Source organism: Bacteroides sp. AF39-11AC, from assembly GCF_003474285.1.
GTDB lineage: Bacteria > Bacteroidota > Bacteroidia > Bacteroidales > Bacteroidaceae > Bacteroides.
The window spans coordinates 519,045-576,715 of the sequence record NZ_QROH01000005.1 but is presented as its reverse complement, the minus strand read 5'-3'; the positions used below and the strand labels follow the sequence as shown (position 1 = coordinate 576,715).

At 44.1% G+C, this 57,671-nt stretch carries 51 protein-coding genes (1 of these 51 only partly in view); 4 read left to right on the top strand and 47 right to left on the bottom strand.

Annotated elements, in window-relative coordinates; translation table 11 throughout:
- The 11 genes from DW036_RS13600 to DW036_RS13545 form a co-directional block, all read right to left on the bottom strand.
- Positions 1 to 3,925: the 5' portion of a leucine-rich repeat domain-containing protein gene (locus DW036_RS13600; protein ID WP_233560429.1), read on the bottom strand. Its footprint begins 1,637 nt before the window's first position; 3,925 of the gene's 5,562 nt are visible here — the first part of the coding sequence; it begins with the start codon at positions 3,923 to 3,925; its stop codon lies off the left edge, out of view.
- A gap of 5 nt (positions 3,926 to 3,930) precedes the next feature.
- Positions 3,931 to 4,149: a hypothetical protein gene (locus DW036_RS13595; protein WP_118421848.1), complete on the bottom strand. Its 219-nt coding sequence runs from the start codon at positions 4,147 to 4,149 to the stop codon at positions 3,931 to 3,933.
- Position 4,150: 1 nt separating this feature from the next.
- Positions 4,151 to 4,426 carry a hypothetical protein gene (locus DW036_RS13590; RefSeq protein WP_118464838.1) on the bottom strand — a complete coding sequence of 92 codons (276 nt, stop codon included), beginning with the start codon at positions 4,424 to 4,426 and terminating at the stop codon, positions 4,151 to 4,153.
- Between the two features lie 23 nt (positions 4,427 to 4,449).
- Positions 4,450 to 7,233, bottom strand: a complete 2,784-nt coding sequence (locus DW036_RS13585; RefSeq protein WP_187374610.1) for a hypothetical protein — start codon at positions 7,231 to 7,233, stop codon at positions 4,450 to 4,452.
- Positions 7,234 to 7,235: 2 nt separating this feature from the next.
- Positions 7,236 to 9,470 carry a hypothetical protein gene (locus tag DW036_RS13580; RefSeq protein ID WP_118464837.1) on the bottom strand — a complete coding sequence of 745 codons (2,235 nt, stop codon included), beginning with the start codon at positions 9,468 to 9,470 and terminating at the stop codon, positions 7,236 to 7,238.
- Positions 9,471 to 9,487: 17 nt separating this feature from the next.
- Positions 9,488 to 9,955 carry a hypothetical protein gene (locus DW036_RS13575; RefSeq protein ID WP_118464836.1) on the bottom strand — a complete coding sequence of 156 codons (468 nt, stop codon included), beginning with the start codon at positions 9,953 to 9,955 and terminating at the stop codon, positions 9,488 to 9,490.
- Between the two features lie 2 nt (positions 9,956 to 9,957).
- A complete protein-coding gene (locus tag DW036_RS13570) occupies positions 9,958 to 13,125 on the bottom strand; it encodes a hypothetical protein (protein WP_147401487.1) in 3,168 nt (1,055 codons plus the stop codon).
- Between the two features lie 256 nt (positions 13,126 to 13,381).
- Complete coding sequence (locus DW036_RS13565; protein ID WP_118464834.1) at positions 13,382 to 13,867, bottom strand: hypothetical protein; 486 nt, start codon at positions 13,865 to 13,867, stop codon at positions 13,382 to 13,384.
- The gene (locus DW036_RS13560; RefSeq protein ID WP_118421841.1) at positions 13,867 to 14,367 is read right to left on the bottom strand and encodes a hypothetical protein; all 501 of its coding nucleotides are present in this window, start codon (positions 14,365 to 14,367) and stop codon (positions 13,867 to 13,869) included. The genes DW036_RS13565 and DW036_RS13560 overlap by 1 nt, the downstream gene beginning before the upstream one ends.
- Before the next feature lie 293 nt (positions 14,368 to 14,660).
- Positions 14,661 to 15,143 (bottom strand): hypothetical protein, encoded by a 483-nt coding sequence (locus DW036_RS13550; RefSeq protein ID WP_118464904.1) that lies wholly within the window; start codon positions 15,141 to 15,143, stop codon positions 14,661 to 14,663.
- Positions 15,144 to 15,160: 17 nt separating this feature from the next.
- Entirely contained in the window at positions 15,161 to 15,556 is a 396-nt protein-coding gene (locus DW036_RS13545; protein WP_118464833.1) for a structural protein P5, read from the bottom strand.
- A 275-nt stretch (positions 15,557 to 15,831) separates the two neighbouring features.
- Here DW036_RS13545 and DW036_RS13540 point away from each other — a divergent pair, with 275 nt between their 5' ends.
- Complete coding sequence (locus DW036_RS13540; protein ID WP_233560428.1) at positions 15,832 to 16,278, top strand: hypothetical protein; 447 nt, start codon at positions 15,832 to 15,834, stop codon at positions 16,276 to 16,278.
- Here the strand turns inward: DW036_RS13540 and DW036_RS13535 are convergent.
- The 7 genes from DW036_RS13535 to DW036_RS13505 form a co-directional block, all read right to left on the bottom strand.
- A complete protein-coding gene (locus tag DW036_RS13535; RefSeq protein ID WP_118464831.1) occupies positions 16,265 to 16,501 on the bottom strand; it encodes a hypothetical protein in 237 nt (78 codons plus the stop codon). The two genes, DW036_RS13540 and DW036_RS13535, sit on opposite strands and share 14 nt — an antisense overlap.
- A gap of 147 nt (positions 16,502 to 16,648) precedes the next feature.
- Positions 16,649 to 16,945, bottom strand: coding sequence for a hypothetical protein (locus DW036_RS13530; protein ID WP_118464830.1), 297 nt, complete (start codon positions 16,943 to 16,945; stop codon positions 16,649 to 16,651).
- A 23-nt stretch (positions 16,946 to 16,968) separates the two neighbouring features.
- Positions 16,969 to 17,628 (bottom strand): hypothetical protein, encoded by a 660-nt coding sequence (locus DW036_RS13525; RefSeq protein WP_118464829.1) that lies wholly within the window; start codon positions 17,626 to 17,628, stop codon positions 16,969 to 16,971.
- Entirely contained in the window at positions 17,625 to 18,518 is an 894-nt protein-coding gene (locus DW036_RS13520; RefSeq protein ID WP_118464828.1) for an ATP-binding protein, read from the bottom strand. Before DW036_RS13520 ends, DW036_RS13525 begins: the two co-directional genes overlap by 4 nt.
- A 78-nt stretch (positions 18,519 to 18,596) precedes the next feature.
- The gene (locus DW036_RS13515) at positions 18,597 to 20,696 is read right to left on the bottom strand and encodes a DDE-type integrase/transposase/recombinase (RefSeq protein ID WP_118464827.1); all 2,100 of its coding nucleotides are present in this window, start codon (positions 20,694 to 20,696) and stop codon (positions 18,597 to 18,599) included.
- An 18-nt stretch (positions 20,697 to 20,714) separates the two neighbouring features.
- Complete coding sequence (locus tag DW036_RS13510) at positions 20,715 to 20,921, bottom strand: hypothetical protein (protein ID WP_118464826.1); 207 nt, start codon at positions 20,919 to 20,921, stop codon at positions 20,715 to 20,717.
- 1 nt (position 20,922) lies between these two features.
- Positions 20,923 to 21,186 (bottom strand): hypothetical protein, encoded by a 264-nt coding sequence (locus DW036_RS13505; RefSeq protein ID WP_118464825.1) that lies wholly within the window; start codon positions 21,184 to 21,186, stop codon positions 20,923 to 20,925.
- Positions 21,187 to 21,439: 253 nt separating this feature from the next.
- Here DW036_RS13505 and DW036_RS13495 point away from each other — a divergent pair, with 253 nt between their 5' ends.
- Positions 21,440 to 21,934, top strand: a complete 495-nt coding sequence (locus DW036_RS13495; protein ID WP_118464823.1) for a hypothetical protein — start codon at positions 21,440 to 21,442, stop codon at positions 21,932 to 21,934.
- Positions 21,935 to 22,547: 613 nt separating this feature from the next.
- On the opposite strand, the gene DW036_RS13490 is transcribed toward DW036_RS13495, so the two are convergent.
- From DW036_RS13490 to DW036_RS13460, 8 genes are all read right to left on the bottom strand, one after another.
- Complete coding sequence (locus DW036_RS13490) at positions 22,548 to 22,991, bottom strand: N-acetylmuramoyl-L-alanine amidase (RefSeq protein ID WP_118464822.1); 444 nt, start codon at positions 22,989 to 22,991, stop codon at positions 22,548 to 22,550.
- Positions 22,992 to 22,996: 5 nt separating this feature from the next.
- Positions 22,997 to 23,092, bottom strand: coding sequence for a smalltalk protein (locus DW036_RS25550; protein ID WP_158585964.1), 96 nt, complete (start codon positions 23,090 to 23,092; stop codon positions 22,997 to 22,999).
- Positions 23,093 to 23,202: 110 nt separating this feature from the next.
- Complete coding sequence (locus DW036_RS13485; RefSeq protein ID WP_118464821.1) at positions 23,203 to 23,709, bottom strand: DNA-binding protein; 507 nt, start codon at positions 23,707 to 23,709, stop codon at positions 23,203 to 23,205.
- A gap of 161 nt (positions 23,710 to 23,870) precedes the next feature.
- Entirely contained in the window at positions 23,871 to 24,116 is a 246-nt protein-coding gene (locus DW036_RS13480) for a DUF4248 domain-containing protein (RefSeq protein WP_118464820.1), read from the bottom strand.
- A gap of 54 nt (positions 24,117 to 24,170) precedes the next feature.
- Complete coding sequence (locus DW036_RS13475) at positions 24,171 to 25,985, bottom strand: DnaB-like helicase C-terminal domain-containing protein (RefSeq protein WP_118464819.1); 1,815 nt, start codon at positions 25,983 to 25,985, stop codon at positions 24,171 to 24,173.
- Positions 25,986 to 26,139: 154 nt separating this feature from the next.
- Positions 26,140 to 26,991: a hypothetical protein gene (locus DW036_RS13470; RefSeq protein ID WP_233560427.1), complete on the bottom strand. Its 852-nt coding sequence runs from the start codon at positions 26,989 to 26,991 to the stop codon at positions 26,140 to 26,142.
- An 815-nt stretch (positions 26,992 to 27,806) separates the two neighbouring features.
- A complete protein-coding gene (locus tag DW036_RS13465; protein ID WP_118464817.1) occupies positions 27,807 to 28,679 on the bottom strand; it encodes a glycosyltransferase family 2 protein in 873 nt (290 codons plus the stop codon).
- Between the two features lie 8 nt (positions 28,680 to 28,687).
- Positions 28,688 to 29,635, bottom strand: a complete 948-nt coding sequence (locus DW036_RS13460; RefSeq protein ID WP_118464816.1) for a glycosyltransferase — start codon at positions 29,633 to 29,635, stop codon at positions 28,688 to 28,690.
- 158 nt (positions 29,636 to 29,793) lie between these two features.
- Between DW036_RS13460 and DW036_RS13455 the strand changes: the two genes are divergently transcribed.
- Positions 29,794 to 30,780: a glycosyltransferase gene (locus DW036_RS13455; protein WP_118464815.1), complete on the top strand. Its 987-nt coding sequence runs from the start codon at positions 29,794 to 29,796 to the stop codon at positions 30,778 to 30,780.
- Between the two features lie 65 nt (positions 30,781 to 30,845).
- Here DW036_RS13455 and DW036_RS13450 read toward each other — a convergent pair whose 3' ends face one another.
- The 21 genes from DW036_RS13450 to trpB all read right to left on the bottom strand — a co-directional run bounded on the left by DW036_RS13450 (position 30,846) and on the right by trpB (position 56,112).
- Positions 30,846 to 31,616 (bottom strand): class I SAM-dependent methyltransferase, encoded by a 771-nt coding sequence (locus DW036_RS13450; protein ID WP_118464814.1) that lies wholly within the window; start codon positions 31,614 to 31,616, stop codon positions 30,846 to 30,848.
- Between the two features lie 21 nt (positions 31,617 to 31,637).
- Complete coding sequence (locus DW036_RS13445) at positions 31,638 to 32,783, bottom strand: glycosyltransferase (RefSeq protein WP_118464813.1); 1,146 nt, start codon at positions 32,781 to 32,783, stop codon at positions 31,638 to 31,640.
- A 16-nt stretch (positions 32,784 to 32,799) separates the two neighbouring features.
- Positions 32,800 to 33,921: a glycosyltransferase family 1 protein gene (locus DW036_RS13440; protein WP_118464812.1), complete on the bottom strand. Its 1,122-nt coding sequence runs from the start codon at positions 33,919 to 33,921 to the stop codon at positions 32,800 to 32,802.
- Positions 33,918 to 35,171, bottom strand: a complete 1,254-nt coding sequence (locus DW036_RS13435; protein ID WP_118464811.1) for a glycosyltransferase family 2 protein — start codon at positions 35,169 to 35,171, stop codon at positions 33,918 to 33,920. Before DW036_RS13435 ends, DW036_RS13440 begins: the two co-directional genes overlap by 4 nt.
- Before the next feature lie 5 nt (positions 35,172 to 35,176).
- The gene (locus DW036_RS13430; protein WP_233560426.1) at positions 35,177 to 36,421 is read right to left on the bottom strand and encodes an O-antigen ligase; all 1,245 of its coding nucleotides are present in this window, start codon (positions 36,419 to 36,421) and stop codon (positions 35,177 to 35,179) included.
- Positions 36,422 to 36,672: 251 nt separating this feature from the next.
- Positions 36,673 to 38,838 carry a hypothetical protein gene (locus tag DW036_RS13425; RefSeq protein WP_118464809.1) on the bottom strand — a complete coding sequence of 722 codons (2,166 nt, stop codon included), beginning with the start codon at positions 38,836 to 38,838 and terminating at the stop codon, positions 36,673 to 36,675.
- 6 nt (positions 38,839 to 38,844) lie between these two features.
- Positions 38,845 to 39,681, bottom strand: a complete 837-nt coding sequence (locus DW036_RS13420) for a TolC family protein (RefSeq protein ID WP_118464808.1) — start codon at positions 39,679 to 39,681, stop codon at positions 38,845 to 38,847.
- Positions 39,682 to 39,731: 50 nt separating this feature from the next.
- A complete protein-coding gene (locus tag DW036_RS13415) occupies positions 39,732 to 40,904 on the bottom strand; it encodes a sugar transferase (RefSeq protein ID WP_118464807.1) in 1,173 nt (390 codons plus the stop codon).
- A 27-nt stretch (positions 40,905 to 40,931) separates the two neighbouring features.
- Positions 40,932 to 41,291, bottom strand: coding sequence for a PleD family two-component system response regulator (locus DW036_RS13410; RefSeq protein WP_044534803.1), 360 nt, complete (start codon positions 41,289 to 41,291; stop codon positions 40,932 to 40,934).
- A gap of 400 nt (positions 41,292 to 41,691) precedes the next feature.
- Positions 41,692 to 44,205: an LruC domain-containing protein gene (locus DW036_RS13405; protein WP_118464806.1), complete on the bottom strand. Its 2,514-nt coding sequence runs from the start codon at positions 44,203 to 44,205 to the stop codon at positions 41,692 to 41,694.
- 262 nt (positions 44,206 to 44,467) lie between these two features.
- Positions 44,468 to 47,230: an LruC domain-containing protein gene (locus tag DW036_RS13400; RefSeq protein ID WP_118464805.1), complete on the bottom strand. Its 2,763-nt coding sequence runs from the start codon at positions 47,228 to 47,230 to the stop codon at positions 44,468 to 44,470.
- Positions 47,231 to 47,489: 259 nt separating this feature from the next.
- Positions 47,490 to 48,530: an asparaginase gene (locus tag DW036_RS13395; protein WP_118464903.1), complete on the bottom strand. Its 1,041-nt coding sequence runs from the start codon at positions 48,528 to 48,530 to the stop codon at positions 47,490 to 47,492.
- Between the two features lie 13 nt (positions 48,531 to 48,543).
- Complete coding sequence (locus DW036_RS13390) at positions 48,544 to 48,753, bottom strand: hypothetical protein (protein ID WP_118464804.1); 210 nt, start codon at positions 48,751 to 48,753, stop codon at positions 48,544 to 48,546.
- Positions 48,746 to 49,039 (bottom strand): nucleotidyltransferase family protein, encoded by a 294-nt coding sequence (locus tag DW036_RS13385; protein WP_022210223.1) that lies wholly within the window; start codon positions 49,037 to 49,039, stop codon positions 48,746 to 48,748. Before DW036_RS13385 ends, DW036_RS13390 begins: the two co-directional genes overlap by 8 nt.
- A gap of 122 nt (positions 49,040 to 49,161) precedes the next feature.
- On the bottom strand, positions 49,162 to 49,938 hold the full coding sequence (trpA, locus tag DW036_RS13380) for a tryptophan synthase subunit alpha (protein WP_022210224.1): 777 nt from the start codon (positions 49,936 to 49,938) through the stop codon (positions 49,162 to 49,164).
- 15 nt (positions 49,939 to 49,953) lie between these two features.
- Positions 49,954 to 50,571 (bottom strand): phosphoribosylanthranilate isomerase, encoded by a 618-nt coding sequence (locus tag DW036_RS13375; RefSeq protein WP_118464803.1) that lies wholly within the window; start codon positions 50,569 to 50,571, stop codon positions 49,954 to 49,956.
- Between the two features lie 94 nt (positions 50,572 to 50,665).
- On the bottom strand, positions 50,666 to 51,508 hold the full coding sequence (trpC, locus tag DW036_RS13370) for an indole-3-glycerol phosphate synthase TrpC (protein ID WP_118464802.1): 843 nt from the start codon (positions 51,506 to 51,508) through the stop codon (positions 50,666 to 50,668).
- Between the two features lie 47 nt (positions 51,509 to 51,555).
- Positions 51,556 to 52,551: an anthranilate phosphoribosyltransferase gene (gene trpD / locus DW036_RS13365; RefSeq protein ID WP_118464801.1), complete on the bottom strand. Its 996-nt coding sequence runs from the start codon at positions 52,549 to 52,551 to the stop codon at positions 51,556 to 51,558.
- 159 nt (positions 52,552 to 52,710) lie between these two features.
- Positions 52,711 to 53,331: an aminodeoxychorismate/anthranilate synthase component II gene (locus DW036_RS13360; RefSeq protein ID WP_118464800.1), complete on the bottom strand. Its 621-nt coding sequence runs from the start codon at positions 53,329 to 53,331 to the stop codon at positions 52,711 to 52,713.
- Between the two features lie 127 nt (positions 53,332 to 53,458).
- On the bottom strand, positions 53,459 to 54,859 hold the full coding sequence (locus DW036_RS13355; RefSeq protein WP_118464799.1) for an anthranilate synthase component I family protein: 1,401 nt from the start codon (positions 54,857 to 54,859) through the stop codon (positions 53,459 to 53,461).
- A 68-nt stretch (positions 54,860 to 54,927) separates the two neighbouring features.
- Positions 54,928 to 56,112, bottom strand: a complete 1,185-nt coding sequence (trpB, locus tag DW036_RS13350; protein ID WP_044154195.1) for a tryptophan synthase subunit beta — start codon at positions 56,110 to 56,112, stop codon at positions 54,928 to 54,930.
- 655 nt (positions 56,113 to 56,767) lie between these two features.
- Here trpB and DW036_RS13340 point away from each other — a divergent pair.
- Entirely contained in the window at positions 56,768 to 57,358 is a 591-nt protein-coding gene (locus tag DW036_RS13340) for an HdeD family acid-resistance protein (protein WP_118464798.1), read from the top strand.
- Positions 57,359 to 57,671 lie beyond the last annotated feature (313 nt).

The following is a 57,671-nucleotide window of genomic DNA, read 5'->3' as shown; positions in this document are numbered from 1 at the left end:
CATTCTTTTTATGCCAGTCTCCGATGCTTAATAACCAACTTGCTGCTTGTATGGCATTTTGCTGGTCAGCGCTACCACCAAGGTCAATGGTTATTTTACAAATATCTCCTGCTTTAGTGCGTTTTCCTTGTACAATGGATGTACCATTTGCAATGGCCGGATACATATCGAAAGCCGGGGTTATATCGTAGTCTATCAGATCACCGGCAGCACGTACGATGATTGTATCTGTGCCATTGGCGGAGAACAAGCCATAATTATACTTCGACATGATGTACATGATACGTTTCTTCACCCATGCAGTTTCTGCGGAATAGAAATCACCGTGGCTCTGTGTTATAGGGTCAGTATCGTTAGTGTAGGAACCATTATTGTATGCTATCTTTGCGAGTTCATATCGTTTGGCATCAGAATTCACCAACGTAGCGGGGAAATATTCTTTTATGCCAAGGAAATACTTCTTATAGAAAGCATAAACCTTGTCATAAGGCGTACCTGAAGACTGGCCGCACAATGCTTCCATTGCTGTGAACATTTTGCGCATTCCGGCTGTAATTTCAGCACTGAAAGCCTGCTCCAGCAGATTCCAGAAGACAGATGTCTCACCATTCCAAATAGGCTGGTCATTGTCGTAAGAGTCATGCATTTCGCAGTGATAGGGTTTCCGATCCTGTCCCTGATTGTCAATCGGGAATATAGTGTCGGCATCATCCAGTCTCCACCTCCATTTACTACCTTCCTGGCAGAAGCTATACGGATAAGTATTCTTGGCACGCTGGTCGGTTCCGGCAGTGAACTCCACAAAGTTATGATGGAATACTGCATCGTCAATATCGAATATAGCGGGTATGGTTGCATGGAATAAGCTTGTGCGGGCTGAAATGAACTTCTCATTCAACTGGTCAGTGGTGAATGTATTCAGATCTGATGGAAGATATGCAGTTAACTGTGTTCTCAGATTTATTGCACCATCACCTATGTCGGAGGGTATGAACTTTCCTTCGGTAGCTTCATAATAGTAGAGATTGTACTGGTTAGCATCACCACTTTTGGCAATCCAGTACTCATAACCTGTACTGCGGTATTCAGTTACGGCTGCATTCAGTTCATCCAGAGTACCGGTGAATGGACGGATACGGTTGTTGCATACATACACGGCGTTGTAAGCATCTATCCATTTCTGTGCAGAGAGTGGTTCCGTTTCATCGGCATTCAGTTCACCGGCATCGAAATCCCAGCAATTAGTGTTGTTATACTGAAAAGCCTCTTCCTCCGGATTATATGCCCAGTAAGGTTTATCGCTGTTCCAAGGAACGCGGAAAAGCGCACCCAACGGCGCATTGTCCGAACCTTCCACGGATAGCAAGGCCGGAAAAGTTTCTGTGTCATAGCCGAAACAAAGATCATCTCCTTTATCCGGACCGAATGTAAATTCTCCCATACAGGTATATATGTCCTGGCCTTCTTCATTGACGGATTTTGAGAAACCGATGAAAGGCTCTTGGTACACCGCGACACGTATTTCGCTATCAGTGGCCATAGCCTCGTTTCTCATGCCTATTTCCTTGTATAAATCATTGAATGCAGCCACACATCCGGCCTTGTGGTCCTGCATGGAACTCGCCCAGTTCTTCTTGGCTGTCAGGCGCCCGGACTTAGGCACACCTTCAAACATAAGGACTTTGTTCTTGTCCGTCGTTCCATCGGCATACGTGGCAATGGAGTTTATCTTGTTACCCTCTGTATCTTTCAATCCCTTCATTTTGAAGCGGATGTTCCACTCCAGATATTTCTTTGATGAAGTTCCCTGACCTTCTATTAACAGGTTGGTGAGTGTGAAGTTCCGCTCCGGCTTGTTCTTGAAGAGTACTTCCAGATCACCTGCTACACCTGAAGGGTTGTTTAGGTTAGGGAAGGGCTTGTTCACTACAAATACATTATAGAGCAGCTTTGTGGCATTGAAGTCAATGTTTACACCTTCGCCGTCCAGTACCGAATTGATATTCTTTTCCATTTGCTTCTCGCTGGTCGTCACAAGCTGGTTTATGTAATTCTTCTGGACGGCCTCGGAAGTCAATGCACTGTCATACACACGCAATCCATATAAATAGAGATTGGCATAATCATTCCCTAACGTTATCTTGCCGGTGTTGCGGAAGTAATCGTTGCTCTCGTAGGTATACTGGCGATTTTTCTTTCCGTTGATGTATATGGCAACAATGTTGAAGCCGGCATTACCATAAGTGTCAGGCATGATAACTGCTGTGAGGCGTAGGCGTACCCCATTATCGGTAGGAACATCCTGTTTAGTACTTTCGTGTTCAGATTGTGAGAACAGAGAGATATTCTCACCGGATACCTTTAATCCAACGTGGTTACCGTCCGGCTTATCTTCTGCGATGCTGATAATATTCTTTCCAGCATCCGAAGCATTCTCAATCTTGAAATCGATTTCGATTGTCTTACCTCTGCGGGCCGGTTCTGTGGCAAAGGGTTGGTAATCTATCACGGCCGAACTCCGTGCAAATATCTTCAGTGCTTTCACACCGTCATCATCGGTCACCCAGCCGTCGTTACCCCAGTTGAGGTTATTCCAGGTCACGGGGATGACTGATTTATCCACTTCATTAACGATACTCTTGTAGTTTGTCTGCGAGTTGCTACGGGTGCGTGGATTGATATAGAGTACTGCACCTGCTGTAGCCGAATATCCCAGTGAGTTATTGACAGCTACCGTAATCGGATCTATCAGAGCGTCTTCTCCACTGGTTGCCTTTATAATGACTTCAAAATTGCTGTCGTCATCCGTCTCCACCTCCATCGGATAAGTAAATGTGTTTTTGGAGTTTGCCACTATGGTGTCATTCTCAGAACTATACACTTCTGTTCCGTCCTTCGTAATGGTGAAGATGGCATCTGTAAGAGTAGCCTGTCCGTCATAAATCGCATAATCAAATACCACATTATCCTGCCAGTTGATGAGTTGTGAGGTCACATTATTCACGCACATCAGTTTCACTATTTCCCCGGATGTGGCAATACACATGATATTTACCGATACAGATTTGGTCTGAATGGTATTATCTGAGTTGGACAGATAGAAATTCACATTGTATATTCCGGTTGCTTCGGGATGAGGAAGTACATAGTTATAAGGTGTATCCATATAGATGGCTGTTCCCAGATTTTGGGTATAGCCTTGATTGTAATTATCACCGGTAACGGTGACATGAAGCACTTTGTTGATATTACCGTTGATAATCATTGGAATTGAAATATCCCCGGCAAAGGCGGTCCACCAAGCGAAGTTAGGGGCACTGATTCCCAATGAAGTGAGTTGTACAACATAGGTGATCGGGGCCGTAGTCTGGTCGGTGTTCTCTCCCTTGATACTTATTTTGATATTGTTGCTGCCGCTTGTCAGCCACTCGGTTATGTCCTGTTTGATGGATACATTAGAAGAAACTTCCATTTGCTTCACTGTGGTGAAGTCTGCAAACTTCGAGTTCTTTATCATGATTGTACACAGCCCGAGTTCTCCCGTCGGCTTGTACGGTTCATTGATATTATCCCGATACTGGGAGACGAAGGTGAAATCCAAGACACATTCTTCTCCGTATTGTGCGGCAAAGCCCAGTGAATTCAGATTATTCCTAACGTATACACTATACATGGTTCCTGCTCCGCCTGCCAGTTCTCTGACGGTTTGCTCCAATGCCGCGCCGGCAGCACCATCATAGGCAGTGCCTGCGGTGTCACCGATGACAAGCATCTTATTCTTTATACTCTGAATTGTCGCCTTGCTGGTCTCAACATCGTTGTCATTGATGCACGTGGCAAACTCATTCAGTTTAGTAACAATCTCGTTCAACTCCTCAGCTTTAAGCACATTGCCTTTGAGGAAATTCTTATTTAATTTGTCCATACAGTTTATCCTAATATATCGTTGTCCAATCTGCTCGAGTCCAATATGAATTCAAGCGTTTCAATTACTTTTCCCCCGCGGGCCGCAAGCGCATGCATTATTAAATTCGTCTCGAGCATGCTTGTATCAGCCATATCCGATTCGATACGGCTGATTCGGGCATAGGTGGCGTTGCCATCGGCATTCGTTTTACGGGTGCTCAATATGAATTTGATGTATCCCATCTTACTTGCTGTTTAGCTGATTTATTATTTCACGCTTTACGGCGGCGATAAGACGCGAGTTCTTCACGACAAGTTCAAGAGCTTTACAGTAGCGTTCCGGGATTTCTACTTCATCTTTTGAATAATAGATTTCCTTTGCAAGCTCTTCAAATCCAATATCCAGAAGAATACTTCCGTTGTACATCATTTCATTGCCGACTGTCTCGGCAGCATCAAAAATCTGTTTTCCACCTTCGAAAGAGGTCTGTGCCTCGATCTGCCTAAATTTGATTTTCATATTCTTATAAATTATAATTAAAACTATCCACAATAAAAGAAGAACCAACAGCTACCATCGGACACGAGCATCATTGCATACGTGCCGGAAAGTGAATAAGTAGCCTTGGGTTCCCACCCATCAGGAGCAACGAACGGACCATTCGTAAAAGTAACGCTACCATCTGTCTGTTTGATATAATACACCTTTCCGGGGCAAGATGAAGGAGATGGCATTTTCATTGTAATATTGTCATGGGTGGTAAAGCGCAAAAAATCATCATTCGTATTAATATTCCCAGATGATGTAACTATGCGCGTACTGACACTTAGTCCTTGGAAATAGGCATATTCACTACCAAATCTGTTCTTTAAAGCATTGTTGTCATCAATAAAAGCAATCTTACTTCCTGCAGATAATGATAGACCATTAATTGCACTCAAGGTTGCATATAATCGGCTACTAGTCCACCCGTCTGCAGTAAGGTCAATTTCACCGTAACCAAGACTAATAAGAGTTCGAACGTTGCGAACATTTCCACACAAATTCATTACTGCGCCGTATGTGTTGCTTACATATTCTACTCCAAGATTCATTAAAGTATTACCGTCGTAGTCTTTCCCTATTTGAATAGCAGCAGGGGTAATATGTGTTGAAGTGAAACTTTCGCCCAAAGAGTATTCTGCCCAGAAGTCTGTAAATGAGCCGCTAACGCCGTTCAATATGCCACTAAATGTGCCATTATTAGCAGTTATATTATTAAGCGTTAAGTTTCCCTCTGTATCCACAACGAAAGTATTATTCGCCACAATATTGCCATTAAAGCGAATCTGGTCAGCATTGACTACTGCATTACTCTGAAATCCACCTTCAGGAAGCGCAGTTACAAAAAGGTCGATATACGCCTTTTTTACATAACCCTTATTATCAGCTATCTGTGAAAACATCCCTGTTAAGCCAGCCTCTGTGATAATACCGGACATCTTCGTCATGTCTACATGCCCATCCTTGTCATACACGATTTCTTTCCCATACAGTGCCGAAAAGTCTGCTGTGGTTATTAATCCGGATGTATTGATATTCGTAATATTGCCTGCGCTATTGAAATGAATTCCTTCCACAAGTGCAGCAATGGATTTTTCTGTCACTTGGATAGCGGAAGTATTCTTATCTGCTGCATTCTGAGCTCCTTGTGCGATACCCAATGCTTTCAAGGCATCCTGAGCAGCATCGTATGCATCACTGATACCTTGTCTGGCAAGTTCTTTTGCAGCCTCTATTCCATCATTAGAATTAGTCACAGCAAGTATAATCTGATCGCTAAGGTTTTCAAGATAGGCCGTTGTAGCAGTAGACGAAGGCTCCCAATGTGAAATGCTAAAAGCTACCCCTGCTTTCTTTGCTGTCTTACAGACAAGTGAATCATTCTTATACTTAACTGTACCATCAGAATAAGTTGCATTTGCCCACATGTCACCCATATCATATTCTTGCGAATCAGTAGGCTGCTCCACAAAAACACGCCGCTTACCGTCGGCTGTATCTTGCGCTTTGGCAGCATCTTCCAGAGCCTTCAACGTCAGATGGTCGGTAATTTCATTCCAAACTCCTGATTCAAAGCGATAACCTTTCCCTGTCAAACGGTTATAAAACATGTCTTGGTCGTGCATCGTTTTTAGAGCTTCTGTTGTCCATTCTGAAGCTGGTATATTATTCAGTGTTGGAACGTAATCAAAAAACCAAAGTGTATATTCCTTGTCTGTTTGTTCCTTAACAAGGTCTACATCAGTTTTTAAGTCTTCAATGGTTTCGTCGATATCCTTTCCGGTTGCCTGATTTACGAACTTTGCCGCAATTTCACTCAGCACCGTATTGAAATCAATTTGCGGTTTCGGCATCGTGTAAGTTTTGTCAGCTCCAATTCCATTATATATCCGCACATAAGGACCTCCTGCCGTTACGCTGTCCCAGACAATTGCGCCTTGACGACTTGTATCCGTCCGGTTGCCCAACTGTACGATATTGTCTCCCACCGCAGGCACATCACTTCCTGATGCGCAATCTGTCTTGGATAAGTCGATGTAGTCATCGCCACAGCCACTCACGTAACGCCAATAAAAAGTTGTTCCGGTTTTTAAGGCAAAAGTCTCACTGATCGCCAGGTCGCCTACTGCAAAAGTATTTCTGACTGTTCTGCCCTCAGCATCTGTTGTGCTAAAATAGCATCTGTAACTTCCACCTGTATCCTCCACTTTCTTACAGATAATACCTGCGGCCGTATTGTATTGTTTTCCACCGATATAGGTTGAACGTTGGACCTGGATCTCTTCGACATTTAATTTCTTCCTGATATCCACGAAGTCAATATCCAGATGATAGTTTCCATCCGCATCCTGATAGATGCCAAAACCACTACCACCGGCAGCAAAGTTCTTCGATACCATATTCTTTAGCAAAGTGATCTCTTCAAGTGTAGCAGTACCTTTTACGTTGATACCTTCCAAAAAGGTCATCAGCTTTTGAACTGTTTCTGCTACATCCCGACGTAGATAGCGGTCATCATTATCATTTTTGCTACCAATAAGAACCAGTTTAAAATGTTTCTTACCGTCAGTTTCCGGTATGCTGTCATCTTTCTCCAACTTATAAATCGTCCCATCTTCCACCACGGAAATAATCTGCCCGGCATAAGGCACATACGCTACACTATCTGTATTACGTGCATATACAAGAGCGTGATTGTATGTATCCCATATATCTGTAGTATCAATAGGGTAATCATTCACTCTTTTGTATCGACCTGCAAAGCTGTCTCCTTTTATCTCCATAACTAATTCATTTTAAAGGTAAATTTGTCCGTCTCGGTACTTGCTGTGGTAGTGGTGAATATATACATGGTGTATTCTATTGCTGCCGACCCGTTAGCACCTTCCACGCTGATTTTTTTGGGATTGGCAGCCGAATCCAAATCCATAAAGTTGTATTGATACCTCTCTTCTAATGATACCTCCTTGATTGTTCCGGATGGTATGCAAATGACAAAGGTCCTATAATTGCTTATCGTGAATCCGTATGAACTACCGTCAAATAACCCACTTGCAGACAACGCACGTACCTGCGCTGACGTCGTAGGAATCGCACTGACCACCCCTGCAAACCATTTTCGATATACATTCACAGTGATAATATCAGTCAATGTCTTTTCGGGAAGTATGTCGCTGGAGGCATATACCACTGTCGCCTTATGTGTTTCCCGTTGGGTATAGGTACCCGACAGTGTCCGTACGGCTGTCTGAATGCCTTGGCTCTCTGTTGAGAAGACCAGCTTATTGTTTTCATTGTCATCATAGAAAGCTTTGGTCATCTCGCCCTGTCCGTTGCGGGTGGCGGTGTAGGTGATGCGTCCTTTTTTTGTGCCATATTCTACACTGTCAGAAGTTGATATACTATGGCTCAACTCTCCGCCCATGGGCTTGTACAGCATCTTGCGGAAAATGGTTTCCCAGGTTTGACCGGCAAGCAGGACGTCTTTTTTCTTGAAATAGCCGACATCGTTAGAGTTGACAACGATGTTCTTTTTCAACTTGTCCGAGACTTCGATTGAAGTGGAGGAACTGTTTCCGGAAGAAGGGTTACTGCCTGAAGACATCACATATTGCAACTGGGCCAAACTGGCATCCACCGTTCGCTTCCAGCCTTTGCCCACCATGTTGGTACATTCTATGGTGGCCATGCTCAGGTTGTCCAGCTTGCGCACAACTTTGGTGATTCGGGTATCACTGAACCCTTCGTTGAAGAACTTGTCGCTCAGCAAACGCACGTTTTGACCTAACTGTAACGGGATGTTGTTCTTGTCGATATAGGTGTAGTCCGTTTCGCCTCCATATTTAGACATGTCCTCGCTGTACTTTTCCAGATAGCTGTTGACGGCGGTTTCATACGCTGCTTCTGCTTCTTTCTCAAGCCCTGTGGGCAGACTGAAGTTCCAGGGAATATATTCATCTCCGGGGGCGGGGATAAGGTTTTTACCTGGTATCTGCTCTGTTTCCGAAGGGTAAGTGTTGATGATTTCCCACTCCATCGCCTTCGAATCGTATTTTACTTCGAACTCTCGTCCGGCAAGCTCGCCTGTCTGGAAGGTTATATGTTTGGCTAACCCGCCTATCTCAAAGTCGTTCGGGTCGAACGTCATACCGATGTCGTCGAAATAGTAGACTGTAATCTTCTTATCGTTTTCATCCGTTTTTTCCTCTTGGCGCACGGTGTGGACAGTGCCGCGATAGTGTGGATAGATATCTGCAAATGCGGCCTCTTCCACGTATTCGTAAAGCCCGTATCGGGTGTTTCTGTCCACATACTTAGCCCGGTTCGGGAGTTGCAGCCGGGAGAAACCATAGCGCTTGCGGTCGATGTTCCGGGTGCTGCCCAGCGGAAAGAGGCGGGTGAAAAACTTCACATCACTGCTGTTTTCTGATTGAGTCAGTGAGGTGAGCCCTTGCATATAGCCCAGTTCCACGCGGTCGCCACGTTCGCAACGAGTGAGGTTTATTTTGAAACCGTCCGTCCACCATTCAGCCTCGAAGGCATCTGATATCAGTGAGAGGGCGTCCCAGCAGGTTGTGTTGTTGTATTCAACGGTCTTCTTCGGGGCGTCAAGAACGTTTCCCATGCTCCATCGCTTTTCGCCGTACACACGGTTCATGTTGTCTATCCATCTCTGAAGGTGCATCGCGGGACTGTCGTCGAGGTAGAATTGTAATTCATATTGTCCGTCCGTCAGATTGAGGAACATCACCCGCTCCGCATCGTGTTCGGGGCCGTAGAGCTTAACCGTGTAGTTGTATTCTTGTGTAGACACCTGCTTGGGCTTGTACTCCTTGTTGATGCTGAACTTTACGCCTTTCAGCATCACGTAGTCGTTCACGTCCAGCGCTACGAAGAAGGGATGGGTGAAGGTGGCGGACACTGTGTTCTCCGCCATCAGCTCGGTGTTCCAAGTTGATGAGTCGGCGGTGTTCACGGTCAGTTTCAGCTTTCCGTTCTGGTTGTATATTTTCAGTTCCATACTCGTTTATTTGCTGTTTAAAGGTCAATAGCCTGATAAGGGTTTGGTTCTCTGAACTTCAGTTTCATCTTGCCGTACACTTTGTCTTCTACTGTAAGCGGGGAGGACATGTCGTGCGAGGTGGCACTCTTGAAATACATGCGGTATTGGGTACCCAGTTCGGGTAGGGCAAACACCAGCCATCCGCTTTTCAGGAAGTTGATGAAGGCGATGTAGTGGGTGTACCACTCTGCCGGGGTGTCTGCCAAGATGCCGAATTGTAAGGTTACGTCGCGTGCCTCGTAGTGAGGGGCGGGTAGGGAGTCGGGCAGGTTTTCGCCGTTCTGCTCGCGGAATGTCACTGCGGTGTAGGCTTTCATGGTGGGCACTTGCAGGAGGGCGTTGTAGTTATCGTGTCCTCCTGACTTGTCTTCGGCCAGAAAGGCGCGATATTCCTTATAGATGTCTTTACCATTGATGGTAAGTAATGATTCAAGTATTTCCATAATTATCCTTTTATTTTCATTCCGTCTCTTTCCAATCTGTTCACTATCTCGGCTATGTCTTTCAGGCAGCGGCAGTAGCCGGTATTTTCGGCAATGCTGCCCAGCAGGCCGATGGCTTCGTAAGAGTAGCGCGAGAGGTCGGCCATCTTCTCGTCCATGCTTATCACGTGGGTCTGGATGGAGAGGCCGATGCCTTCCAGTTTGCCGGCTGTTTCTTCGGTGACGGTGGTCACGGCACCGGTGTGTCCCGACTGTGATGAGCCTCCGGTATTATTTTCCGACTCCCAGCTGAAGGTTTCGGCCAGTCGGTCACGTTCGGCCAGCATGGCGTCGCTTATCTTCTGTTGCTCTTCACGCAGTTTTCTCACTTCTTCTTCGGTGAGGGTGCCGTCTTCGCCATACTTTGCCCAGTTATCGTAGAGGGATTTTATCTGCGAACTGTATTTAGTGGCAAGGACGGATTGCAAGATGGACTTGCGCAGATACTTTTCGAAGTTGTTGGCAAAGTCTTCGCTGCTGCTGTCCATGTTGTCCAGCAGGCTGAGGTAGCTGTCCTGGAAGCTGTCGAGCGAGACGCCCGTTAACTGTTCCTTGACCGAGGCGATGATTTCTTTTTCCGTGTCGCCGTATTGGATGATATTGTCCAGGTAGCCACGGAAGTCACCGTCCATTGCCGACCAGAGGCCGCTGTAGTTGGTCTTGATCCATTCCAGTTGTTTGCTGCTCATGTTAAGCATGTCTTCCATCTGGGTGAACTTCACGCCGCCCAATGACTGGGAAATGTCGCCTGCCACGTCGCGCCAGTTCTGACCCTCCCATTTATAGGAGCCTTTCCACATGCGATACCATAGGGAGTGGCTGCCTCCGCTGCTACCCGAACTCAGGCGGGATTTGGCCAGTTGCTTGGTGACTTCTTTCTCCGAATTTAGCAGTTGCAGTGCTTCGGATCCGGCTTGGGTAGCTTCAGCACCGTAAGACTCTTTGATGTAAGCTTTCTTCTTGTCGAGAAGCTGATCCCACACATCCATCAGGACATCGTACTTCTGCACCATGGCGTTGTAGCCGGAGTAGTCGGCGCCGAATGCACCCACCAGTCCGGAGGCAAGTCCCAGTGCGCCGCCGATAGCTGCTCCCCACGGGCCGCCTATGGAAGCTCCGGTAGATGCCATGGAGAGGGTGGAGTTGGCAACGCCGCTCACTTTCTGCATAGTTTCTCCGGCGGAACCGCCCATTTTGCTGATGGCGCCGCCCACTTCGCTGACGATGGCGGATGCGCCCTTGAAGCTTTCGAGGATGTTTTGGGTGGCGGCAAACTGCTTTTCAGTGTCGCTACCGGCATCTTTCAGGGCCTTGAAACCGTTGATGAGTCCCATGAAGGGGTTTTGCTTGTTCAGGGCGGCGCTCTGTTTCGTCATTGCAGCTATGATGCCTTTCGCATCTTCGGGCTTCAGTGACTTGGCGTAATCTTTGATGCTGTCGGGAAGTTGGATGTTCTTCTTGCCATCTACGTCTTCGAGATATTCCAGCAGTAGCCGAGCTTGGTCGATGGTTTGCTGTATGTAGCCGCTGGTGTGGGTACCGGCTTCTTCAAAGAGGCGTGTCCAGAGGTCCGACTTCTGGAGCATGCCTTTGTCCAGTGCATCTACGGCTTCATTTTCTTTTTTCTGCAAGGTGTCTTTTTCACCTTGGGTCTTGGCATCGGCTATGCGTTGCTGATAATCTGTTGTGATGGCAAGGCGTTTTTGTTCGTACGAGCCATATTCTTTGAGGTAATTGTTCTTTGCCTGTAGCTCTTCCTGCTGGCGGCGCTTCTCCATGTCGTCAAGTGCCTTCTGGTAGTTTGCGGCGGCGATGTTGCTTTGTTGTACCGCCTCGTTGTCCACATTGGATACTTGTTCGGGAGTGATATTTACGCCGTCCTTCTGTGCTTCTTCCAGTTTGGCTTGCCGTTCCTGACGTTGCTGCTCTATGCGGTCCATTTCTTTGTCGAAGGCTTCCCGGGCTAATGTTTCTTCGGTTTCATCACCTTCTTTCATAGCTGCCAAGAGCTTGTCTTGAATTTCTTTCCGGACTTTGAGGTCGTCGTCCGCTATCTTTTGCCGCCATTCGGCTTGCCGCTTCTGGCGTTCTTCTTCCTGCTTCTGTTTCGCTTCGGCGGATGCGTTGCTGTTTTCACTACTTCCGGTATTACTTTTCTTAGGGGAGAAATCGTCTATTCCGCTTTCTTTGCTGAGTTTTACCGACTCGTTATAGGCAGCTTCCGCCTGTTCCTTATAGGCGTCGCGTTTGGCTTTCGCAGCTTTCAGTGCTTCTTCTTTCTTCTCTTTGCCATTATTGCCAATCCATTTGGTATCGAAGTTATCTTCGGGTGTGAGTTCTATTTCGTTCACTTTGGCATCGGCATCCACTGCCTTGCTTACGAGACTTTGCGCTTTTGCCTGTAGATACAGCATCTGGATGTAGGCTTCGCCTTTCTGTGAGAGCACCTGATACCACTGTGCCAGGGTATCGTATTGCCCGAAGGTTTCGCCGTACTTATCGTTCAGTTCGTCAATCTTGGCTTTCTCCTGCTCCTTGGTTCCGTCAAAGTCTTTCAGGGAGTCTGTCAGCCTGTCCAGTTCCACGCGGGTTTGTAGCTTTATGGCGTTTGCCTGCCGTTCGGTTTCAGCTTGTTCGCGAGCTTTTTCGGCTGCTTTTTCCTGGTTGTCGATGTACTTGTCCCAGGCGGCAATGGCGGCTGTGATGCCAACCGATATCCCCAGTGTGAGGGTTCCCGTCAGTGCTTTGGCGGCCACGGTGGATATGTTGAGTGTTCGGGCCAGATAGGTGTTGGTGGCGGCAAGTGCTTTCTTGGCATTATCTACGATGACAAGGTTGAAGTAACTGTTCTTGGTCACGGTGTCGGCCACTTGCTGGGCTGCCGAGGTCATTTCGACGGCCGTTTTCAGTTTGGCTTGCACGTGAGTCAGATTGTCCGATTTGAGTCCCAGAAGGGAGGCGGCGCTATTGGTAGCCTTGATGGTAGCCGATAATCCGCTGAGAGCTTCTTCAGTGGCTTTGATATGCCTGCTACTGTCTGCCAACTTTTCCATTGATTTTCTGGCTTCATCAAGCGCTATTTTCTCTGTGAGATCATTGCGCTGTATTTGAGTTAAATTTACAGGGGCCATTAGTATTTTGAGATATGGGTTTGGAAAAATGCCACCGGATCTGTTGCTTCGGGGACCTTCTTCTGGTTTTTAATCATTTTCATCATATTGCGCCGTTGTTGTTCCTCGGGCGAAATGTAGCGTGGGGCATCCTGAGCCATGAGTAATAGCAAGGGGTAGGGCACTTGCCACAAGATGTAGCGCAGGCTCCAACCGGTTGCCGTGGCCACCTGCCATACTAAACCGAACGGGCTATGAGGGCCTTCTGTGTAGCCTTTTAACTCCCGCTTTCTGATGGGCTCAAACTCGGCTTCATCGGATTGATGAGTTCCACCGAGTTGATAATAGTCTGAAAAGACTGTGGGTTGAGCATGGTAAGTAACTGGAACATGGCCTCTTGTAGGAACAGGGGATGCACGCGCCAGCGAAGCCACCAGGCCACGAGGCGGTTGAGACATCGGCCCGCGAGCCTGCCACGAACGAGTGCGTAGGCCACTATGCGACTGATGATGACGCCATGCTGCTGCATGAGACGCATGTTTTGCTCGCAGTCATAGTCTTTTATTTCTGCGTAGGTGACGCCCATCGAGAGATAGAGGTTGGCTATGCGCATCAATCCGCCCAGTCCGGGGGTACGCATCACCACGTGCATGGGCCTGCGCTTGCGGGTGAGGTACTTGAATGGGCGGACAGGAATTGCCACACCCATGTCAAGTATCAGCGCCGACGCTTTCAGTTGTTCTTTCAGTCGGCTTTCCATCATTATCCTTCTGCTTCGGTTTGAGGAGGCACGATGCGGTAGCGGGCTTTTCCGGCTTCAGTCGGCTTGAGGCACTTCACCGTACAGTCGTAGCTCAATACGCCACTCATGTTGATGGAGTCCGCCAGTTCACCGCTGAGGCGGGCACGTGGAATTTCGATAGTGTGGCCACTGACGCACTCTACCTTGAAGGCGCCTTCCAGGTCTTTGAATCCTTCGGGTGCTTCGTAAGCACCGTCTACGCTGCTGATCGTGCCGCCAAACAAGTCTTTACACATTTCGGGAATCAACTGAATCAGCTTGAAGCCGAAAGCGATGGTGCTCGGAGTGCTCACCAATTCGTCCACCGGACCGTCGTGCACTTGTGCTGCGTAAACAGGAGTTGTCTGTTTTGCTTCGCCTTTGGGTTGCAAACCATCTTGGCTGACCCAGCCGATTTCTTTACCATTGAACATGACTTTACCTACACCGTAGATGAGGCCGTTGTTTTCTTTTACTGCCATAATTTTGTTTATTAATTTAAGATAATTAAAAAAGTCGCCGTTTAATCAATATAAGGAGGAGGGCGGCAACGGCTATCTGCCCTGTCCTTATCCAAAACCATTGCCATGCTGAGGGCTGGCGAATCACCTGTGGCGGCACTTGGCTGACCGTGGTTGCAGTCTGCCGGCTGACGCGGGAGAGTTCCCGGCTCAGGAGGATGACCTGGCGTGCGAGGCTGTCGCAGGTGGCTGTGGCCTGTATGGAGTCGCCCGTGAGGCGCTTCACGCTGACCGTGGCCTGCCCGCTGCGGAAGCTAAACCCTGTCCCCACTGGTATCGCCTTCAACGTCCCGGCCGGAAATGTTGTGGTGGCGATGCTTGGCGGCACGGGCTGCTGTATTAGCGCGTATCCGTCCACCCGGTGCAGTGTGTCGCCGAGGTAGCTCTGCTCCACTTTCAGTGGTGCCTTGCAACTCGATGCGCACAGGGCAATCAGTAGCCAGGCGGCAATCGCCTGCTTTCTCCACTGCCCGTCGCAGTTTGCCAAGTTCTTCTCTGATGGCATTGATCTCTTCTTTTAATGGTTCCACTATTTCGTCCATGACTATCTGCATGGCTTTCTTCACATTATCCAGTTCGTTGCTGCGCACGTTTGAATCGGCAGCCCGGACGTCGGCTTTGAGTTTCTCCACTTCCTGCAGGTAGCGTTGCTTGTCGGTGTACACCTTGAAGCCTCCTACGCCTATGATGGCGGTGAGCAACCCGCAGGCAAGTTTCGTATATTCCAGTGCATTCATATTTTCCGTCTTTTCTCTTATAATAATGCCCATCCGGCCTCTACGTCCGCCATAAGGGCGGGGGTGCCGTTCTCTACCAGCGAGATGGCGGCGGCCAGGGCGCACAGAGTGTCGTGATCGTCCGTGTCGGGCTGGTAGGTGGCGGGCACGTGCATGGTGGAACACACTCGGCTGATGTAGGCCGATGTGTTGTTTTCGTGCGGGGGGGCCCAGCGGCTGATGAAGTCGGCCACCGTGCGGCAACCGTGCAGGTGGCCGTAGTTGCGTAGCAGTTTGAGGAGGGCACGGTAGCCGTGGGCCATACTGGTGAATTGGCAGAATGAGCTGTCCTGTGAGGGGCGTATCTCACCTTGCCACGGAGTGGCGGAGAGGCGGATGTTGCCGGGGTTGTTGTTCCTTAGTCCACGGGTCATGACCGGCCTCCTTTCCCTGCTTCCCCGATGGGGGAGTTATGATGAATCCTTTTCTGTATCATATCGGTTGCGATTTTGTTGCTGCAAACATACGATGTAGGGTGGAGGGGTGCAAAATAGTGTGTAACGCTTTCCAAACATTGCGTAACGGTTGCAGTGTTGTGGGTAAGGGGTACACTGTTTTTTCCGTTTCAGGCGGGTATTGCCGTACTTCGCAGATGTCAAAAGTGAAATACTTATTTTTCAATTAAAAATCTCCTGATATGGAACAATTAATGAGTGACTTACTGCGGCAGATTGCCGAGAAGATGGGAAACCTCGTAGAGGTGGTGGACGAAGATTACGGGCAGCTTGATGCCCTGAAGAATGGGGAGCCGGTCTATCCGGTTGCTTTTCCGTGTGTATTAGTGGGTATTCCCGAAACGGTTTGGGGGAATCTTAAGGCCGACACGCAGCGTGGTGAACCTACGTTGAGCGTACGTTTGGCTTTCGACTGCGGAGTACAGCCGCCTGTCGACGAAAGCACGGCTGTGGAGCGTGCGACGCAGCGTTATCAGTTGGTGAAACGCCTGAACGACGCGGTACAAGGATGGGGCTTTGAAGGTTGCCGGTCGGCGGCGGTGCGTACCAAGAGTGTGCAGACGGTGGAACCGGGTAATGTCAAAGTGTACGAACAGCAATATGCTGTTATGGTCATCGAGAGAGAAGTCAGAACAGCGTGAGTTGAGCATCCAGTTCGCTTTGCCGGGCCTTGATGCGCGGGTCGGCACTGGCATTGATGATGTTGTAGAATGTCTTTTCGCAGATGGGATACACAGGCCAGATGTAGCGGCGCAGGATTTCGCGGTTCGACAATCCGCTACGTGCGTGTTCTTCGTATATACGCAGCACTTCCGTCACTCTATGCGCATAGCTCATTCCGATGATGTTACGTCTCTTTTTCATAATCTGAAAGTTGATGTTAATTTTGTCAGTTAGCTCTCTATTGCAAAGGTACCGGAAATGATGTACGCTTGCAAGAAGGAGGGGCAGGAAATTATCCGGTAGTAGTGGATGGAGACACTACTACCGGATTGTTTTTTTACCGGGTAGCTAATACCTGATTTTGTTCCTGCAATCCCAATTCAGACCTTGCCATCGTTCCGGATTGTCCCGCCAGGCTTGGGCGGGGTTGTCGTAGCATTGCAGTTCATCGGAGAAGATGTCGTGACGGCGGAGTTCCGAATTATACTCGGCATATCGCCTTTCATATTCCGTGCTTTCAATATCCGACGTGTGCACATACAGCCATTCGGCCAACTCTTCGATGTGCTCACTGCTCTTTTGTAACTTTACCTCCAGTCGACGGCGATAATCGGCATTATTGCCATAACGTTTCACAAATCCCATGATAAACCTCCTTTTCTATATAGTTAATCGTTCAAGTCTTCTCCATAATACTTGGCTGCCTCTTCAGGCCAGATATCAAAGTGACCCTTTGGACCGATGAAACGCCCCTTGGAATGTGCGCGGTATCCTTCCACATAAATCTTCAATGAGGCATCGAATGCCACCTTCCTGGCACTGCGCCCGTCCGGGTTTCGACCGCTGGCGTGACTGATGAAGATGAGTAATTTATTACGGTGTTGTTCGCGGAACTTGATGTATTGGGCATACGTCATCTGTGTATATTGAAAACTGTCTATCACTACGAAGTCGGGAGCCTTCTGGCGTTTCAGGCGCAGACTGAGTTCGTCCAGCGGTTCGGCATCCAACAACAGGAAGCGGCGGTTGACGTCCTGCATGTTATAGCGTTTCAGGGTGTTCTGCATCGTCAGGCAGGCACCTTCTTCCAGGCTGTCGTAGGCTACGCGACCGAAGCGGCACAATTCCTTGCAGAGCTGCATCACGAAAGAAGTCTTTCCATTTCCGGTATTGCCCCATACGAGCCATACACCCCGGCGTTCGGGAGTGCCGAAGGCATCATGCCATGCACCTTCGAAGGCAAGTGTGTTGAATTTCATATTCAGTACCTCGCGCACACCTTTGGCGTTGCGTACAAAGGTTTTCTTGCTGTTCTCTTCTTTGCTCATGTCCGTCCCTCTTCCATCCGTTTGGCTTCGAGGATGCGCTTGCAGGCATGCACCACACGCTTTACCCGTCGAAGGTCGTATTCGCCTTGTGCAGCTTCGCGCTGCACCCGCTTTATTTCGGTCATATCCGTCAGACCATTTGCCCGGCAGATGGCGTAGACATCTTGTTCGGTGACCACATTTATGTCGAAGAACTTGCGGCCGATGCGGCTGTGTATTTCCTTATATCCCTTCTTGTTGTAGCGCAGACCGTTCTCTATGCGTCGTTTGATGTAATTGGTGGAGAGGAAGACAATGCCGCTTTTGTTCTCCAGCCGGTTATAAATGCTGATGAAGTAGCTGAAAACGGAGTCAGTCAGTTTGTCGCCCTCGTCGAAGATGATGAGCGGGGTGTTGAGGAAGGTGATGAGGGAGATAGCGTAGTCCAGCGTGTCTCTCAGATTAGTCCCATCGGTGGGGGCACCCACTTGGCGGGCTATCTCCCGCACGAAATCGCTTTTCTTCATGTCCTCGCTGCAAAGGAGGTAGAAGACGTTGCGGTGTGCACGGCGGTACTCGATTGCGGCCGTGGTTTTACCGCAACCGGCATCGCCCACTATCCAGGTGGTATTTTTATAAGCTTGTGCATCGGTCATAGCAAAAGTTATGCGCGAAAAGGTGCTGCTCTCGGTCAGTGTCCAACGCTCAAGGTTATGGCCTATCTGTGCGGCTATCCGGCTGAACATGTCATCGCTGATGCTGGTGTACTTCGAATTGCAGATTTGTGATACTGTGGCGGTACTCACTCCGTTCAGACTCTCGCCGGCACGATTCTGCGAGGGGTAGTTACTGCAATACTCTATTAGGGCGTCGCGGATAGAGTCCTTATCCTGTTTGGTAAGTTCTTTCATGGCTTATATAATATATAAATGATTACTGAATGGGGGTAATTGTAAGAAAAAGATAATTCTACTATTACCGAATTCACGTTAATTATTAAAAAAACTTTGGTAGAAGTCCGCTTTCGTCAGTTGAGACGTTGCCTTGGTATATTCGCCTATGGAAGCGATTCCTTCAATCCTCTCTGTTTCAGCTTCTTCCTCTTTGTATGTTCCGGGCCCCATCCCTTCAGGGAATTCTACCGGTGGAATTAATCTCTCGTCAGCGTACTCTTCGCGGTAGTTTTCCATGCCTTTCTGAGAGATGCCTATGGGACGTGGTACCCTTAGTCGAACATAGGCCTCGCTTATGCACTCTTCCAGCATCAGTTCTTCGCAAGCAATGTGGTGGGCGGCGCGGGCACGTTCATTTTCGCGTATCTGGGCGAATAGGAGCGTGTTTTCCTCCGGTGTGCGGTCGGCTGTGGCGCGATGGATGACTATTTTCGGCGTGGCGGTGGCGGCATAAACCAGTCCGGAGGGAGTGCTCTGCCAAAGTTCTATAATCGTCATATCCTGTGGGTCGTAGCGATAATGGAAACTGTTGCCCACATTTTGGATGTGGAAGTTCATGTTCACCAGCCCGCTTTCGGTATACACCATGTAGCGGTATTGCTGGCGGTTCTGTTCGAAGATGAAGCCTTGTTTGCTGTATTTCACGCTATCTCGGCTGACGAGTTTGAAGAGTTCCTGCACCTCATAGGCGTCCAGCAGTTCGGCATTCGGACTGTTGAAGGTAGTGTACATCTCCATGCGGGTCATCCCGGTTTCCGAAGTAGGGTGTTCCATGTCGTTCCACTCCCGGCGGCAACGGATATACTGTTCTTTCATTTCTTCCAGTGTGGGTAATTGGGAAATGTTGGCCATCACGAGGTCGAGGTTGATGTGGCTGTTCGGTTTCACGGCGGTGATGTTCTGCCCGGTGAAGTTATACAGCTTGTGGAGCACCTGTTGCTGGAAACGTCCGAAGGCGCTCTCTATGCTCTTGGACTGGCCGTTGTGGGGCATGGTCGTCTTGTGCAGATGGCATATTTTACTGAAGAAAGCCTGTGCTTCAGGTTTCTTGTGCCCACCTTGGTTATCGGTCACAATTTCGTGCGGTTTCACTTTCCAGGTTTCCAGTGCCATGCGGTAGGCGTCGTATTGGGTGAGGAAATTCTCAGTCCCGAAAGCGTAGCCCAGAAAAACTTCCGTGCAGGCATCCATTACTTCATATACGTCGGTGGTGCGTGCCACCATGCGCTTCTGCTTTTTGTCATATGCCTTATAATAGAGGTTGAGCTTTGTACCATCGCCGTACCATAGCGTGTTCGGCATTTCCGGTAATTTGGTGTCGAACTGCGGCATGAACTCATTCTTAAAGGCCACTTCGCCGTGGACTGCAGCATACCACCACAGCTTAATATTGGTCTTGTAGAGGTAATTGTTCACAGTTTGCGGAGATTCAATCCGGTTCAGCCCTCTTATTTTCGCCTGCCGGTTGTACTCTTCAAATATCTGCATATCGGTGTATACCGGAAACTTGCTACGTTTCAGTTTCAGTAACAGACGTCCTTCGCGCATGCCTACTTTGCGGGCGGACTGGTTACCCGAATTTCCATTCACAAGTACCTGATAGCCATACTGTTTGTATGCATCGAATTTTTCCAACAGACGCGGTGTACTTCGAGGCAGTGTGTGCCCGTATCGCTGCCGCAGGTGCTCGCAAAGGGCGAGGAGAGTGTTGCGCACCAGTTTCTTGTTCCTAAATCCGCAAGTACTGTGCCGACAGGTCATATCCGCTTCTTTGGCCTTCATGGCATTCAATACTTTAGCATTCAGTGTATATTCCGCCTGCCGTTCCAGTGTGATTTTCGGCGTGTACCTTTTAAAGAATTCCACAGCTTTGCTGTCACTGTTCAAGCGCTCGTTCATGGAGAGCTGTGGTTGTATGAACTGTTCTTTGGCCCGTGGATTTCTTGCGTCATAAGCGGCACGGATGGCTTCCGGCAGACTTTCGTAGGCAATTTGCGCCTTCCGACCGTTTCCTCCTCTTCTGAGTACGCGGAACTTCCCGTCACGAACATGTTTTTTGTAATTCGCCCGACTCATTATTCCGCTTCCTACAAGCTCGTCAAACGTCACACACGGTATTTTTCCAAACATTTCCATAGTCAGAAATTTTATTTTTCAAGAGTTCTTATTCATGAAATATTCAATATCGAACCAAGCGTACACTCCCGGCAAGTGTATCGCCTTTCGTTCATCGTCCGTTTCTTCTTCCATATCGAAGCAGATTTCATTATTCTCTATATGCATCAGGCAGTCATATTGCTGTAACAATGCAGCCAGATCTGCGAGAAATACCCGCTCTTTACCTGTCAGTTTCCTGTCCATATCACAATTCTTTCGTTACCACCGCCTTTACGGTTTCTCCTTTCGCATTTAGTATCCTGACTATTTGTGGGGTCTTTCCCTCATCACTCAGCAGCTTCGCGCCAAGTTGTGTCAGTGCCACATGTCTCATGCGTGCCGCTTCCAAACTATTCCGTTTGAAACTCATCGCCAGGCTGACGGTAGGTCTGCTCACTTTAAACACCTTCATAAGGTGAGTATAAGCTTCACCTTTTTTTTTCGGATTTTCCCATTCTATTTTCTTCATACTATCAATGGTTTAATTGTTTGTTCGTCATCATTCTTTCTTGCTATGAGGTCATTTCTTTTTCTCCCATGGCAAGTATTTTGCATCAACCGCCCTTTTTCTTTTTCATATTCCACTCTTGGGTTATTGTTTTTATGCGCCTTTTTTTGTTTCTTTGTGCGTTGTAAACGTTTAACCTGATGCAAAGGTATACAGTATTCTGTACCAAACAAAGGGGAATGATAATTATTTTTACAGTAAACTGTATTTTTATATGCTAAATGAGCTCTCTGTGCGTTTTCTGAAGGTATTGGAATTCCTAATTGATAAAAAATATGTGTCTGATAATAAAGATTTTGCATCAAAAATATCAGTCAGCGCTTCTTTGATTACGGAAATTTCAAAAGGAAGGAGTAATGTTGGATTGACGGCTATCCAAAACACTGTATTAACATTCCCTATTGATTCGGATTGGCTCCTCACTGGCCGTGGCTGTATGTTTCGTGATAGTGAAGAGACAGGAGATGCATCAGGTTCTCTTCAGACAGACTTCTTATCCGCACCTGAAAGTGCTTCTTTTTTATATAGGATGTATAAAGAGAAGGACGATGAGAACAAATCCCTTATAGAAGAGCTTGGTGGTTTGAAAGAACGTCTCCGACATTTTGAATCCGAGCTATTGCAATATGAGTCACAACCGGAAAAGTATAAGGAGCGTCATTCGGTTTTAGCCTCGTCGGAGACTGTGATACCTGCTACTATAAAGTAACACTTTGCAGCCGACTCCGACTCTGCCGCTTCTGCTATTGTCTTTTTGAACAGATTGTGGATTCATGTGATAATTAATCTGCATACCTTGTGGCGCACACATTTTCATCACAATAATACCATCTAAAACGTATATTGTGGCTCAAAATCAGTCAATTATATTAATTTTATAGTCTTATTCTTTCTCTTGTTGTGCTGTATTATCCCCCTGCAAAAGTCCATTTAAAGCGTTTAAAGATACTGTGTCGAAAGAAATATCACTTCAAGAAGACTCTGCTTTTAATGGTAAAAAAGTATCCCCAACCTTCATCTTGGTAATTGATCGAGACATAATTGTCTTCCCAACTAAGTATCCCCAACGGTATCCTCAACTCCTCATTTAACACTTATGGCATTTTGCATCCTTATCCTTCTTTTGCTTATTTCTGTATTTAGCGATAACAATGTAGTCTGGTGCAACCATTCGATTTGATTTCATTCGTAAGAGACTGTCCTGTTTAACTTGTTGATTATTAGCTGATATTTGTGCTTTTCTCTCTCTTGAGTTTATATACAGAATGTTTTATTTCTTTTATATGGCACATAGGATAGAAGAATAATGGAGAAAGAGGGGTTTACCACCCCTCTTTCTCCACTTCAAAGCACGGACACTCCTTCGTCCACTCCATCGGTTCCACCTCCCCGTTTCCATTTACATCCGGACTCAAATCCCGATGTCCCACCACCCGTGCCTCCGGATAGTCCATCATCAATGCCCGCATCAGTACCCGCAACGAATGTCGTTGCCATTCCGTCCGGGTGTCCTTTGCCAGTCCGTGACTGTCCAATCCACCCTCGTAGCAGATGCCAATCGAGTGAGCATTGTACCCACGCGCGTGGGCGCCAACCCTCTCGACCGCGCGTGTGGACTTGATGTCACCGTTACGGCGAACGTAGAAATGATAGCCAATGCCATCAAAGCCACGGAGGCGGTGGGCGGTGTCCAAGTCGTGCTCGGTAAAGGGATGGTCCTCACGGGTGGCACTACAATGGATGACGATTAAATCAATCCTTCTCATACAGATCACATATTCATCGCATTGGCACTAAAAGCACCTATTATAGCCGAAGCCACTGCGATAATTACTTTCAAAATCTTGTCCCAAGTCGTTTTTTTCATAAGAGAGTTTTTTTAGTGATTAGCGATTAGTGATAAATGATAAGCAGGCTGCGCAGCCTTTAATTTTTAATTCTTTAATTTTTAATTTCCAAGGCCGGAGGCTTTGGATCTTATCCCAGCGGATCACCTTCAATTCCGCCATCACCTCCGGAATTTCCGCCACCGGAATTTCCACCGGACGAGCTGCCGTCTTCGGACACTAATTCGAAGGTGATATTATTCGCACCCCCTCTGGTACTGGCATTGCTGTCGTTCACCAGACGCAAGGTGTTGGCCACCTTGAAGCGAATATTTACACGTTCAATATTCTTCACCGTACAGTCCTTCGCCACTTCGGTGGCGCGACATTTAAAGGTGGTGTGGAAAATCCCGAAACCGTCCAGGCGGACACTGTTACCGTCGGTCATCACTTGGCGCATCTGGCGCACGATGGCTTTACCGACGTGTACCACGTCTTCAGCCGACATTCCGCCCAGGGCTTCAATGTCCTGTGCGATGCGTTCAAGGTCGAAGATTTTTGCATCTTTCGATTTGCGCTTCAAGGTAAACACCATTGGAGAATCTGCATCTCCGATTTTTTTGTGGCGCTGTGTGCGCACTACTAAAGCGTTTGACATGTTGAGTAATGTTTTAATCGTTAATAATTAATTTTTCAACGTTGATGCAACAAAGATACAGCATGAGGCAAGGGAGGAGGGACGTTAAGGGACGCTACAGGACGTTACGGGAGAATAAGGGACGATAAAGGACCATAGAGTGTGGAAAAAAACGGGGAACCCTAAGGTTCCCCGAAAACATTGACGATGAGTTGTACTTGTGCAGGCGTATAATGCCTGCTACCGCGCTTCATACCCGTGGCCAGCAAACGTTGTTCCAGTCCCGGAGCTGTGCGTATCCACTCGTTGAATTGTTTGACAGCGGTATGCTGGCACACCCCGCGAATGTAGCACATAGCCAGTTCGCCTTTTCCGTAAGTACGTATCGGGAAGTGGGCGTCAAGGTTTGAATCATCTTCTTCTTTCATGCGTTAAAGTTTAGGTTATTTACTGTTTTAAAATATGTACAAATATACTGATTTTTAATCGAATAAACAACCTTGATCGGGGTTGTTTTTTAACCAATTTTCGTTATCGAATTTGGTGTTTATCGGTCCCGGCTTGTCGCCGTCCGGTCCATGCACAATATCTTCCTCGCAAGGCCAGTAGCGTCCGTTGATGCGGTTGTAGACAAACTTCGCATGCGTATAACCGCTACCCAAGTGCTTGAAACGGACTTTGTCAATGTAGACGGTGACGAGTTGCTTGGCATCGTCGCGACTCACGCAGAGACAGTAGTCGGACATATTTCCGAAGTTGGCCGAACCGTTGATGTCGTTCATCTCCACCCGGCGCAGTTCTCCGGTGGCGGTGTTGCGGTTCATCTTGCGCGGGTGCGCCACGAGAATGACCAGGCATTTATGTTGTGCGGCGAAACGCCCCAGCTTGCCCAGCAGCGAAGTGATGTACATCAGTTCTGTCTGTCCCGGTTCCAATTGCTGGTCCAGGCGGTTCAGCGGGTCGATGACGAGGATGCGCACTCCGCGGCGGTACACCAGTTGGCGGGCTTTCTCCAGGATATGGTCGATGGTACAGGCCTCGGTGCCCGGCAAGATGTGCGTCACGTTGGCTGCCAGCCAGTTCACAGCGTGGTTGTATAACTCTTCCGTCATGCCCGGACTGGTGCCGAATTGCAGTCCTGTCAACTTTTCAATCAACTTGGCATGATGATAATTGACCGGCGAGTTTTCGGGGCTGAAGTAGGCTATCTTCCACTCATGGCGCAGGCAGAGACGCAAGACAAGTTCGTCGACAAATTCGGATTTCCCGTGTCCCGGCATTCCCGATACCACTACGTTCCGCCCGGTCTCGAAAGTGCAGTTCGCATCAAAGTTTTCCCAACCCGTATCGGCACCGCGGCACAGTCCGTTTTCGAAGAGCGTACGCAGGTCTTCCCGGTAATCCTCGGCGGTGAATACGCCTTCCAGCGGGATCTCTTCGGCTTGTGCCAGAGTGATGAGGAGACTTTGAGCGCCATAAAGAACTAAATGTTCATTGGCGTCCTTGCATCCGGGGCCGAAGTGTACCAGACGGCAACGTTCCGCTCCCAGGCGGCGAACGAGTTCATGACGTAGCGATTGTCCGGCTCCGTCCTCGTCGGCAGCGATGTAAATTACCTTCTTTGGTTCGAAGTGCGTCTCCACAAACCTGTCCATCCATGTGAGGTTGCTCTGCGCACCGGCAGGTACGGAGATGACGTCTTTCCGTCCGGCAGTCATGAAGGCGCAGGCATCAAATTCACCTTCGGTGATGATGCACTCCGGAGTGTCGGCAATGGCGTCGATATTGTAGGGAATGAGTTCGGCGCCGGTCACCATTTTGAAGTGTTTCAGTGCGCTGCGGTATTTGGTGTTGATGAGTACACCGTTCTCGAAGTAATTGAAGCAGAGGCAATTCTCTATTTCATTGCTACCCGGTAGTTTGATGCATTCTTCAGTGATGCGCAGTTCGGCGAGCAGATGCTGGGCAAGACAGCGTTTTTGCGTCCAGTATTTTTCCAGCTTTTCACTCAACTTTGCTTTTGCGGGGTCAAATGTGGGGCGACGGAAGTGCGAGGGCAGTTGGCTGGCTTTCCGGCGTTGTTCCTGGCGTTGTTGACGTTGGCGTTCTTCGGCATCGTCGGGCACGTAGAGTTTGTAGCCACAGTGATGGCAGTAGCATACTCCTTCGCTCAGGTTGACGGAGAGCGATTTGTCTCCTTTGTGTCCGCGGGTGTCGTTGCACTGGGGGCAGATGGTTTTGATTTTGCCGCTGTTGCGGCCTTTGGTGTCGATTCCGTACTGGTGAAAGTTTCTCATTTTCAGTCGAATTGTTTTTAAGTTTATTTTTGATGAATGTTTTCTAATGCCACAGCTTAACGCCCGCGATGCCACATCTCGCGGGTGCCGATGCCACACTTGGACGACCGTGAAGTGTGGCATTGCGGGCGTTGAAGTGTGGTATTTACCCTGCTCAGGTGTGGCGTTTGGGGTGCTTAGGTGTAGCGTTTTGTGAGCTCCACGAATGCGTTGCTTCGTTCCAGAAAGCAGTTGCATCCGGTCGGGGCGGGGCATCATCGGGAATGGGGCAGCCCAGATAGGTGCGTCGGCCGTTGACGAGCTGTTCGTAGCGATGAGGGTCGGGTGGGGCGGCGGACTGCTGCCGGGCGTCGATGGCAAGCAGAGCTGCATACAGGGTTTGCGAGGTGCGCGGCTCTTTGGTATAGTTGTTGAAGTAGTTGCGGGCTTCTTCCCGGCTGTCTATGTTTTTTTCTTTCCCGTGGAGGAGCACATGTTCTTCAAATATTTCCAGAGCCTCTTTGAATCGCCTGTTCAACAAAGAACTGAAGTTGCTTGTCATGCAGACTCTGTCCTTCCATTCGCTGTCTTGTGCAAGGTTGGCTATCAACTCCCGCCAAGGACGGAAAGGCGGCATGGTATTTTGCGCAACTTGTACTTCTCCGTCGTCGTCGTTCTTTTTGACGACGAAGTCGTTTTTTCTATTCTCATCTTCTCTGCTCTTCTCTTTTCTACTCTTATCTTCTCTTACGTGCGCGAGGGTTAGTTTTCTGTATTCATTGCTGATATACTGGTTGTTATCGTTGTTTTGAACCTCTTCGTTTTTATCAAGAGTTTCCATGTTGTTTGGTAGTTCTCTATTAGTTTCTTGCGAATTGTCTGGCAATTCCGGTGCAGTTTCCGAGCTGTTTTTGGCAGGTGAGTTGTAGTTGATGGTTGACTCGAACTCCTTTCCTTTTATAACGAAAAGCTTGTAGTTCCGGATGATTTTTTCCATGTATGCTTTTCCGAATCCCTTTCTCTTCATGGTGTTCAGTTGCTGGAAAGAGAGTTTTCCATCTGGTTGGATGTGAAGGGTTTCGATGATATACAAATACGTTCCGTATCCTCTTCCGCCTTCATGGTCAATGAGTGCGGATAACCTTTTGTCGTTCGACAGGTCGTTTGGGTGTTTAAACCATGCAAATTTTTTCATGTTTAATGAGTTGGTTAATTTTTAGTTTTTATTCAGGAAGGATAGAAGGGCTTCATAGTGTGGGGGAAAGCTGTTCGGCAGTTGTATCGTTCTTAAATATGGTGCGAAATTACATATTATTATTGATGTATAAAAACGTACAAATGTAGGGTTAATGAATGACTAACAGGCTCTGTTGTAGTTGTCGGGGCTTTTTAAAATTCATTATGGAGTATAATCCCTACAGAACTGTTTTTGCGCATTTTTTTTCAAATAAAATAAATGGAGGAGCTCTTCTTGCCGGTAGGTTTATGTGGTTGTGTATCATAATCTTTTGTGTTACACAACTTTACTGGTTATTACTCGTCTTGTGTTCACCAATTTCTCTTGTGCTTCTGCGAATGTGTCCTAACATTCGTTTTTCACTGTCAGAGAGATGCTTCTTGTCTTTGTCTGCCAACAGATAAGGAATAACTTCTGAGATAATTTCCAACTGGTCCAGTAACGGATTCTTCTTGTGTTTTGCTTCGCATTCAAAGCGAAGTTCTTCTCTGCCTTCTATGCAGAGAGTTAAAGTACATTTTTATTCATAATAAAACGATATAAAAAAGTGCAAAGATAGTGTTTTCCGGTTAGAATATCTTGAATTTCAGATGTTTTTTAGTAAGCTACAATTTTGAAGTGATAAGTCCTCGGAGTGTACCGTGGAGAACAGATCTTGTTAACCGGCATTTGCCATGAAGCAGATACATTACAGCTTTCTTGGGAGCGGCGATGAGGGAGAGATAGAGGCATGACAGGATTTTTCCAGTTCCCTGTACGTTTCGGCGTGCATAGAGGATACGCGCGCGCGATAAGTAAAACTCTCTTAATGGGCTCCCTTTCCGGGCTGTCATACTTTCTTTGTGGTAGACTATGGCGGCCGGCTCATACCACAGTTTGTATCCGGCGCGATGCATGCGGGCCGACCAGTCGAGTTCTTCATAAAAGAGGAAGTAAATTTCCGTCATGGGACCTACTTGCTGCAGAACTTGACGCGATACCATCATGGCGGCACCATGCAGTGAGGCTGTTTCGCGTGCCATCCGATAGCAGGGTTGGTCTTTTTCGTTGAACCCTATGGCTGCATTTCGCAGTGTGGTGGGACTGAGGGGGGTGAAGCCTGCATATTGCAACGTATCGGGTGCATAGCTGAATTTCAGCATGGGGGAGACACCACCGTTCATTTTATCGGCTTCCAGCCGTCTCACCAGTGCTTCCAGTATGGGTTCTTGTATCAGTGTGTCGTTATTGAGAAAGAAGAGGTATTCTCCTTGGGCTACCTTCAGGCCTGCGTTGTTGCCTCCGGCAAATCCGGTGTTGGTATTTTGTACAACCTTTATTTCCGGATATCGCTTTTTGATTTCTTCGCCTTCGGGAGCGCGCGAACCATTATCTACCACTATGATTTCATAGGGATAGGTTTCATACTTGCGGAATGAATCTATCATTTCGCAGGTATCGGCAAGGCCGTTGTAATTGACGGTGATGATGGAGACCATAACTCTTCTTATTTTCTTTTCAACCAGAATACTGCCCAGTTTCTAAAGGTGATATACTTACCGATAGCTAAACGCCGGAAACGGCAGGCTGTTTCTATTTTTTCTAAAAAAGTCATTCTGTGTCCTGCCCATATCACATCGTTCAAAGTTTGAAACAGATATTTGTTGATGACGGATGCCCATTCAGGATGCTGTGGCAGCAAATTGCATATTTCGGTGAAAGCAGCCGTATACCCTTCTATATTTCGCATACTGAAGCGTTGCGTCATGATAGAACCGCTTCGTATCCTCCTTTTAAAAAATGGCTGTGGAATGTAGCGTATGCGTTCCGCATACAAATATATTTGTAAGGCGAAAGGATGATCTTCATGGATAGTTCCGGGAGGGAATCTTTTAAAAAACTTATTTAGAAACTGGCGATTAACAAAGCATAGCCAAACGGGAGTTCTAAACAGCTGATTGTCTAACTCATAATTCAGCAGGTCTATTCCCTTCCATACGTTTTCATCAATTTTTTCTTTCCGGTTGTAGTCCGGAATGTTTTCAGTTCTTGCAGAGTCAAGGATGGGTTCAGCATCGAAAAACACGAAGTCTAAATTGTCCTTCTCACAAGTCTGGTAACATTGTTGCAATGCATTTCGATCCAGGAGATCATCACTGTCCATGAAATATATATATTTTCCTGTGGCATGTTTCATGGCTTGATTCCGTGCAACGGATAGTCCTTGGTTGGGTTGTGTATGATATTGAATCCGTGAGTCCTTTGTCGCGTATTCTTCAATGATCTTCATACTGCCATCTGTGGAACCATCATTGAGCAGGATGATTTCCTGTTCTTCCAATGTCTGGGTACATATACTGTTTAATGTTTCACGCAGGTAGTCGCCTGTATTGTATACAGGTATTATGACGGAAACTTTTGGGGATGGATTGCTATTTTTGATGCAATGATTCATTCCTTTGGTTGTTTGATACTTACAAAGGTAGTAAAAATATTATTTAAAGTGATAGCTAATAGTTGTATTTTTTGATTTAATAGTGTATCTTTGTTATATATGCATCATTCTTTGATGTTTTTAGTCTTAATTCTGAATTAAACATTAAATGTATCATTATGAAACTGAGCATTATAATTCCGGTATATAATACAGAAAAGTATCTCGATAAATGTCTTGGCAGCATCTTGGCTCAAGACGAAAAAGACTTAGAAATTATTTTAGTTGACGATGGCTCAAAAGACTCCTCATCTGAAATATGTAGTAATTATGAATTGAAATACGATTTTATCCAATGCATTCATATTGATAATTCTGGTCCTGCTACAGCTAAGAATAAAGGGTATGAACTGGCTCAAGGAGAATATATTTCATTTATAGATAGTGATGATGAACTTAACCCCAAAATGTATGCTTTGCTACTTGACAATGCGATGCACAATGATGCAGATGTAGCTTGTTGTTCTTATCTGCAAATCGATGAAGTTGGGAATAAATCTCATGAAGGTTGTACTGGTAGAGATTTTGTTTTAAATCAAGAAGAGGGATTAAGACATTTATTGGAAAAAAACATGATCTATTCTCAGTGTTGGACAAAAATTTATAAGAAAAGCCTTTTGGATAGATATCATATTCGTTTTATTGATGGACTTAAGACCGAAGAAGATTTTATTTTCAACCTAGAGGTCTTTATGAAAAGTAATGTGGTGACAATTGTTGATAAACCGCTCTATATATACACTCATAGGACATCTTCTTTATCACGGGAATATTATATATCTCATATACAGAATTTTCTTTGTAATATGACCTTTCGATTAAAATTAACTAATGATAAAGTAAAAGAATCTTTTCCTGCTTTGAATGAAATTTGCACAGTTCACTGTCTTCAATACTACAATTTAATGATAGGGAGAGCTGCTATGTTTGAATATAAGGATACTTTGCCTTATTATTTACAAGCGTTTGAATACATTAATTCTCACAAGAGAGCATTGATAAAATACCATGGAAAATGTGGATTGAGTATGATTGGAGCCTTGTTTTTTATAGTATTGTCTCCTAAATATTACTTTAAATATAGGAAAACTAAAATAAAATTATAATATTTTTTATAAGTGTCCACTTTTAGTGAACACTTATGGTATACCTTTTTTATTCTATTTTCTTGCTAAATACCTTTTAACTGTTTGTATTCGTCTAATGAAAGAAGTTTTTTACGAGGAGTAAATTTCTTCAGTTCATATTTTATGAGATATCCGATGCCTTTTATTAGCTTCCCGAATTCTTTAAAAAAATTACTTCGTGGGAAAATTTTTTCTACCATTTCTCTCGTCCATGGTTGAGTGAAGAATGAACGATAGTATTCATCTGTTGGATTAACAATAAAATCTATATCGTCTTTCCACTCATATCGGTTAGTTGTCAGTTGTGGATCTGACATTTGAAGAATCTTATAAGTCAATGATTGATAAGGCAGATAATTTAGAAATAACATTCCATAGTCATGCCCATAATCCGGCATCTTACTTTTTTCAAAAAGCACCAGTTTTCCATCAATAGCTAATATTACCCATTTGTGGGATTTTTTTGGATGCAAAAATTCACCTAGAAAGCTGGGAGTTTCCATATATCCGCGTTTGGCAACACGGCAATGTTCTTTTATGAACTGTGTGGGATCATTTACATGTTCAAGGGTTTGGTTACATATTATATAATCGAACTCTTTATCTTTAAAAGGGAGATGCTCTCCATCAGCATTTATAAAGATTTGATGCGGATATATTTTTACGTCTCCACATCTATGGAGATTGCTGTCAATATATCTTTCTACAATGACATTGGCGCGATAAGTCGGATTATGACCGGAGCCTACTTCAACAACTTTATCTCTTCTGCGAATTTTTAAGTCATATTGACTATACGGAGTAGCTGTTTTCATTTACAATTTATTGCTTATAGTTTATAATTCAGAATTAATTGTCTGTCTTTTTTGAATCACTTCTTCATGTACTTTTTTCATTTGTTCATCCCATGACAGGTGTTGAATGGATGCTCTAATATCACTTGGTGGCATTGACATCGAATGAAAAAAATCAATTATTTGTGTAATATTTACGTGACTTTCATTTGCTGGAATTTTCAATACGTATGGCATGTGATCGAAATCGTCATCTGTTTCAGAGTAGGTGAATGCAAATCCACGTGCTGCATATTCTCTGTTTTTTAGAGTTTTAATATTATATATACCACTTCGATGACGTCCCAGGCTGCCAATAGCAAAGTCCGCATGATTAAAAAGCCTATTCAATTCTTCTCCGTGGAGTGCCCCATACAAAATGACGTATGGTTCTAATTCATATTCTTTGATAGGAGTCATTATTTCATCTCGTTCACGTTTTCCGCTAAAATTGCCTACGAGGTGAAAGTATACCTTGTATTTAGGATGATTGTCGTAATATTCTCCCAAACCTCTGATTAGGCGATCGAATCCATGCCAGAAGTGTATTTCGGCAACACCTATCAAATGAAGTTCACGGCTTGTGTCATTGGTTTTGTTTCGTAAAGGGATGTTGCTGAAATCTATGCCATTGGAAAGTTGTATAGTACGCTGACCGAAAATTTCCGTGTCATTTGAATAGGTGACAATAGCATCAATATACTTGCTGAATGTATGACGGAATAACTTGTCCGTATATAATTCTATTTTTTCTGTAATTGAGGAATATTCTTGATCATAGGGGTATGTTGGTATCTCTAAGAATATTATCACTCCATGTTTTTTTAGCATTTTCACCAAATGTATGGTAAAAGGATTGGCATTGTGATAAGAGCGAATATAAACGAATGGAATATTCTTTTCTATAATATAGTGGATGATAGCATGAAACGATACCCGTTTCTTGAGTTTAGCAATCATTCCTTTACCTAGGCTCTCCAATACCGAGTTGTCAATCATCCATTGTCTTTGTCCATCCGGCATCACTTCATAATGGCAAGTATGGACATTCATTCCGCATTTTTCAAGAGCTGATATCTGATATCTTATTTTTTTACTGATACCATTGTACTCTTGAAAACCATAAAAGACTAAAAATAGAGTTTCCATAAGCGTATGATAGCTTTTATAAATGTAACGATTGGTATATTTCTACACATTCATCTGCCGTTTTCTTCCACGAAAACAAACTGGCTCGAGCTATCCCATATTCTTTTTGTCTTTGGTATAACACACTATCAGTCTCCAGTTTCAATATAGCATTTGATATTTCTTCCGGTTTATAGGGATCGACAGACATGGCGCCTCCTCCGGCAACTTCGGGCATGGCTGAAGTATTGCCTATAATAATAGGGGTTCCGCAAGCCATGGCTTCAATCATCGGAATACCAAAACTTTCGCGGAGCGAAGGATAAAGAAAGGCGAAAGCGGCATTATAGAGCGTTGCCAAATCTTTATTGGCAATGTATCCCGGATAATAGAGGTAGGATTTGATTCCCACTATTTTTTCCTGATTTAATAGATGGTCGATATAATCTTCTTTCAGGTCTGCAATGAGTAGCGGACGTTTAACTTCAGATTGTTGCAAATAAAGGCTGTACGCTTTTAAAGTTCGCGCAGCGTTTTTCTTTGGGTCGGTATTACCCAAAAAGAATAGAAAATCATTATGGGGAATATACTTTTGAACAATGTCTAAATCTATTGCAGTTTGCTGGGTAAAATGGGTACTGTAGCCATTGTAAATAGCTGTAATATGTTCGGATGGAATATTCAAGGCTTGGCGTATGCGGTCACATTCAAACTGTGATACCGTGATAATCTTCTTACATTTTTTAAGGATACGAGGAACTACTAAGCGACGATAATGCCAGCCCATCTCTTGATAAAGAGATGGACTGCGATGTTGTCTGGGTTCCAGATATATAATATCATGAAGAGTTAACACAAGAGGAACAGGGCATCTTAAAGGAGCCGTATTCGAAGTGCAATGCAATAAATCGACGCCTAAACGCTTCACTATGCGTGGAAGAGCCACTTGTTCCCAAAGTGGATAAGTTGAACTTTTCAACTCTATTATGGAAAGATTGGGAGACTCTTTTAAGCAGCGATCTTCTCCTGGAGCAACGATAACGAAATACTGGTTGCCGTCATTCCTTTTCTGCAATTCACGAATGGTTTCCAGTGCAACGAAATCCATACCGTGTTTGTTTGGACGAAAGATGCGTTGGGCTTCAATAGCTATCTTCAGTCCTTCTTTCTGTTTTTTTTTTCTTCTGTTTCTTCTGTTTTTACTTTTTTCTCTTTCTTCTTAGTTTTCTTGAATTGGAAGAATCTTGTAAAATGGCTGAATACAGATGCAAATACAAGGATAGGTAAAGCCCATATTGAATGTTTGAAACGTTTGTTTACTTCTCCATCGGGCAATGCCATTAAGAATGTTATAGCGATAACAGTTAAAAGAGCATACCATTTAAAGCTGAGTGACCAATCGAGCAGTGTAATACCAATAGCACAACATACAATAAGGGCAATTAGTAGAAAACGCGAAGGCATCAGCCATTGGAAAAGCTTAAGGGAATAGTCCCATTGGCCTCTCAGTAAAGTTATTGGCAATTTTTTTAGTGCAAAAATTGTACTACTATATTGTGAACGGAGCCAACCGATACGTTGCGCTTCGTAGCCATCAGCACTCTCTTCTTTCTTACTGTAGCATACTACTTCTTCCATATACTCAGTGAAAATATTTTGTTTCAACAGTGCTGTTTCCATTGATTTACTCAAATCGGATCCTTTTAAATTGGGAGCTAATTCATGGAACATTGAAAAGTCAAATGCCATAGCGGATCCAATTAAAGCAGATGAGAACCCCATACGGGTGTGTGCTTTACGGAAAATGTTATTATTGATTTCTTCACTGGTGGCATTTAGTACAGCAATACTGGTAGTCAGATTTTCTGTCATACGATGAGCCTGAATGGCGTCACATCCAGAATAATAGGCGTTATTAAAGAGACTCAAGGCATTAGGGACAATCCGATTGTCAGAGTTGAAAATAACTACCATGTCGTACTCTGCAGGAGAATAACGCTCCATTACTTGCTGAATAGCATAAACCTTGGTACATTGCTCCTTATCGGGGACAACGATGTTGACAGGCATTTGAAGCAAAGTTACGAGATCCTCCTCTGGTAATTGGGTCGCTGCAACAGCTACATCGTACTTATTACGCGGATAAATTTGGGAATCCAGAAAGTGATTGATAGAATTTATCACTTCTTTGCCATTACGCAATACTGTGAAAAGTACGAGGAAACGGTGTGTGACTTTGGCAGGTGGATAAGGGTTTTTATACTTACCAAGCGAGAACAGTGCACAAATGAAGAGATACAACACCGGGATGCATAATAACAAAAATAAGACAGCATCGGCAATCTGCAAAGCGTTATTATTCTCATCCATCCACCAGTCGGGATTGAATATGGAAAAAATATCATTCATAGTGATTATTGCTTTATTTTAATTAATTTCTGTTGAGTAATTTGTTTATCTATATAGGGGCCATTCAACACGAATGCAAGTGAAGCGACTATGACGAAATTCGTAGGCGGTTGTCCCATACCTTCTCCGACATAACCGTTGAGCCATACGCCGAAGACACCACACAAAAGAGCTGCAAGCGTATGGAGGAGTACCCGGTTGCGTATACGAAACATGATGATATAACAACACCTGATTAAGACTATGGTATAAATGGTTATGTAAAGTATCAGACCGAAGATACCTGTCTGCATCCATAATTTCACATAATAAGAGTCAGGTGGAATGAAATCTTCTCTGATAAGTTCCCCTTCGGGAGTCCTTACTGTTCTGGGAACACCATTTTCTAAACCTGTACCCCATGGATGGTGTTCAAGGTAATCTGCAATAAGCTTTCTATTCTCAGTACGAACGTTGTATGAAGCATCGTCCGATGGGCGAAAGGCAGTTCTCATACGGCGTATGATTGAGTTCTGGTCTCCTATATCAGTGTAAGCGAAAAAAGAAAACATGATTGCTCCGGTTAGGATGGAAATTATCATGACCTTCATATTTTTACATATAAAGCAATATAAAATAAGCCCTCCAAAGGGAACAACTATAGCTCCACGAGTACCGGACATCAATACTCCTATTGCTCCCATTACGGCAACACTAATGTAAAATAGTGACAACCACCTATTGCGAGTATGGATGCCAACAATAGAATAAACAATAGTGATAAGGCCCATGTGTGTACCAAAGTTACCAGCGTCACTGAAAATTGAAAAATAGCGAACTCCGGTACTTAATATATGGGTGTACCAACTGTATTTCATGAGCCATTCTGTTTCAGCTACATCAAACCAACGGTATTTTTGATATAAGAGTTTAAGGAAAGCAATTAGAGTAAATGCTCCAATGGTTATTAGTCCTACTTTGAGGGCTTTGGGATTATCCGCTAATAAAGAGGAAATTATGTAAAGTACAAACGTTCCTAATATCCAGCTACGGATGGCAAGTGTAACGCCTTCGTCACGAATGCCGGGATTACCAAGTTGAACTAAAATAAATATCATCCAAACAATATAGCTGACAGTAAGTACATTAATTGCATTTGAGATTTTTATATTGGACGTTTTTCGGATGGAGGCAAAAAGAATAGTGATAGTCATGTATACTAACAAAATATCCAGAACTACACTCAGTCCTTCCTGGCGACTATAGCGCATAATTGCTGTGAGGAAATATGAATAAGTTGCATATAGTATATAACCTAAACGAGGTGACTGACTACCATAGATAAGTATGATCGCTGCTAAAGGTAAACATATAACTGTGGCAGCTATTATTAGTTTCTGAGCAATAATAGATGTCACAATAGTAACTAATCCTACTGTTAACAGTAGGAAAGTAAGGCCCTTAGGCGGCAGGTCATAACTTTTATGTGGGTTACTATATACCATTAGTTTTTATTATTACACTATTTTACAGCCGCCTTTTGTGAAGTCAGTCCTAATTGTGCCAATCTGCTAAAGAATGAATGTACGGGCATTTTAGGTGGCAACTCACCTGTAAATGATTCAACTACATCGCGGTCTGCATTATTCAGATAAAGGAAGAAAGGACTATTTTCCAGATATTCTTTTATCGGAGCGAGTGTTGCATCGTCACTATTTCGCCACAAACGTTGAGCGTTGGCTATGAGTAAGGTTGCATTTGCTTTCTGAAGTGCGGATAAAGGTACTGAACTATCTTGTATTGCCGGATATTCTACCAAAATAATATCAGGAATTTGCTCCGCTTCATTTAGCTTCCAAAAATCAGATAGTTGTTCAGCTTGGATATATTTCTTATCATCTACTTCGAAGTCTACGCCATATTGTACCAAGCGTACACGAACTCCCTCGGATTGCCAATGCTCGATGAAATATTTTGCTAAGAATGACTTCCCTTCGCGGGGATTGATACTAAGCATATTGATAACTGCCGGTTGTCCCGGAGTCATGTACTTATCCAGCTTGCGACAGCAATAGGCAGCGGCAATTCGATTGCATACTTTTAAGAAACCACGATATTTCAAATTGTTTATACCGTTGAATGCTGCAATGACGGGTAAACCACTGAGACGTTTACTGCGGAGAGGATCACGTAAGGTGCGGTCTAATATTTCGATGAGCAAGAAGTAAGTAACAATAAATACAATACTGCCAACAAAGGCTATTAATACGTAGAGTATGCGTTTACGTCCATTGTCTGTCAGAGGAAAATCAGGAGAAGCCACTGTTTGCAAGTTACTTGTACTCATTTCAATATTCTTTAAACGAAGATTGGCATCAGCTAATCCTTTGAGCTGGGTACGATAGTTATCTTCTGCTATGCCGATGGCACGTTCTTTACGACCAATTTGTGTACCAATAGGAGACATGTGGCTGTACTGATCAAATATATCTTGCTGACGTCTTTTTAACACATCTAACTCAGCTTTTGCTTTAGCTTCACCAATACAGGCTGCTAACCATTCAGTAACCATATCTTGAATGCCGACTCCCTCTTTAGAAAAACTAAATTCGTTTAAGTTATCAGAAATATGGTTGATTTGATCTTCTGCTTTTTTTAATGCATCTCTATCTCTTCTCAGTTTATCATTTGCTTCCTGATTCTCTTCTGAGGTAAATATTTCATGTTCCATAATGCTCTGATTGAGCGTGCTGACTTTATTCAACTCTTGCAGAAGATTTGTATTACTACGAATGATCTGTGCCCGAATATCCATTTTTTCTTCCAGCATATTACGTAGGGCAAACGCACTCTCATAAAGCCGTTCTACATCTTCAAGACGGTCTTCTGTATCATAACGTGTATTTGCCAAAGCCTTAGTTTCTTCCGGATAATTGATGACACGTTCTTGAACATTATAATTCATTAAATCGTCCTCTTCTCTATTCAGAGCTTCTTTGGCTAAACGAACTTGTTTCTCAAAATAAGCAATAACATCATTGGTTGATTTAAAACGAAGTATCTCATAAGATTTTATTAATTCGTCTATTAAAATACTTACTGTCTTTTGAGTAATTCCGGGATCTGCGGAAGTATATAAAATTTCAAGGATATCACTGTTCCCTGCACGTTTTATGGTGATTTCATCTAATGCTAGGGCACTATAAAATGGTACAGGACGATTGAATATAGAATATATAAAGTTATTACTATTCTCTTTTCTATATGCGGTGAGATTAGCAAGCGTTTTTTCAACATCTTTCCGATCTATTAATGCTAACACTTCTTTAGGGGTTATTTGCAATAACTGACGGTAATGTTTCGCTTGGATATACTGGTTATCTTTCCATTCTTCACCATAAGTAAAAGAATTGGCTAATAAGCGGAGAGACACTTTCTCCAATGTACCACGAGATTTTGCAATATTAATAAGATTGTCAAATGTACTATTAATAGCTGTATAGTTTATGGCACTTCCATCAATGGAAGTCGAATTAGTGATTCCTGCATATAAACTACTTTTCACTGTATAGCTATATGGTAAAAACTGAGTGAAATAAATGACTAAACCTGTAACAAAAAGGGTTCCCCACAACAGCCAATAGCGGATGCGGTATAGAAATTGTGATATGAATAGAATTATATCCATAAGGCATTATTTGTCTTTTATGATTTTTACATTGGTCAACATCTCCAATAGTACAATAGAGTTGTGCAATGCGACCCTACTTTGTTCATAATTGGTAACGGCTCCAGTACGTCGTGCACGTTCCAGAGAAAGCGAAATAATATCTATCTTTCCTTGAATGAAATTATTTTCTGATATTTTCATCTGTGCATTGTAGAGTGCAGCTGTTTCAGCTTTAGCTTTAATGGTAGCTAATTGCTCTGTTACTGCATTATAAGCTTCCAATACTTTAAGTTTTCGGTCTTCCATTACTTCATCTTGTGTATACTCCAGTTGTTCGATGCTATATTTGTATTTCTTTAGCTTTAATGGACGATTAAATAAGTCACCAAGACTAACACCGACATTAGCACCCACATTGAAGTTGTGTTGTGCACTTGACATTGTGGTTTGATACATGGGAGTAAATTCATCACTGGTATTACCAATGACATTATATCGTCCATATGAATACATACCACTTAACCGGAAATAATTCCACCATTCACGCTTCTGCAGGCGATATTCATTTTTCACCTGATCTATCTGTGACTGTGCCCGCTTTACTGTGGCATTCTCTGTAACAGCATCCAAAAAAATAGATAAGGGGGGTAATTCCATCTTTTCGATTTCTATGGGCACATCATTCTTTGTATAAGTGGAGGTTGCTTTTTCCCATTGTGCATCTTCCATTTTTAAACGTTCCAAAGCTTTGATGCGTTCTTCACGCGACATAGTCGGTTCTTGTGCAACAATAGTTGCAGGAAAAGCTAATAACCCCCAAATGGCTATGCTATAAATATATGCGATACACTTTCTTATCATTTCTTTTTGATTCACTATTGTGTCAAACTGCTATTTATTTATCTCTCTGTTTAAACATTCTCTTTTTGGATAAATGCTGTTAATGTTTTGATCAGAATTTTCATATCCAGCCAAAATGAAAAATCTCTTGCATATTTTATATCCAATTGTTTTCTTTCTTCAGCAGACATTTTGCCTGCTTCACCTCGTTTCTCTACTTGCCACAATCCTGTTAATCCCGCTGGTGCCATAAAACGGTCTATATATGCATCACTAGTCAACAACTCTGCTTCATAGAGGGGGAGTGGCCGATTTCCTACAATACTCATATCGCCTTTCAGTATGTTGAATAATTGTGGCAACTCATCAATGCTGTATTTGCGAATGATACGTCCTACACGCGTTACACGTGGATCGTTCTCTAATTTAATGAATGTATTGTTCAGAGCCTTTTCTTTCTTTTTCGCGAAATCCTCTTCGGAAATCACAAAATCATCCGAAATCAATAAGCTTTCTTCTTCATCCGGCGTACCGGAAAGATCATCGAAACGAATTTCAGGACCTTCGTCAGAACTTTCAACTTCTTCTATTTGATATTGATTGAGGGCATTTAATTCCTTCAATCGCTTATCCGCATTAGTGTACATGGAACGGAATTTTAAAAAGTTGAAAATCTGATAGTTAGAGCCTACTCGCTGAGATTTGTAAATAACTTTCCCTTTGCTCTCTATACGAATGGCAATGGCAGTTCCTATCAATACAGGAGAAAGAATGATAACGGCTGCACTTGCAAAAAGTACATCAAATGTACGTTTCCATAGAGGAAGATGGAAAGTGTTCAGTACCTTGCGATGCGTTTCGCTAAATTCTTTCAACTTGCTCTCTTTACGTGCCCTGAGATATGTATTCATGTGTTGAATATTATCTTCTTCGGCATGTGGAGGGAGGGTATTGTTTACTCCGGCTTGCAGATAAGCTTTCCGATTCTCGGATTTCAGTTCTTCAGTTATGAGAGTGATGTAAACCCGAGGATATCGCTTACGCAAATAGGTTATCTCAATACAGTCTGCCTCGCGAGTTTCAGTTTGTTCATAAAGAATGGATATGTTATACCTGTCTCGGATGCCATCGATTACTTTAGCCGCTTTCTGGGGAGAAGAGACAGCAACGAACATACCCCCTGTGACTTTGCTCAGATGATCGATACTAATCCGATTATTCCCTATATAGATGTAGTATAACATGTCCTTTTATGCGTATTTGTTGTTGATTCAGATGAACTTTTTGAGGCGTACTTTCAATTCCATGGGATTGAAAGGCTTTAGGATGTAGTCTACTGCACCTTCTTCAAGCAAACGGATACGCTCGGTAGTACTTTCTTCACTCGAAAGCATCATAACGGGGATATGTTTGAAGAGTTCATTGTCCTTGAGGTATTTAAGAAACTCTGAACCGTTCATTTTTGGCATGCGTATGTCTGATATGATCAAATCGGGTTCATTACCTTCATGTAGCCACTCAATTGCCTTCAAGGGATCTTCGCAGTATACAAAATCATACTCTTTTCCCAAGTACATAGAGAGCACTTTGCCTATAGAGGCTTTATCATCTACTAATAATATCTGTTTCATTATTGCTATTTATATTATTCTGTTACCTGCTTTATATATTATAAGTTTTTTGTTCATAAAAAAAACTGCTTTCTTTATGGGCTTTACAAGCGATGAAGGCAGTTTTATCTTATTCTTTTTTCGTCAATACATTTGTTTCGTTTGATAATAAGCAAAAATACGTTTATTTGCGCTAATTGTATTTGTATAGGGAGAGAAAAATCATATAATTAACTCTTTTTAATAGATATTTCTCGGTCAGATGAAACAACTTTCTCTTTAGAATCATCAAATAATGTTTTTCCGCTTTTTAGGCTCTTGATAAGGAGGAAAAGAGTGTAATTGATCAGTTCTGTAAAGCGATACATAAAAAAGTCAGATATTTTCTGACTTTTTTATGAAATTTGCTTCATATCGGTGATTAGGGTTTTATAAAAATGTCATTATTATGATTGGATATCCAATCTGTATTGTTAGCTCCACCGCTTGTGACCCAACCTTTGAAATCAGGGTAGACATCTGTAATCATTTTCCGTTCTTTGGGGTATTTCCATACGTCTGTACTCGGTATACAAATGCCCCATGCTAAACCTTCAGTACTGATATAGTACCCTTTCTGGTTAACATTAAGCATGTTATTGCGTGCAGAAGCATCGTTACTCATTCCAAATAAAGTAGTAGTGGCTAATTGGGTAGGAGCATAATTGGGCAAGTGTATTTCTGTACGCCCTGTATTTTCCTGGCTTTCTTTACTTATAATGAATACATCTATATTTTTGATCTTTATGGCTTCCATAGCTTCTTCAGTTGTAGAGAATGTCATCGCGATTTCAAACGCAGCTCCATTTCCATTGTATGTACTTCCAGCAGTTGGATCCGTGCAATAGAACGTAAAGTTATCATCTGCAATAGAAGGATTGCAATACTTATGTGCATTAGTACAGAGAATTACAACCGGGTGATCTTGTCCGCTTTCAAAGGCAGGAGATCCATTTTGTACTTTTCCACTTAAGGTTACTCCACTACTGCTTACATTCAAGAATTGAATTCCTACACCAGTCTTACGGCTGGAACCTACGGCACGTACATTTCCTTGAATGGTTAACTTCTTGCCATCAGTTATATTCATCTTGTCAATAGTAATAACGATGTCGTTCATGTCAAAGTCACCGTAAGCGGGCCATTGATCCTCAAAAGCATAAGTATAGATGGTGTTGTCGCCTGTATCCGGTTTGGGAGGATCTACGGGATCGGGATCACCGGAATTACCTTCGTTGATGATGCCACCGCAGGTTTCAATTTCGTATTTAGATTCATCAAAACCTGTTTGGATGATGCCTTGATCTGATTTAAGACAGTCTGCATTATTGTTTGCTTGAGAGTAGTCTGGAGTGCCTTCTACGACTAAATTCCCTTCCAGATGGGTTGTCCAATTATATTTGATAAGTTGGGCCTTTATCATAGACTTATTAGTCTTTGTACCTGTGTTTCCTCCGATAAAGCGGTTGTTTCCGCTCTTTATAGTTAACGTCCTAGCTTTAATGATAGAGCCATTTAGTAAATTAAATTTAGCATCATTTTCATTAGATATAGTAGGAGTCGGCATCCATGCTTCATTCTCTAGTCCTGCAGTTATGGAACCATGATTCAATGTTACATCTCTGAAAGAAAAATTATTTTTAATAATCATCATGCAAGCATTGTATATAAGATCTCCAGAACCTCCACTGTTGAAATTGAAAACTTCAATAGTGCCGTCATTGTATAAAGCAAGTCCGGTATTTACGGCATAGCCTTTGATTTGAGCTTTATCATGATTAATAATTCTTGTTCCTGTGCCATTGTTTGTCCAGATTTGGCCACTTGGCTCATTGTTGAAAGAAATATTGGCACTATTAAACAGAGTTCCTCCGTTCATGGAGATATTCCCTTTTACATTTAGATCTGCTTTGTTCACAAAGGCTGCGTCAACTAGGTTTAATTGGGGCGTTTCGAGTTTATTACAATTAAAAAAGGTTGTCTTATTGAGGGCTATCTGATTGGTGGTCTCAATAACTCCGTTGTTGTAGAACTCTCCTGCACTTCCCGGATTAATGAGTGATGCAGCTTTAATAGTACCAAAATTTACAATCTTGCTACACTGGAAGCTAAATGTTCCTTTTATATTTAAAAGTCCTTTGGGGGCTATTGTCAGATTGGGTTTGTTATCGAATGTAAGTCCATTGTCACTGATGATTTTTCCACCATCTAATACATATATATCAAAAGCATAGTAAGTGGTACTGATTTTCCATGTACCTTTCACATAGATACTCATTCTACCATTTACTTGAATATCTTTAGTAAATGGAGATACTTCTGTGTAATTTTCTGTGATGATGTATTTGGCTCCATTATCGAATGTCATGCCGGACCCCCAATCATTTGTTGGTTGATCAGATTTTGATGGTACGTCAATATTATCTTTATAGTCAGGTACTTCAGGCTCTATTATTCCGGCTTGTTTTGCTGCTTCATAGGCAGAAGTACTCTCGGATGTTTCGGTACGTGTAGTCGTTGTAGCATAATATAACTTACAATTTAGTATACCTCCATTTTCTGGTATAGTGTATTGATAGATTTCTTTCCGTTGGTTAGGGTCAGTTTGGCGTACAAAGACTTGTTTGCAGTTTTTAGGTATACTGATCTCTGTTATATAACTGTTTCCACTTTTGGCATATCCAGCAGCAAGTGGCGTTGCTGTTTTGTCTGACAATGGATTGGAAGTAAATACTTCTATCAGATAATTGTACTGTCCGTTGAATTCATCTTTGACTTCAATGTTCAATTTGACAGTGGTAATCATTGACCAGTCAAAGCCGTCGGGGGCTACAAAATCTTTTCCTAAGGGATTCTCAACAGGGGCTATAGGGCGAACCTTGTCCGGGTTGTACACATCTTTGTCCGCGCAAGCTGCTAAAAATAGGGGGGCTGCAAGGGTTAATTAAGCAATCGTGTTTTCTTATTCTCATAACTATAATTTTTAATCGTGTAATATCGGTTGGCTTTTTTACGCAACAAATATAAATAGAATATTTAACTTTTATGGCTTTTTAGCCTTTTTTGTGAAAGGAATGTTGTTTTTCTGGTGATTGTGATAAAAAAAGCCGGAAGTACACTTCCGGCTTTAAGATAAAAATTGTTTTGATGTTCACTTATCAAGGTTTTACAAAGATATCGCTGGTGTGGTTAGAGATCCAACCTAAATCTTCCGCTTGTCCACCATTGATTACCCAGTTTTTGAATCCGGGATAAACAGCTGTGATTATCTTATATTCTTTTGGCCATTTCCACACTTCTGTACCAGGAATACAAATACCCCATGCCAAACCCTCAGTACTAATATAGTAGCCTTTTTGGCCGACATTAAGCATACTATTGTGTGCAGAAGCGTCATTACCCATTCCAAATAAAGCTGTGGTAGCTAAATTGGTAGGAGCATAGTTAGCCATATGTATCTCCGTACGTCCTACATTCCCTTGGGCTTCTTTACTGATAATGAATACATCCAGGTTCTTGACATTCATAGCTTTCTTTGCTTCTTCGTCTGTAGATAATGTCATTGCTATTTCGAACGCAGCTCCATCTCCGGAATTGTATGTATTTCCGGCAGTTAGATCCGTGCAATAGAACGTAAAGTCATCATCCGCAATAGAAGGATTACAATACTTATGTGCATTAGTACTGAGGATTACAACTGGATTGCTTTGTCCACTTTCAAAAACCGGAGTTCCGCTTTGTACCTTTCCACTTAAAGTTGCTCCACTGCTACTTACATTCAGGAACTGGATTCCTACACCAGTCTTACGGCTGGAACCAACAGCACGTATGTTTCCTTGAATGGTTAACTTCTTGCTATCGGTAATGGTCATCTTATTGATAGTGACAACAATGTCATTCATGTCGAAGTCACCATAAGCAGGCCATTGGTCTTCGAAAGCGTAAGTATAAATGGTTTTATCCTCTACATCCGGTTTTTCGGGATCTTCCGGGTCGGGATCACCTTCGTTACCAGAATAGTAATAGCCACCACAAGTAGAGAATGTATTCTTTGATCCTCCCCATCCGGTAGTTGAACATCCGCTTGTAAGCCATTTGGCATTATTTATGCCATTATAAGGAGGATCATAGGTAAATGCGTTTTCAGGCATTTCTATAACTAAGTCCTTTAAATTAGTGTCGCCTCCTTGAGATATACGCACTCCTCCAACCTGCAACAAAGAAGGATTACTTCCTTCTCCCCTGAAATTGCTGGGAGTCCTATTGATATGTAGCAAAGTAGCTTTGATTACTGAACCGTTCTTCAGAATGTATTGTATCGGGCTATCATTACTCATAACTACTGGAACCGGTTTCCACTGGTCAGCATTGCTTTCGGATGTATTCAGATTTTCAGGTCTTTCTCCGGTGATGGAACCATTATCGAGCGTCACATTTCCCCAATTGAATTTTTCTTTCACTATCAGTGCGCAGCTATTGTATAGTATATCAACTGAAGAATTTTCGAAAATTGTGAATTCGCCATAACTATCATTATAGACAGAAACTCCTCCACTCAGGTGATATCCTTTAATAATTCCTTTGTCATGGTTGACTATGAAACTACCACTTGATGTGTTATTAGTCTTTATAACACCTGTTTGTTCATCTACTAAAATTGCTCCATGATTACTAAAGCTACTAATAGTAAATTCCAGATTTTGAGATGAAATCTGACCTTTATTCAGAACTTTGCTGCCATCTACCTTGAACCATTGTCCAACTGTAAGTTCACCTTTATTAATGAAGTTCATTTTAACAAGGTCCATGACTCCGGCAACCTCGATTGTACCGGCATTGTAAATCTCCGGATATGAACCCATATTTGCAGTAATAGTGGCAGCCGTAATCGTACCAAAGTTCTTATAGACCTTACTACATGGTTTGAGCGTACCGTTGTTGATGGACATAGTTACACCGGAGGCGATAGTCACTGATGAAGTTGATGCTCCGAATGTTACGTTCCCGTCTGCGATAAAATTTCCTCCAATAAACCACTCACCACCATTAGTTGCGAAATTACTGGTGCATTTAACTGTACCACCTTTTTCTACAACAAATTTAGAAATGCTGGTAAATGTTTTGTCACCTGCAGTTGCTATCTCTATTTTACCTCCATCTAATACGTAAATGTCAAAGTTAGAATAGATATTAGTTACTTTCCATGTGCCTTTTACAAAAATCGTACCTTTACCGCTCGGTACCTGGTATACCTTATTGCTTTCTTCACCAGCCGCTACAAGAATTTTAGCACCATTGCTATATTGATTTCCATTAGGGCTTGTTGGGCTATCCGATACATCTGGAACAGCCGGAATATCAGGGGTTTCTACTGTGTAATTGTTGTCTTCCAGCTCTTTAAAACCTGCAGCGATAGCAGCATTAGCGGCCGAAGTGCTACCAGTACCAGCTCTCGTAGTGGTACCTCCTGAATAATACAGTTTACAATTTAATGTCTCTCCATTTCCCGGAACAACGAATTCATAAACTTCCTTGCGTTGTTTCGGATCAGTTTGACGAACATAAACTCGTTCTATGGATTTAGGAATGCTAACTTCTACAACATAATTTTTTCCAGCCTTTGCATAGTCTGCAGCAATAGGAGTTGCAGTTGCATCGGTTAACGGATTAGTAGTGAAAACTTCTGCCAAATAGTTGTACATTCCGTTGAACTCATCTTTGACTTCGATGTTCAACTTGACAGTAGTAATCATTGACCAGTCGAAACCAGTTGGAGCCACAAAGTCCTCTCCCAAAGGATTCTCAACGGGAGGTACAGGGCGTACCTTGTCGGGGTTATACACATCATTGTCCGCGCAAGCCGCTAATAATAAGGGGGCTACGAGGGCAATAATTGCGTAATAGCGTTTGGAAATTTTCATACTTCTCTTATTTAAATGTTATATTGGTTAGCTTTTGTGGTTCAAAGATAAATAAAATATTCAAGTTTTAGTTGCAAATTATGTCTTTTAACAACTTTGGTTGTGTTTTACTTAAAATGTGTTTAGTGGAGCATTTCAGCCTATGTAGCAGCTAATTGCTCATTTTTCCTTTTAACTTTAATAGTTTTATAGTTATCGGAATTTTGGAAAGAAGGGGGAAAGTTGATTTTTTTAGCCTTTAAGGTCGTCTGGCTATGGCTTATGCTTTGGTGATTTCTCCCGCAAGGTCGGAGTTCATGCGGTAACGGATTTCTGCCTGGCTGAGACCATGGCCGAGAAGGAACATAAGTTTGGTGACTGCGCATTCGGGGGTGCTGTCGTAGCCACTGATAACGCCTGCCTGGAGAAGTTTCAGACCGGTTTCGTAACGTCCCATTTCAACTATGCCACGTTGGCATTGGGTAATATTTACAATAATGATACCGCGCTCGGTAGCATCTTTAAGTTGCTGGATGAACCATTCCTTCTGAGGGGCATTACCGGAACCGAAGGTTTTGAGTACGACTGCTTTCAGACCGGGGACGTGGAGAACGGAATTAATGATGCTTTCCTGAATGCCGGGGAAGAGGGTAAGCATGACAACGTTGGTATCGAACAGGTAATGAGGCTTCATAGGACGCGTCGGATCAGGACGGCGGATGATATGTGCATCGTACTTGATGTGGATGCCTGCATGAGCCAGTGAAGGATAGTTGAATGAACGGAATGCGTTAAAGTTTTCGGCATTAATCTTTGTGGTGCGATTGCCGCGCATCAATTCATTTTCAAAAAAGATACACACTTCGGGTACTATGGGAGTACCATCGGGATTTTTTGCGGCAGCTATCTCAATAGCGGTTATCAGATTTTCCTTTCCGTCTGTACGCAGAGTGCCGATAGGAAGCTGAGAGCCTGTGAGAATGACGGGTTTAGCCAGATTCTCAAGCATGAAACTGAGGGCAGAGGCTGTGTAAGACATGGTATCTGTTCCATGAAGAATGACAAAGCCGTCGAAGTAATCATAATTGTAGTTGATAATCTTTACGATTTTTGCCCAAAGCGATGGTTCCATGTCAGAAGAGTCAATGGGCGGATCGAACTGGTAGGAAGAGATGCGATAATTGAAACGCTTCAGTTCGGGAACATGTTTGAGAAGATGATCGAAGTTGAAATTTTCAAGCGCACCTGTCTCCGGGTTTTCTATCATACCGATGGTTCCGCCAGTATATATCAGTAACACAGATGGGTAGTCAGTCTTCATAAACATAACCGGGTTACTTCAAGTCATTTATTATTTTAATAATCACCTTATATAATTGTGGAATATCTTCTTTACAAATGCAGACACTGTCAAGCTTCATCATTCCACTATCACTTAACAGGAAATCATCTACAGAGTAAATATCAGAACATCTTTTCTCTATTAGTTCAAGAGAATCACGAATTAATTCCAGGGTATGAAAAGCTATTAATTTATCAAACATAAATACCCTCCTTTAATATCTTTTCACGTAGGAGTGCATCCATCTTATCACGTAGACGCACAATATCAACCGGACAGCCTAACAATTCTTCCAATTCTTTTTTTATGCCGGATAAAGCAAAGAAGCCATGTAGTTGCCCTTCAATATATATATCGACGTCGCTTGTTTCTGTTTGTTCGTTCCGAGCAACAGAACCGAATATGCCCATCCGGGAAATACCATATTTACCGGCATTTTTTTGCATATAATCACGCAATAATGAAATATATTCGGTAACAGTTTTCATCACATTTCGGTTTTACTAGTGCAAAGATAAGAAAAAAACAGTGATTAGCGGTAAATGATTAGTGATAAGTGTCATTTTGTTGTTATTGCACCATCCGCTTATCACTAATCACTCCTCCCTAATCACTTCTTCAACCCTTCTTTTAACTGTGTGATCGCCTTTTCCGCATCTCCTTCAGCTTCATTCAGCAGGGTGACGAATCGGCTGCCGATGATAGCACCGGAAGAGTTGGCACAAGCGGCGTCAAATGTCTGTTTGTTACTGATGCCGAAGCCAACCATGCGGGGATTGCGCAGGTGCATATCCTGTATCTTTTTGAAATAAGCTTGCTTCTGGCTATCGAAATCTTTCTGGGCACCGGTAGTAGCAGCGCTGGATACCATATAGATGAAGCCGTCGGTATGTTCGTCGATTTCACGGACACGGGCTTCACTGGTTTCGGGGGTGATGAGCATGATGACACGGATGTCGTAACGGTCGGCAATAGGTTTATACGTTTCTTCGTAGTCTTTGAAGGGAAGATCGGGAATAATAACGCCGTCGATGCCACATTCTACGCATTTCTGACAGAAAGCCTCGAACCCGAATTTCATGATAGGGTTGAGATACCCCATCAGGATGAGAGGAATACGGACATCGCTACGGATATCGCGGAGCTGTTCAAACAAAATACGCAGTGACATACCGTTGCGGAGAGCACGGGTGGCAGCTTCCTGGATAACGATGCCGTCAGCCATCGGGTCACTGAAGGGAATACCGATTTCAATTGAATGGACCCCATTGCGTTCAAGGGTACGGATGACGTCGGCAGTACCTTCCAGGGTTGGACAACCGGCACAGAAGTAGATGGACAGCAGGTTTTTAGGGCTGTCCTGAAAAAGTTGATTTATACGATTCATGATGTTATTCTAAATTTAATTCGTTCTTAATTCTTTGAGAAAACGTTCGATCCGTTCCACATCCTTGATGCCCGGAGATGTTTCGAAGCGGCTGTTGATATCAATACCGGCAAGGCGGGGATGGTGGAATTCTTTCAGGGCTTTGACACTGTAAGAATTGATGCCGCCGCTAAGCAGGAAAGGGGTACTGCCAGTGTAACGTTGCAGAATACTCCAGTCGAATTGCTGTCCGGAGCCACCATAGTGGGCACTGCGGGTGTCGAATAAGAAGTAGTCGCAGAAACCTTCATAATTGGCAACGGCAAGAAGATCCTTGGACAAAGCGATGGAAAACGCTTTGATGATCCGGATGCCATGTGAATGAAGGGTGCGGCAATATTCGGGTGATTCGTCACCGTGCAGCTGGACGTAGTTCAGACCGAAACGGTCGACATACATAAGGATGTTTTCTTTGGTTTCGTTGACAAAAACACCGACACGTTTGGCAAGCGTAGGCAGGTACCTGGGTATCTGATACAGGTATCTGGGGGATTTGGGATAGAAGATGAAACCGATCATATCTACACCTAATACTTCTACATCGCGGATATTGTCTGCATCGGTCATTCCGCATACTTTGATCATTGTATTCATGGTAATATGTACGATTAGACGATTTACAGTTTACGATTGAAAATACTTTGCTTAAAAATCACGAATATATGAAATTATGTGTGAATTCCCAAATTTATATGCCGTGAATGAGTTCTTCCAATGTGCTCCCGGGATCGTCTGTACGCATGAAAGTCTCTCCCATAAGGAAACCACGGAAGCCTGCCGAGCGTAGCTCACGGATAGTTTCAGGGTGCGAAATACCACTTTCGGAAACGAGCAGCGGAGGCGTCTGAAAATCAATTTCAGCAACAGTATTTTTTAACTCTTCTGCAATGCGGAAAGAGTTTTCTATATTGGTGACGAAGCTGCCCAAATTACGGTTGTTGACGCCGACCATATCCGTCTCCTTATATATATAGGAGAGTTCGGAGGTACTGTGTACTTCGAGCAGAACTTCAAGCCCAAGTTCGTGTGCCTGCATGGTGAGTGTGTGGCACTCGTCAGGTGTGAGGCAGGCGGCAATGAGCAGCACTGCATCGGCACCTACAATGCGGGCTTGCAGAAGCTGATACTTGTCGATGATGAAGTCCTTACGCAGGATCGGGATGTTGACCAAAGGGCGTGCTGTACGGATGTCACGCAGAGTTCCGCCGAAGAACTTTTCATCCGTGAGGATGGAGAGGGCGGAAGCTCCGGCTGTTTCATAAGCAGGTGGAATGAGACCGGCCTGTGCGTTTTCCTTGATCCAGCCCTTGGAAGGGGAACGGCGTTTGAACTCGGCAATGATGCCGGATGAAGAGTTTGCGAGTGCACGCTTCATGCTGCGGACGGGCGTTGTGCCGGAAGCTCCGGTTCCGACAGTTTCCTGCATCATGGCAGCAGCTTGCTCTTGCAATTGACTGAGGGAGACTGCTTGCTTTTGCTGCTCTATCTCAATCCGCTTGTGGGCGATGATTTCGGATAAAATATCTTTCATATTTTTTTTAGTTACGGGTTATCAGCTACAAGCTACTAGCTTGTAGCTCATTTATTGATTTCTATAAACTTCTTCAACGTCTCCAGCGCCCGTCCACTCTCCAACGATTGGCGGGCGATGGCAATGCATTCTTCGATTTCTTTTTCAGGTTCCATCACCTGGATGGCGAAGGCAGCGTTGACAATGACACATTGCGTTTGCGCACGTGTGGCACGGTTATTAAGGATATTATCAAAGATGCGGGCGGCATCCTCTTTACAAGCTCCGCCGAAGAGCTCTTCGGGTTGTGCGGCATTGAAACCCAGCGCTTGCGGACGGTAAATCCGTTCGTAATTGCGCGTCATAACTTTGAATTCGTCCGTGAGGGAGATTTCGTCGTAGCTATCGAGACTGTTGACTACTGCAAAATCGATACCGAGTTTGTAAAAAACATTTGTGTAGAGTCGCATCTGTGCAAGATCGGCCACACCGAGCAACTGGTAAGTAGGCTTGCAGGGATTGACAAGCGGGCCAAGAAGGTTGAACAGTGTACGTACTCCCAATGCCTTGCGCACAGGGCCGACAAACTTCATTGCCGGATTGAAAAGCTGGGCGTGCAGGTAGGCGATGTTACATTCGTCCATGCTGCGTTTCAACTTGTCGGAATCATTGGTGAAGCGGATGCCGTGTTGCTCCATGACATTGCTTGCTCCACTGACGGAAGTGGCGCCATAATTGCCATGTTTGGCAACTTTGTAACCGGCCCCGGCCACCACAAAACAGGCACAAGTAGAAATGTTGAACGTGTTCTTTCCATCACCTCCCGTACCTACGATATCGATAGGCTGATAAGGCGCGAAGTCGATAGGGATGCGAGTCTCCATGAGGGCTTCGCGAAAGCCGATTAGTTCATCTACTGTGATACTACGCATCTGAAATACAGTGAGTAATGCGGAAATCTGTGCTTCGGGATAAGCTTCCCGGGTGATGTTCAGGAGAATTTGCTTGGTTTCTTCCGAAGTAAGCTCTTCGTGGTTGAAGAGGCGGGTTAATATATCTTTCATTTTTTTAATTTACAATTTACAATTTACAATTTACGATTGAAAATTCTGTTATGTTCGGAATGCCTCACTTTAGCGTTTGAAATGCCACATGTTAACGGTCGTGAGGTGTGGCATTCCTACCTATGAAGTGTGGCATTTGGCCTCATGAGATGTGGCATTTCAGACGCCTTTCAGCCAGTTGCCTACAATCTGTTTTCCATCGGGAGTCAGTACTGATTCCGGGTGAAATTGGATGCCGTGAACATCGTATTCCCGATGTTTCAGTGCCATGATTTGACCTTCGGAACTGATGGCGGTGATAACCAATTCTTCGGGAAATCCGTCCGTATCCACTACCCAGGAGTGATAGCGACCGACTGGAATTTCAGTAGGAAGACCGGAGAAAATGTAATCAGTGATTAGTGATGAGTGATTAGTGATTAGTAGCTCATCGCTAATCACTAATCCCTCATCCCTAATCACTATATTCGTTTGTATGCCATGAAAGACTTCGCTCAGATTGGTGAGCTTCCCGCCGAATGCTTGTCCGATGGCCTGTTCACCCAGGCAGACGCCAAGTATGGGTTTTCGTCCTGCGTAAGTGCGGATGACCTCTAATAGTAAGCCTGCCTCCTCGGGAATGCCGGGACCGGGTGAAAGGATGATCTTATCATATTTCTCCAATTCCTCAAGCTCAAATTTATCATTGCGTAGCACATCTACTTCTGCGCCGAGTTCTTTTACCAGATGGGCAAGGTTGTAGGTGAAAGAGTCGTAGTTGTCTATGATTACTGTTTTCATAATTTCATTTACAATTTACAATTTACAATTTACAATTTTCAAAGTACAATTTACAAAGTACAATTTGGCTGCGCTATGTACGCCGCATGGCAAATTGTACTTTGTAAATTGTACATTGTACATGAATTTACATTTTCTCCGCCATTACGATTGCCTTTTTCAGTGCTCCCAGTTTGTTGTTCACCTCTTGCAACTCGTATTCTTCATTGCTCTTGGCTACAATGCCGCCGCCTGCCTGAAACCAAAGTACACCGTTGCGACTGACGAAAGTACGGATGGTAATGGCCTGGTTCAGTGAACCATTCAGTCCGATGAAGCCGATGCAACCGCCGTAAGCGCCGCGATTGTGCGGTTCCAGTTCGCTGATGAGTTGCATGGCGCGTACCTTGGGTGCACCGCTCAGAGTGCCTGCCGGGAAGGTGTCGATGAATGCTTTGATGGGGCGGGCATCTTCGTTCAGCGTACCGCTGACGCGGCTTACCAGGTGGATAACATGACTGTAATATTGCATTTCCTTGTAGAAATCCACTTTTACATCGTGGCAGTTGCGGGAAAGATCGTTACGGGCGAGATCGACCAGCATGACATGCTCTGCATTCTCTTTGGGATCATCATGCAGGTATTGGGCGTTCAGCGCATCCTGTTCGGGATCTCCGGTGCGCTTGGTAGTGCCGGCGATGGGGTCGATGTAGGCGTGGCGGCCTTCGATGCGGCAGTGCGTCTCGGGTGATGAACCGAAGATGCGGAAACCTCCGAAATCAAAATAGAACAGATAAGGAGAGGGGTTGATGCTGCGCAAGGCGCGATAAAGTTTGAAGTCATCGCCTACGAAACGTTGTTCGAAACGGCGGGAGAGAACAATCTGGAAAACATCCCCACGCAGGCAATGAGCAATTCCCTGGCGGATATTTGCTTTATGCTGTTCGTCGGTCAGCGGGGAAGTGGTTTCGCCGACGGCACGGAAATCGTAGGCGGTGTAGTTGCGGTTATTGATGGCTTTCTGCACGGTGTCCAGTTCACTTTCTTCACCAGGGGCAAGCATTTCAAGAAGTACCATTTCGTTCTTAAAGTCGTTGAAGACAATGAGGTATTGATACAGGATGTAGAGCATATCCGGTGCGTCGTTGGTGGCTTCGCGGCTGTCTTTCACGGGAATATTCTCAAAATAGCGTACGGCATTGAAAGAAGTGTAGCCATAAAGACCGCAGTAATTGGCATATTCGCCTTCCACATGGAAGCGGCCGAGGAAATCCTCTAAAGCTTTTTCTACAGGATATTCAGGTGTGATGGGGCGTTCTTCGCGAGTGCCGTCGGGCAGGCGGAAGACGGCTGTTCCATGATCGATGCTGACGCTTGCCAATGGACAGAGTCCGATGAATGAACGGTTGTTTTCACTGCCATGATAGTCGGAGCTTTCCATGAGTGCACTTTGGGGAAAGACGTCGCGGACTTTAAGATAGGTACTTACAGGAGTGTGCAAGTCCCCAAGAATAGTACGACTATGTGTTTGATAATTATATGTATTCATTTTTTTTAGTGATTAGTTTTTAATGATTAGTGATTAGTGGCACCGATGATCTTAGTGTTAATCACTAATCACTCAACACTAAACGTTAAATAAGTTTCTATATCCTTGTCTCCACGTCCCGAAACAGTCAGTACAACCACATCATCGGGTTTGAAGTTCAGCTTTTCGAGGGCACCGAGGGCATGGGCACTTTCCAGGGCGGGGATGATACCTTCCAGTTTCGTCAGTTCGTAGGCGGCGCGGATGGCTTCATCATCATTAACAGCAAGTACGATGGCACGCTTTTGTGCGGCCAGATTGGCATGCATGGGGCCGATACCCGGGTAATCCAGTCCGGCAGAGATAGAGTAGGGCTCTTCGATCTGGCCGTCTTCGTTCTGGATGACGTAAGTGCGTGCACCGTGGATGATTCCCATCTGTCCGAGGGCGATGGTAGCGGCAGTCATACCCGTATCTATTCCTTTACCACCCGCTTCGGCGAGGACGATCTGCACGCGGCTATCGTCGATATAATGGTAAATGGTTCCGGCGGCATTGCTACCACCACCTACACAAGCGATAAGATAGTCGGGGCAGTCACGGCCTTCTTTCTCAATGAGTTGCTTTTTGATTTCCTCGCTGATGACGGATTGCAGACGGGCCACCATATCGGGATAAGGATGAGGACCGACTGTGGAACCGATGATGTAGTAGGTATCGGCAGGATGACAGCACCAGTCGCGGATTGCCTCGTTGGTAGCATCTTTCAGCGTCATATTTCCGGAAGTGACGGGGATGACGGTTGCACCCAGCATCTTCATTTTTTCTACATTGACATGCTGGCGTTCTACATCCGTTTTTCCCATGTAGACGATGCATTCCATATTCATCAGGGCACATACGGTGGCAGTAGCTACGCCGTGTTGTCCGGCACCGGTTTCGGCGATGATGCGATGCTTGCCCATGCGGCGTGCCAGAAGAATCTGCCCGATGGTGTTGTTAATTTTGTGAGCTCCTGTATGGTTCAGGTCTTCACGTTTGAGGTAGAGCTTGCAGCCATACTTTTCGGAAAGCCGGCGGGCATAGTAGAGTGGGGAAGGACGTCCTACGTAGTCACGCAGCAGTTGGTCGAACTCTTGCTTGAAATCTTCGCTTTGCAGTACTTTGAGATAGGTGTTCTGCAACTCTTCCACACACTTGTGGAGTATTTCGGGAACGTATGCTCCACCGAATTCTCCGTAATAACCATCTTGATTTACTAAAAAACTCATCATTTTATTTACTATTTAATTATTTACTATTTACGATTGAAATTTGTCTGGGTTTCAAAACCGGATAAAAGAAAAGAGCCCTGTCGCAGGTTGCGACAGGGCTCTTTCTTAATCTATATTATGTTCACATATATACATACGAGCACTGCTCCCTTACGACTGTCGGAGTTGTAACGGGCGCCACCACCAATATGTATTTACGAGCATTGTTTTCATTGTCTTTTTGTTTTAGCTGGGGGCAAATGTAAGCACTTTGTTTTAATTGCCAAAGAAAATCTTGCTTTTTTTCTCTAAACAGCTCATTTTTGTTTCATCAGCTTGAAACTATAGGAATGATCCCTGTCCATCATGCTAAGAATGGTAATGGTAGGTAGGATGTTAGCATCCAAGGAATTTGAGGGAATCATTAAACCTTTTGTATGCGAACTTGTTTTATAATCGTGTTTTGAACAACTATTATTCATATAAAAAAGAAAGGATGAACTATGAAACGAAAACATTTAGTCGCCATTGGCGTATCTATTGCTATACTTTTGTTATTGTATTGGCTTTTGGTAGCTGAAGATATGAACGCCTGGCTGAACGTAAACTAATTTTTCTTGACTTTCTTGTGGAGTTGTGCGGATAAAAATGTATCTTCGCAAAAAATCATAAGCTCATGAAAGGAATAAGTAACTCATTTTTGCGTACGATATGTGCGCTGATAATCGGTTTGGTATTGGTGATGTTTCCCAATGAAGCCGGAGATTATTTTGTTATAACGATCGGTGTTATATTTCTGATACCGGCACTTCTAAGTATCATCGGATATTTTGCCATGAGTGCGGAGGAAAGACGCCGTCTTCCTATTGAAGGAATCGGTAGTCTGCTATTTGGTTTGTGGCTGGTCATTATGCCCGGTTTCTTTGCAGATTTGCTGACGTTTGTGCTGGGATTTATCCTTGTGTTGGGTGGTGTGCAACAGATTGCATCGCTTTCTGCGGCCCGTCGCTGGATGCCGGTTCGTGTGGGATTTTATATCATTCCGGTGCTCATTCTGATTGCAGGGCTGATTGCCTTGTTCAATCCGACGGGAGTGCGTTCCACGGCATTTATCATTATCGGTATCACCAGCATAGTATATGCAGTTTCCGAATTGATAAATTGGTTTACATTCACTCGCAAACGGCCGAAGGCACCGGGTATGCCGGGAGCTTCTTCAAAGGCTGTAGACAATATTGAGGATGCGGAAATTATAGAAGATAAATAAAAATTTAGTTGACAAGGGAACAAGTTGACAAGGGAACAAGGGGCTACGCAGTGTTAGGCTACGCGGTGAAATGATAATTTATCGGGCTGAATTTTAAGCCTGAAAGGCTTGCATTATATAGCGTAGGGCATCGCCCTACGTAATGTGCATCCCTTTTTCTGAGCCCTGAAAGGGCGATATAAAGGTTGATGCTTAATTGCGCCCTTTCAGGGCTTAAATAGAGATATACATAATCACGTAGGGCAACGCCCTACGCTATGTAATATCAGGCTTTCAGCCTGTCTTAATCTCAGTTATTCCCACCGTTAAATTA

Coding starts and splice junctions, on each gene's coding strand:
- DW036_RS13595 (WP_118421848.1), bottom strand. CDS start 4,149: ATGGGATACATCAAATTCATATTGAGCACCCGTAAAACGAATGCCGAT.
- DW036_RS13590 (WP_118464838.1), bottom strand. CDS start 4,426: ATGAAAATCAAATTTAGGCAGATCGAGGCACAGACCTCTTTCGAAGGT.
- DW036_RS13585 (WP_187374610.1), bottom strand. CDS start 7,233: ATGGAGATAAAAGGAGACAGCTTTGCAGGTCGATACAAAAGAGTGAAT.
- DW036_RS13580 (WP_118464837.1), bottom strand. CDS start 9,470: ATGGAACTGAAAATATACAACCAGAACGGAAAGCTGAAACTGACCGTG.
- DW036_RS13575 (WP_118464836.1), bottom strand. CDS start 9,955: ATGGAAATACTTGAATCATTACTTACCATCAATGGTAAAGACATCTAT.
- DW036_RS13570 (WP_147401487.1), bottom strand. CDS start 13,125: ATGGCCCCTGTAAATTTAACTCAAATACAGCGCAATGATCTCACAGAG.
- DW036_RS13565 (WP_118464834.1), bottom strand. CDS start 13,867: ATGATGGAAAGCCGACTGAAAGAACAACTGAAAGCGTCGGCGCTGATA.
- DW036_RS13560 (WP_118421841.1), bottom strand. CDS start 14,367: ATGGCAGTAAAAGAAAACAACGGCCTCATCTACGGTGTAGGTAAAGTC.
- DW036_RS13550 (WP_118464904.1), bottom strand. CDS start 15,143: ATGAATGCACTGGAATATACGAAACTTGCCTGCGGGTTGCTCACCGCC.
- DW036_RS13545 (WP_118464833.1), bottom strand. CDS start 15,556: ATGACCCGTGGACTAAGGAACAACAACCCCGGCAACATCCGCCTCTCC.
- DW036_RS13540 (WP_233560428.1), top strand. CDS start 15,832: ATGAGTGACTTACTGCGGCAGATTGCCGAGAAGATGGGAAACCTCGTA.
- DW036_RS13535 (WP_118464831.1), bottom strand. CDS start 16,501: ATGAAAAAGAGACGTAACATCATCGGAATGAGCTATGCGCATAGAGTG.
- DW036_RS13530 (WP_118464830.1), bottom strand. CDS start 16,945: ATGGGATTTGTGAAACGTTATGGCAATAATGCCGATTATCGCCGTCGA.
- DW036_RS13525 (WP_118464829.1), bottom strand. CDS start 17,628: ATGAGCAAAGAAGAGAACAGCAAGAAAACCTTTGTACGCAACGCCAAA.
- DW036_RS13520 (WP_118464828.1), bottom strand. CDS start 18,518: ATGAAAGAACTTACCAAACAGGATAAGGACTCTATCCGCGACGCCCTA.
- DW036_RS13515 (WP_118464827.1), bottom strand. CDS start 20,696: ATGGAAATGTTTGGAAAAATACCGTGTGTGACGTTTGACGAGCTTGTA.
- DW036_RS13510 (WP_118464826.1), bottom strand. CDS start 20,921: ATGGACAGGAAACTGACAGGTAAAGAGCGGGTATTTCTCGCAGATCTG.
- DW036_RS13505 (WP_118464825.1), bottom strand. CDS start 21,186: ATGAAGAAAATAGAATGGGAAAATCCGAAAAAAAAAGGTGAAGCTTAT.
- DW036_RS13495 (WP_118464823.1), top strand. CDS start 21,440: ATGCTAAATGAGCTCTCTGTGCGTTTTCTGAAGGTATTGGAATTCCTA.
- DW036_RS13490 (WP_118464822.1), bottom strand. CDS start 22,991: ATGAGAAGGATTGATTTAATCGTCATCCATTGTAGTGCCACCCGTGAG.
- DW036_RS25550 (WP_158585964.1), bottom strand. CDS start 23,092: ATGAAAAAAACGACTTGGGACAAGATTTTGAAAGTAATTATCGCAGTG.
- DW036_RS13485 (WP_118464821.1), bottom strand. CDS start 23,709: ATGTCAAACGCTTTAGTAGTGCGCACACAGCGCCACAAAAAAATCGGA.
- DW036_RS13480 (WP_118464820.1), bottom strand. CDS start 24,116: ATGAAAGAAGAAGATGATTCAAACCTTGACGCCCACTTCCCGATACGT.
- DW036_RS13475 (WP_118464819.1), bottom strand. CDS start 25,985: ATGAGAAACTTTCACCAGTACGGAATCGACACCAAAGGCCGCAACAGC.
- DW036_RS13470 (WP_233560427.1), bottom strand. CDS start 26,991: ATGAAGAGAAAGGGATTCGGAAAAGCATACATGGAAAAAATCATCCGG.
- DW036_RS13465 (WP_118464817.1), bottom strand. CDS start 28,679: ATGGTCTCCATCATCACCGTCAATTACAACGGCCTTGCCGATACCTGC.
- DW036_RS13460 (WP_118464816.1), bottom strand. CDS start 29,635: ATGAATCATTGCATCAAAAATAGCAATCCATCCCCAAAAGTTTCCGTC.
- DW036_RS13455 (WP_118464815.1), top strand. CDS start 29,794: ATGAAACTGAGCATTATAATTCCGGTATATAATACAGAAAAGTATCTC.
- DW036_RS13450 (WP_118464814.1), bottom strand. CDS start 31,616: ATGAAAACAGCTACTCCGTATAGTCAATATGACTTAAAAATTCGCAGA.
- DW036_RS13445 (WP_118464813.1), bottom strand. CDS start 32,783: ATGGAAACTCTATTTTTAGTCTTTTATGGTTTTCAAGAGTACAATGGT.
- DW036_RS13435 (WP_118464811.1), bottom strand. CDS start 35,171: ATGAATGATATTTTTTCCATATTCAATCCCGACTGGTGGATGGATGAG.
- DW036_RS13430 (WP_233560426.1), bottom strand. CDS start 36,421: ATGCGCTATAGTCGCCAGGAAGGACTGAGTGTAGTTCTGGATATTTTG.
- DW036_RS13425 (WP_118464809.1), bottom strand. CDS start 38,838: ATGGATATAATTCTATTCATATCACAATTTCTATACCGCATCCGCTAT.
- DW036_RS13420 (WP_118464808.1), bottom strand. CDS start 39,681: ATGATAAGAAAGTGTATCGCATATATTTATAGCATAGCCATTTGGGGG.
- DW036_RS13415 (WP_118464807.1), bottom strand. CDS start 40,904: ATGTTATACTACATCTATATAGGGAATAATCGGATTAGTATCGATCAT.
- DW036_RS13410 (WP_044534803.1), bottom strand. CDS start 41,291: ATGAAACAGATATTATTAGTAGATGATAAAGCCTCTATAGGCAAAGTG.
- DW036_RS13400 (WP_118464805.1), bottom strand. CDS start 47,230: ATGAAAATTTCCAAACGCTATTACGCAATTATTGCCCTCGTAGCCCCC.
- DW036_RS13395 (WP_118464903.1), bottom strand. CDS start 48,530: ATGAAGACTGACTACCCATCTGTGTTACTGATATATACTGGCGGAACC.
- DW036_RS13390 (WP_118464804.1), bottom strand. CDS start 48,753: ATGTTTGATAAATTAATAGCTTTTCATACCCTGGAATTAATTCGTGAT.
- DW036_RS13385 (WP_022210223.1), bottom strand. CDS start 49,039: ATGAAAACTGTTACCGAATATATTTCATTATTGCGTGATTATATGCAA.
- trpA (WP_022210224.1), bottom strand. CDS start 49,938: ATGAATCGTATAAATCAACTTTTTCAGGACAGCCCTAAAAACCTGCTG.
- DW036_RS13375 (WP_118464803.1), bottom strand. CDS start 50,571: ATGAATACAATGATCAAAGTATGCGGAATGACCGATGCAGACAATATC.
- trpC (WP_118464802.1), bottom strand. CDS start 51,508: ATGAAAGATATTTTATCCGAAATCATCGCCCACAAGCGGATTGAGATA.
- trpD (WP_118464801.1), bottom strand. CDS start 52,551: ATGAAAGATATATTAACCCGCCTCTTCAACCACGAAGAGCTTACTTCG.
- DW036_RS13360 (WP_118464800.1), bottom strand. CDS start 53,331: ATGAAAACAGTAATCATAGACAACTACGACTCTTTCACCTACAACCTT.
- DW036_RS13355 (WP_118464799.1), bottom strand. CDS start 54,859: ATGAATACATATAATTATCAAACACATAGTCGTACTATTCTTGGGGAC.
- trpB (WP_044154195.1), bottom strand. CDS start 56,112: ATGATGAGTTTTTTAGTAAATCAAGATGGTTATTACGGAGAATTCGGT.
- DW036_RS13340 (WP_118464798.1), top strand. CDS start 56,768: ATGAAAGGAATAAGTAACTCATTTTTGCGTACGATATGTGCGCTGATA.